This window comes from Acinetobacter sp. YH12027 (assembly GCF_013420085.1).
GTDB lineage: Bacteria > Pseudomonadota > Gammaproteobacteria > Pseudomonadales > Moraxellaceae > Acinetobacter > Acinetobacter amyesii.
The window spans coordinates 1-57671 of sequence record NZ_VOYW01000021.1; the positions used below are offsets into that span (position 1 = coordinate 1).

53 protein-coding genes, 4 tRNA genes and 1 pseudogene are annotated in these 57671 nt (G+C 41.8%); 24 read left to right on the forward strand and 34 right to left on the reverse strand.

The features are described from left to right. Nucleotides 1–152 precede the first annotated feature (152 nt). Nucleotides 153–1814: an acyl-CoA dehydrogenase family protein gene (locus FTT94_RS09210; RefSeq protein WP_180170655.1), complete on the reverse strand. Its 1662-nt coding sequence runs from the start codon at nucleotides 1812–1814 to the stop codon at nucleotides 153–155. Nucleotides 1815–1905: 91 nt separating this feature from the next. On the opposite strand from FTT94_RS09210, the gene FTT94_RS09215 reads away from it, so the two are divergent. Then, on the forward strand, nucleotides 1906–2514 hold the full coding sequence (locus FTT94_RS09215) for a TetR/AcrR family transcriptional regulator (RefSeq protein ID WP_180170656.1): 609 nt from the start codon (nucleotides 1906–1908) through the stop codon (nucleotides 2512–2514). A gap of 626 nt (nucleotides 2515–3140) precedes the next feature. Here FTT94_RS09215 and FTT94_RS09220 read toward each other — a convergent pair. Then, complete coding sequence (locus FTT94_RS09220; RefSeq protein WP_180065344.1) at nucleotides 3141–3401, reverse strand: hypothetical protein; 261 nt, start codon at nucleotides 3399–3401, stop codon at nucleotides 3141–3143. A 1030-nt stretch (nucleotides 3402–4431) separates the two neighbouring features. Here FTT94_RS09220 and FTT94_RS09225 point away from each other — a divergent pair. Continuing rightward, nucleotides 4432–5952, forward strand: a complete 1521-nt coding sequence (locus FTT94_RS09225) for a catalase (RefSeq protein ID WP_111884100.1) — start codon at nucleotides 4432–4434, stop codon at nucleotides 5950–5952. 82 nt (nucleotides 5953–6034) lie between these two features. Here the strand turns inward: FTT94_RS09225 and FTT94_RS09230 are convergent, their stop codons facing one another. The 9 genes from FTT94_RS09230 to hcaE form a co-directional block, all read right to left on the reverse strand. After that, nucleotides 6035–7090 carry an MBL fold metallo-hydrolase gene (locus FTT94_RS09230; RefSeq protein WP_078192767.1) on the reverse strand — a complete coding sequence of 352 codons (1056 nt, stop codon included), beginning with the start codon at nucleotides 7088–7090 and terminating at the stop codon, nucleotides 6035–6037. Nucleotides 7091–7150: 60 nt separating this feature from the next. Further along, nucleotides 7151–8092, reverse strand: a complete 942-nt coding sequence (locus tag FTT94_RS09235; protein WP_078192768.1) for a cation diffusion facilitator family transporter — start codon at nucleotides 8090–8092, stop codon at nucleotides 7151–7153. 229 nt (nucleotides 8093–8321) lie between these two features. Continuing rightward, nucleotides 8322–9224, reverse strand: a complete 903-nt coding sequence (locus FTT94_RS09240) for a DMT family transporter (RefSeq protein WP_180021141.1) — start codon at nucleotides 9222–9224, stop codon at nucleotides 8322–8324. Between the two features lie 434 nt (nucleotides 9225–9658). Then, nucleotides 9659–10894 (reverse strand): 3-phenylpropionate/cinnamic acid dioxygenase ferredoxin--NAD(+) reductase subunit, encoded by a 1236-nt coding sequence (gene hcaD / locus FTT94_RS09245; RefSeq protein ID WP_180007136.1) that lies wholly within the window; start codon nucleotides 10892–10894, stop codon nucleotides 9659–9661. Nucleotides 10895–10905: 11 nt separating this feature from the next. Then, entirely contained in the window at nucleotides 10906–11868 is a 963-nt protein-coding gene (locus FTT94_RS09250) for a 3-carboxyethylcatechol 2,3-dioxygenase (RefSeq protein WP_180109045.1), read from the reverse strand. Nucleotides 11869–11933: 65 nt separating this feature from the next. Further along, nucleotides 11934–12752 (reverse strand): 3-phenylpropionate-dihydrodiol/cinnamic acid-dihydrodiol dehydrogenase, encoded by an 819-nt coding sequence (gene hcaB, locus FTT94_RS09255; RefSeq protein ID WP_067763930.1) that lies wholly within the window; start codon nucleotides 12750–12752, stop codon nucleotides 11934–11936. Nucleotides 12753–12754: 2 nt separating this feature from the next. Beyond that, a complete protein-coding gene (gene hcaC, locus FTT94_RS09260) occupies nucleotides 12755–13081 on the reverse strand; it encodes a 3-phenylpropionate/cinnamic acid dioxygenase ferredoxin subunit (RefSeq protein WP_067763933.1) in 327 nt (108 codons plus the stop codon). Beyond that, the gene (hcaF, locus tag FTT94_RS09265; RefSeq protein ID WP_067763936.1) at nucleotides 13081–13599 is read right to left on the reverse strand and encodes a 3-phenylpropionate/cinnamic acid dioxygenase subunit beta; all 519 of its coding nucleotides are present in this window, start codon (nucleotides 13597–13599) and stop codon (nucleotides 13081–13083) included. The genes hcaC and hcaF overlap by 1 nt, the downstream gene beginning before the upstream one ends. Continuing rightward, nucleotides 13596–14963 (reverse strand): 3-phenylpropionate/cinnamic acid dioxygenase subunit alpha, encoded by a 1368-nt coding sequence (gene hcaE / locus FTT94_RS09270; RefSeq protein ID WP_067763943.1) that lies wholly within the window; start codon nucleotides 14961–14963, stop codon nucleotides 13596–13598. Before hcaE ends, hcaF begins: the two co-directional genes overlap by 4 nt. Before the next feature lie 279 nt (nucleotides 14964–15242). Between hcaE and hcaR the strand changes: the two genes are divergently transcribed. Continuing rightward, entirely contained in the window at nucleotides 15243–16148 is a 906-nt protein-coding gene (hcaR, locus tag FTT94_RS09275) for a DNA-binding transcriptional regulator HcaR (protein WP_078192775.1), read from the forward strand. Between the two features lie 406 nt (nucleotides 16149–16554). Here hcaR and FTT94_RS09280 read toward each other — a convergent pair whose 3' ends face one another. From FTT94_RS09280 to FTT94_RS16920, 8 genes and pseudogenes are all read right to left on the reverse strand, one after another. Beyond that, on the reverse strand, nucleotides 16555–17412 hold the full coding sequence (locus tag FTT94_RS09280; RefSeq protein ID WP_078192776.1) for an alpha/beta fold hydrolase: 858 nt from the start codon (nucleotides 17410–17412) through the stop codon (nucleotides 16555–16557). Between the two features lie 293 nt (nucleotides 17413–17705). Continuing rightward, nucleotides 17706–18986 carry an OprD family outer membrane porin gene (locus FTT94_RS09285; RefSeq protein WP_180110565.1) on the reverse strand — a complete coding sequence of 427 codons (1281 nt, stop codon included), beginning with the start codon at nucleotides 18984–18986 and terminating at the stop codon, nucleotides 17706–17708. 547 nt (nucleotides 18987–19533) lie between these two features. After that, nucleotides 19534–20553: a 4-hydroxy-2-oxovalerate aldolase gene (dmpG, locus tag FTT94_RS09290; RefSeq protein WP_180170657.1), complete on the reverse strand. Its 1020-nt coding sequence runs from the start codon at nucleotides 20551–20553 to the stop codon at nucleotides 19534–19536. Nucleotides 20554–20564: 11 nt separating this feature from the next. Then, nucleotides 20565–21461 carry an acetaldehyde dehydrogenase (acetylating) gene (locus FTT94_RS09295; RefSeq protein WP_180170658.1) on the reverse strand — a complete coding sequence of 299 codons (897 nt, stop codon included), beginning with the start codon at nucleotides 21459–21461 and terminating at the stop codon, nucleotides 20565–20567. Between the two features lie 36 nt (nucleotides 21462–21497). Further along, nucleotides 21498–22295 (reverse strand): 2-keto-4-pentenoate hydratase, encoded by a 798-nt coding sequence (gene mhpD / locus FTT94_RS09300; protein ID WP_078189749.1) that lies wholly within the window; start codon nucleotides 22293–22295, stop codon nucleotides 21498–21500. Nucleotides 22296–22984: 689 nt separating this feature from the next. Next, complete coding sequence (locus FTT94_RS09305; protein WP_111884106.1) at nucleotides 22985–23653, reverse strand: HAD-IA family hydrolase; 669 nt, start codon at nucleotides 23651–23653, stop codon at nucleotides 22985–22987. A gap of 151 nt (nucleotides 23654–23804) precedes the next feature. After that, complete coding sequence (locus FTT94_RS09310) at nucleotides 23805–24776, reverse strand: RluA family pseudouridine synthase (RefSeq protein ID WP_180170659.1); 972 nt, start codon at nucleotides 24774–24776, stop codon at nucleotides 23805–23807. A gap of 55 nt (nucleotides 24777–24831) precedes the next feature. Further along, nucleotides 24832–25140 (reverse strand): annotated as a pseudogene (locus FTT94_RS16920) (hypothetical protein). 394 nt (nucleotides 25141–25534) lie between these two features. On the opposite strand from FTT94_RS16920, the gene FTT94_RS09315 reads away from it, so the two are divergent. From FTT94_RS09315 to FTT94_RS09340, 6 genes are all read left to right on the forward strand, one after another. Next, nucleotides 25535–28951, forward strand: a complete 3417-nt coding sequence (locus tag FTT94_RS09315) for an Rne/Rng family ribonuclease (RefSeq protein ID WP_180170676.1) — start codon at nucleotides 25535–25537, stop codon at nucleotides 28949–28951. A 185-nt stretch (nucleotides 28952–29136) separates the two neighbouring features. Then, nucleotides 29137–30978 (forward strand): long-chain-acyl-CoA synthetase, encoded by a 1842-nt coding sequence (locus FTT94_RS09320; RefSeq protein WP_180170660.1) that lies wholly within the window; start codon nucleotides 29137–29139, stop codon nucleotides 30976–30978. 140 nt (nucleotides 30979–31118) lie between these two features. Next, a tRNA-Lys gene (locus tag FTT94_RS09325) sits at nucleotides 31119–31194 on the forward strand. A 21-nt stretch (nucleotides 31195–31215) separates the two neighbouring features. After that, nucleotides 31216–31291 (forward strand) — tRNA-Lys (locus tag FTT94_RS09330). 49 nt (nucleotides 31292–31340) lie between these two features. Further along, nucleotides 31341–31416: transfer RNA gene (locus FTT94_RS09335), tRNA-Lys, on the forward strand. 262 nt (nucleotides 31417–31678) lie between these two features. Further along, nucleotides 31679–31754: transfer RNA gene (locus FTT94_RS09340), tRNA-Lys, on the forward strand. 137 nt (nucleotides 31755–31891) lie between these two features. Here the strand turns inward: FTT94_RS09340 and FTT94_RS09345 are convergent. Then, nucleotides 31892–32545 carry a hypothetical protein gene (locus tag FTT94_RS09345; RefSeq protein WP_257223018.1) on the reverse strand — a complete coding sequence of 218 codons (654 nt, stop codon included), beginning with the start codon at nucleotides 32543–32545 and terminating at the stop codon, nucleotides 31892–31894. Between the two features lie 301 nt (nucleotides 32546–32846). Between FTT94_RS09345 and FTT94_RS09350 the strand changes: the two genes are divergently transcribed. Then, nucleotides 32847–33104, forward strand: coding sequence for a PspC domain-containing protein (locus FTT94_RS09350; protein WP_180170661.1), 258 nt, complete (start codon nucleotides 32847–32849; stop codon nucleotides 33102–33104). Between the two features lie 118 nt (nucleotides 33105–33222). Here the strand turns inward: FTT94_RS09350 and FTT94_RS09355 are convergent, their stop codons facing one another. After that, on the reverse strand, nucleotides 33223–34329 hold the full coding sequence (locus FTT94_RS09355; RefSeq protein WP_180170662.1) for an HPP family protein: 1107 nt from the start codon (nucleotides 34327–34329) through the stop codon (nucleotides 33223–33225). 275 nt (nucleotides 34330–34604) lie between these two features. On the opposite strand from FTT94_RS09355, the gene FTT94_RS09360 reads away from it, so the two are divergent. Next, complete coding sequence (locus FTT94_RS09360) at nucleotides 34605–35186, forward strand: hypothetical protein (RefSeq protein ID WP_180170663.1); 582 nt, start codon at nucleotides 34605–34607, stop codon at nucleotides 35184–35186. Then, nucleotides 35186–35788 (forward strand): OmpA family protein, encoded by a 603-nt coding sequence (locus FTT94_RS09365; RefSeq protein ID WP_180170664.1) that lies wholly within the window; start codon nucleotides 35186–35188, stop codon nucleotides 35786–35788. Before FTT94_RS09360 ends, FTT94_RS09365 begins: the two co-directional genes overlap by 1 nt. A 290-nt stretch (nucleotides 35789–36078) precedes the next feature. Here the strand turns inward: FTT94_RS09365 and FTT94_RS09370 are convergent, their stop codons facing one another. After that, nucleotides 36079–36402 (reverse strand): 2OG-Fe(II) oxygenase, encoded by a 324-nt coding sequence (locus FTT94_RS09370; protein WP_257231360.1) that lies wholly within the window; start codon nucleotides 36400–36402, stop codon nucleotides 36079–36081. A gap of 276 nt (nucleotides 36403–36678) precedes the next feature. On the opposite strand from FTT94_RS09370, the gene glyQ reads away from it, so the two are divergent. The 8 genes from glyQ (at nucleotide 36679) to FTT94_RS09410 (ending at nucleotide 43771) form a co-directional block, all read left to right on the forward strand. Continuing rightward, nucleotides 36679–37662: a glycine--tRNA ligase subunit alpha gene (gene glyQ, locus FTT94_RS09375; RefSeq protein ID WP_067666981.1), complete on the forward strand. Its 984-nt coding sequence runs from the start codon at nucleotides 36679–36681 to the stop codon at nucleotides 37660–37662. After that, entirely contained in the window at nucleotides 37662–39731 is a 2070-nt protein-coding gene (gene glyS, locus FTT94_RS09380; protein WP_180170666.1) for a glycine--tRNA ligase subunit beta, read from the forward strand. Before glyQ ends, glyS begins: the two co-directional genes overlap by 1 nt. A 107-nt stretch (nucleotides 39732–39838) precedes the next feature. After that, complete coding sequence (locus FTT94_RS09385) at nucleotides 39839–40312, forward strand: hypothetical protein (protein ID WP_180170667.1); 474 nt, start codon at nucleotides 39839–39841, stop codon at nucleotides 40310–40312. Between the two features lie 235 nt (nucleotides 40313–40547). Beyond that, a complete protein-coding gene (locus FTT94_RS09390) occupies nucleotides 40548–40904 on the forward strand; it encodes a DUF3060 domain-containing protein (protein ID WP_078192788.1) in 357 nt (118 codons plus the stop codon). Nucleotides 40905–41010: 106 nt separating this feature from the next. Beyond that, the gene (locus FTT94_RS09395; protein WP_078189759.1) at nucleotides 41011–41400 is read left to right on the forward strand and encodes a hypothetical protein; all 390 of its coding nucleotides are present in this window, start codon (nucleotides 41011–41013) and stop codon (nucleotides 41398–41400) included. A gap of 352 nt (nucleotides 41401–41752) precedes the next feature. After that, nucleotides 41753–42400: a hypothetical protein gene (locus tag FTT94_RS09400; RefSeq protein ID WP_168377940.1), complete on the forward strand. Its 648-nt coding sequence runs from the start codon at nucleotides 41753–41755 to the stop codon at nucleotides 42398–42400. 261 nt (nucleotides 42401–42661) lie between these two features. Continuing rightward, nucleotides 42662–43150, forward strand: a complete 489-nt coding sequence (locus tag FTT94_RS09405) for a hypothetical protein (protein WP_180113705.1) — start codon at nucleotides 42662–42664, stop codon at nucleotides 43148–43150. Between the two features lie 111 nt (nucleotides 43151–43261). Continuing rightward, nucleotides 43262–43771: a hypothetical protein gene (locus FTT94_RS09410; RefSeq protein ID WP_180170668.1), complete on the forward strand. Its 510-nt coding sequence runs from the start codon at nucleotides 43262–43264 to the stop codon at nucleotides 43769–43771. 30 nt (nucleotides 43772–43801) lie between these two features. On the opposite strand, the gene FTT94_RS09415 is transcribed toward FTT94_RS09410, so the two are convergent. The 4 genes from FTT94_RS09415 to FTT94_RS09430 all read right to left on the reverse strand — a co-directional run bounded on the left by FTT94_RS09415 (nucleotide 43802) and on the right by FTT94_RS09430 (nucleotide 46922). Next, on the reverse strand, nucleotides 43802–44182 hold the full coding sequence (locus FTT94_RS09415; protein ID WP_180170669.1) for a hypothetical protein: 381 nt from the start codon (nucleotides 44180–44182) through the stop codon (nucleotides 43802–43804). A gap of 101 nt (nucleotides 44183–44283) precedes the next feature. Continuing rightward, nucleotides 44284–45237 carry a 2-hydroxyacid dehydrogenase gene (locus tag FTT94_RS09420; RefSeq protein WP_180170670.1) on the reverse strand — a complete coding sequence of 318 codons (954 nt, stop codon included), beginning with the start codon at nucleotides 45235–45237 and terminating at the stop codon, nucleotides 44284–44286. Nucleotides 45238–45334: 97 nt separating this feature from the next. Next, nucleotides 45335–45526 carry a hypothetical protein gene (locus tag FTT94_RS09425; RefSeq protein WP_078189765.1) on the reverse strand — a complete coding sequence of 64 codons (192 nt, stop codon included), beginning with the start codon at nucleotides 45524–45526 and terminating at the stop codon, nucleotides 45335–45337. 124 nt (nucleotides 45527–45650) lie between these two features. Next, entirely contained in the window at nucleotides 45651–46922 is a 1272-nt protein-coding gene (locus tag FTT94_RS09430) for an alpha/beta fold hydrolase (RefSeq protein ID WP_180065738.1), read from the reverse strand. A 116-nt stretch (nucleotides 46923–47038) separates the two neighbouring features. Between FTT94_RS09430 and FTT94_RS09435 the strand changes: the two genes are divergently transcribed. Next, nucleotides 47039–47815, forward strand: coding sequence for a class I SAM-dependent methyltransferase (locus FTT94_RS09435; RefSeq protein WP_180170671.1), 777 nt, complete (start codon nucleotides 47039–47041; stop codon nucleotides 47813–47815). Between the two features lie 9 nt (nucleotides 47816–47824). After that, nucleotides 47825–48400: a hypothetical protein gene (locus FTT94_RS09440; RefSeq protein ID WP_180170672.1), complete on the forward strand. Its 576-nt coding sequence runs from the start codon at nucleotides 47825–47827 to the stop codon at nucleotides 48398–48400. 127 nt (nucleotides 48401–48527) lie between these two features. Here FTT94_RS09440 and FTT94_RS09445 read toward each other — a convergent pair whose 3' ends face one another. The 3 genes from FTT94_RS09445 to FTT94_RS09455 all read right to left on the reverse strand — a co-directional run bounded on the left by FTT94_RS09445 (nucleotide 48528) and on the right by FTT94_RS09455 (nucleotide 50874). Then, on the reverse strand, nucleotides 48528–48938 hold the full coding sequence (locus tag FTT94_RS09445; protein WP_078189768.1) for a GFA family protein: 411 nt from the start codon (nucleotides 48936–48938) through the stop codon (nucleotides 48528–48530). A gap of 73 nt (nucleotides 48939–49011) precedes the next feature. Continuing rightward, nucleotides 49012–50217, reverse strand: a complete 1206-nt coding sequence (locus FTT94_RS09450; RefSeq protein ID WP_180170673.1) for a TIGR03862 family flavoprotein — start codon at nucleotides 50215–50217, stop codon at nucleotides 49012–49014. A 6-nt stretch (nucleotides 50218–50223) separates the two neighbouring features. After that, nucleotides 50224–50874 (reverse strand): SAM-dependent methyltransferase, encoded by a 651-nt coding sequence (locus FTT94_RS09455; RefSeq protein ID WP_180002966.1) that lies wholly within the window; start codon nucleotides 50872–50874, stop codon nucleotides 50224–50226. 83 nt (nucleotides 50875–50957) lie between these two features. Between FTT94_RS09455 and FTT94_RS09460 the strand changes: the two genes are divergently transcribed. Beyond that, nucleotides 50958–51143 carry a DNA gyrase inhibitor YacG gene (locus FTT94_RS09460; protein WP_078189771.1) on the forward strand — a complete coding sequence of 62 codons (186 nt, stop codon included), beginning with the start codon at nucleotides 50958–50960 and terminating at the stop codon, nucleotides 51141–51143. Nucleotides 51144–51236: 93 nt separating this feature from the next. Here the strand turns inward: FTT94_RS09460 and FTT94_RS09465 are convergent, their stop codons facing one another. From FTT94_RS09465 to FTT94_RS09485, 5 genes are all read right to left on the reverse strand, one after another. After that, the gene (locus tag FTT94_RS09465; protein ID WP_078189772.1) at nucleotides 51237–51881 is read right to left on the reverse strand and encodes an MBL fold metallo-hydrolase; all 645 of its coding nucleotides are present in this window, start codon (nucleotides 51879–51881) and stop codon (nucleotides 51237–51239) included. Nucleotides 51882–51893: 12 nt separating this feature from the next. Beyond that, complete coding sequence (gene hemH, locus FTT94_RS09470; RefSeq protein ID WP_180170674.1) at nucleotides 51894–52916, reverse strand: ferrochelatase; 1023 nt, start codon at nucleotides 52914–52916, stop codon at nucleotides 51894–51896. A 65-nt stretch (nucleotides 52917–52981) separates the two neighbouring features. Next, nucleotides 52982–54010 carry a DUF4062 domain-containing protein gene (locus FTT94_RS09475; protein WP_180105933.1) on the reverse strand — a complete coding sequence of 343 codons (1029 nt, stop codon included), beginning with the start codon at nucleotides 54008–54010 and terminating at the stop codon, nucleotides 52982–52984. A gap of 122 nt (nucleotides 54011–54132) precedes the next feature. Then, nucleotides 54133–55020 (reverse strand): glutamate racemase, encoded by an 888-nt coding sequence (gene murI, locus FTT94_RS09480; RefSeq protein ID WP_168377950.1) that lies wholly within the window; start codon nucleotides 55018–55020, stop codon nucleotides 54133–54135. A 49-nt stretch (nucleotides 55021–55069) separates the two neighbouring features. After that, nucleotides 55070–55678: a DUF1285 domain-containing protein gene (locus tag FTT94_RS09485; protein WP_168377951.1), complete on the reverse strand. Its 609-nt coding sequence runs from the start codon at nucleotides 55676–55678 to the stop codon at nucleotides 55070–55072. Between the two features lie 194 nt (nucleotides 55679–55872). On the opposite strand from FTT94_RS09485, the gene FTT94_RS09490 reads away from it, so the two are divergent. Further along, a complete protein-coding gene (locus FTT94_RS09490) occupies nucleotides 55873–57585 on the forward strand; it encodes an electron transfer flavoprotein-ubiquinone oxidoreductase (RefSeq protein WP_180105932.1) in 1713 nt (570 codons plus the stop codon). Nucleotides 57586–57671 lie beyond the last annotated feature (86 nt).

The window sequence follows — 57671 nt, forward strand, 5'->3', positions numbered from 1 at the left end:
TCATATTAAGCTTTACGAGGGCGTTGTATCGTCTGACGAGACGTGTATCAAGATGGGAGATATTAAATTGAAGAGCATGCTCTTCAATTTAACCCAAAACTTGGGATTTGTGTAGATACCTATGCCCATTGAGAGAGGGAAATACGTTGTATTTAGCTAGCAAAAGCCCGTTCTAATACTCGCTCTACATCGACCTTTTTAGCATCCAGCATGCCCACCACTTGCCCGTGTTTTGCGCTATAACGGCTTTGAATAAAGCCATTTGCTACATAGTCAGGCGCATAGCGTTTCAATAACACCGCTTGTGCCAAGACCGTTAAACGACTGACCAAACTGCGCCCCATAAATTGTAAATCTTCAGGTGATTGATGGAACAACCTGAACAAGTCCTGCAATTCTGTTTGCAAGCTTTCATCTGTACTTGCTGTACTCGCCAAATCTTTAAACAGCACTTCAATAGATTCAGGGTCACGCCCAATCGCACGCAGCACATCTAGGCACATGACATTGCCTGAACCTTCCCAAATGGTATTCACAGGTGCTTCTTTAAAGATGCGCGCCATGATGCCGTTATCGACATAGCCATTACCACCAAAGACTTCCATCATCTCCCCTGTTAGCTCTACGGCACGCTTACAAATCCAAAACTTGGCTGCTGGGGTCATGATGCGTTTCCATGCCACAGACAAAGTATCATCCGATTCATAGCACTGCGCCAAATGGAAACTGAGCTGCGTCGCTGCTTCACTTTCTAAAGCCAAATCTGCCAAGACTGCACGCATAAGCGGTTGATCAATCAAATGTTTACCAAAAGCCTGACGCTGACGAGTATAGGCAATGCATTGCACCAAAGCTTGACGCAGCATGGCGCTCGAACCGACCGAACAGGTCAGACGGGTGTAATTCGCCATTTCAATAATGGTTGGAATGCCACGCCCTGCCTCACCAATCATAATGCCCCACGCATTTTTGAATTCGACTTCCGAGCTTGAATTACTGCGGTTACCGACTTTTTCTTTTAGGCGTTGCACCTGAATATTATTCTTCGTGCCATCTTCCAACCAACGCGGTACAAAGAAACACGCCAAGCCATCTTGTTCGGTTTTTGCCACCACCAAATGCGCATCACACATCGGCGCAGAGAAAAACCATTTATGCCCTGTGAGCAAATAAGCCTTGCCTCGTCCTGTTTCTGCTATAGGCACGGCAATGGTTTCATTGGCACGTACATCCGAACCGCCCTGCTTTTCGGTCATGCCCATACCGAGCCAAATCGACTTTTTCTTCGCGATGGGTACATCACGTTCATCATATTCCGTCGATAATAGTTTCTCGCCAATTTTCGCCCATAGTTCAGGTTCACGTTGAATTAAGGGAATACTGCCCAGCGTCATGGAGTTCGGACATAAATTGCCACACTCGACCTGACCTGCGAGATAAAAACGTGCTGCCCACTCCACCCATTTTGCCTTGGAATTTGGCTGATTAAATGGATGTGCATGGGTATCAAACTGACGGTTGAGTCCCATCCATTTATGCCATGAAGGATGAAATTCGATAAAGTCAGTACGGCGACCACGAGCATCGAAGGCATGTAAAATTGGGGTATGTTTGTTGGCTAAAGCCCCATGCTGAAAGTATTCACTCGAACCTGCGACTTTGCCCATTTCGCATAAGATCGGCTGATCGTGGCTGCCATAGCGCTTTAATATTTCGTGTAAAACTGTATCGCTTGAAAATAGATTGTAGTTTTCCAGTTCATCAAATTGGTTGCTGATTTGATGCGTCATCCATGTCTGTTCTAATGTATTCATCGTCTATATTTTCCGCTTGTTCTTGTTTGCTTTTCATTTCAGTATAGAGAAAATTTAAAGCATAGACGTTCGGTTTTCAGCGCTTAACAATATGAAGAATTCAGCCATTCAGATACGGCGTAAGCCGCGTCAATCGCGTGCAAAGTTCACGCAAGAGGCATTGCAGGAAAGTTTTGTTCGGCTTTTGCATGAGCGCCCTGCCAGTCAAATTACCATTCGGGAAATTACCGACCTTGCAGGCGTTGGCTTAGGGACATTTTATGAATATTTTTCCAAGAAGGAAGATTTGATTGCGCTAACCATTCATTTGCATGTGAAACACAATGCCGAACAGATGAAAACTTATGCACAATCGCTGATGAAGTTATCCACAGATTTGGATTTTCAAGAGTATTTACAGCAAATTATCCACTTTCAAATTGAGCAAATTCAAGCGCAGCAGTTTTTATGGTCACAGGTGTTTTTATTGGAACGGCGGATTTCAGATATTGAAAGTTACCGTAAAAGTTATGTCATGATGGTGCAAATGTGGCAACACATGCTTAAGCCTTTTATAAATAACGAGGAAAAGCTCAAGCCAATGGCTTTAAATATACAAAGAGTGTGTTATGGCTTTGTGTCGCAAAGCTTGTTGATCGTACCCAACTTTACTGAATGGGATGAATTAAAGCGAGATATAATTCATATATTGCGCGATTAGACTTCGCGGACAAGTCTAATGACGTTTCAAATGCATCGGTGAATAAAATAAAGTCATGTTATTTACAAAAAAACCGGCTCTTAAACCAGTTATTTTAGATATTTAGGAAATTCATTTTTACGGTAGAAGAAAATCATTCATCACTTGGTTCATCCTTCAATAAAAGTGCTTTAGAAGTTATGCTTTTATTGCCAGCTTACTTATCTCATTTATACGCCTTTGCAATGCTGGCCAGTTGTAAGCTCTTTAAAAATTCAGCCTTATATTTTGGACTATGGCCTAATGCACCCCGATGATAGCCATTTGGGATCGTCTGATAGACTACTGGCAATTTTTATTTGCACAATTTCTGGTAATAACTTTGAGTACCAAGGTGATCGACTAAATGGTCTGCGGCGCCTTAAACAAACATCAGTGTTACGGTTAGGGTCATATATTCAATCGACTACCGTTTTAAATAGCTTAGGGATGGCCTTAAGTCTGAATTTTTTAAAAGATTGGCTGAGGTGCTTGTTTTAACTAATTTTTTAGTTCTGATAAACAACGTTTACGGGCCTGATTTAGTAAAGACTGCATATCTGGACTAACCTGTTGATCTACATTGATCGATCTGCTGCGGCTGCTCCCTACAACACGCTGGGGAAAAATGCCGCTACGTTGGTATCTGGGTTTGGATTGGTTTCTACGTATTCAGCAATACATTCATATTGATAACCACCCGGTGCCAAGGGTATTGCAGCTTTAAAATTTAATTCAAGCGCATCTTTTTGCTCCTGAGCTGCAACCGCAATCACAGCTGCACCACCTTGACTATGCCCCATCACCATCCAGTCTTTATTAAATTGCTTCGACTTGCAAGAATGCAGTGCATGTACAGAATGCACCAAATTATAAACTTAACTGACTACATTCATATGAGGGCGCAGTTTTAGCTTACCCAGTCCTTATAATCTGTTGCAACCACTACATAGCCATGCCTCAAACAACTGTCGATTGCACCATCTATGACTAGTTGCAAACTATATACAGGCCCATTGTATAATCACTTGAAGGAGCACTTGTATCAGCCACACAGTCGTGCCATGTGCTCATGCCAATACGGTCCAGTCTTGTTTAAGTGCTTATCCTTTTAGGCGTAAAATATATCCCGAGGTCAAAATGGGTTCGCCATTAACCCCCTCAACTACGATATGCGATCACGTAAGGTTGCCTAGTATGTTGATATGATGTAGGAATCGATTCAAGCTGGAGTGACAACACCTGACCTGACAACAATAAAGATAGGTGTGCCAACTAGCATCACCCCATAAAAAATTTATTTACAATTTTCTAAAACAACTTAGACCACTTGCCAATATTTCTTCAGCTGTATTTTTAGCTTATTTTAAGTATTAAATAATGTCTTTAATGTTAAAAAAGCTCTCCAATATTAACAACATAAAAATGTCTTTCATTAACTAGAATCAGCTAAAAAACCTATATTAAGGCCAAAATCCATAATAGAAATATGGATTTAGATATTTCGTCCTATTCTACCTATCATAGCGATATATTTGAGTTTAATTCATCGATAAAATATTAAAACAAAATATATAAATAAATAATATAAATTCAATAACTTGATTCATCGAATTAACCATTTATTCAAAACTATTTTTCCATTTGTCAAAAGCCACAGAAAGCTTTAGAGTCAATAAGTATATAAAGATTTTTAAGCTTTTAACGGCTACAGTTTTATGACTTATCTTCGATTGATTGCTGCTTGAAAAATTTTAGAATGAGAGAAAAACTGTTGTCACATTGTCACTTTAAAATGAATTAACAAAACGGTTAAGGTCATGTGCTGTTGAGCGTGTTATCAATTGAAAGGTTATAACTCCCAACTTTAATACATGATTATAATAATGGAGATACTCAATGAGCGACGACGTTAAAAAATGTCCTGTCACCCACCTAACAACTGATGCTGGTGCTCCTGTTGTAGACAACCAGAACAGTATGACGGCAGGTGCACGTGGTCCTTTACTTGCCCAAGACCTATGGCTTAATGAAAAACTCGGTAATTTCGTTCGTGAAGTAATTCCAGAGCGTCGTATGCATGCCAAAGGTTCTGGTGCTTTCGGTACGTTTACCGTGACTAACGATATTACCCAATATACCCGCGCTAAAATTTTCTCAGAAGTTGGTAAAAAAACTGAACTTTTTGCTCGTTTCTCTACCGTAGCGGGTGAGCGTGGTGCTGCAGATGCAGAACGCGATATTCGTGGTTTTGCCCTTAAATTCTATACTGAAGAAGGTAACTGGGATTTAGTTGGTAATAACACCCCTGTCTTCTTCCTACGTGATGCTCGTAAATTCCCTGACTTAAACAAAGCAGTAAAACGCGATCCTAAAACCAATAAGCGTAGTGCAACTAATAACTGGGATTTTTGGACTTTACTACCTGAAGCTCTACACCAAGTTACGATTGTGATGTCTGACCGCGGTATTCCAGATGGTTACCGTCATATGCATGGTTTTGGCAGTCATACTTTCAGTTTTATTAATGCCAATAATGAACGCTTCTGGGTTAAATTCCACATGCGCACTCAACAAGGCATTAAAAACTTAACCGATGCTGAAGCTGAAGCGATTATTGCCAAAGACCGTGAAAGCTCACAAACCGATCTGTTCAATGCAATTGAACGCGGCGATTTTCCAAAATGGAAAATGTACGTTCAAATCATGCCTGAACTTGATGCAGAAAAAGTACCTTATCACCCATTTGATTTAACCAAAGTATGGCCTAAAGGCGACTATCCGTTGATTGAAGTGGGTGAATTCGAACTCAATCGTAACCCTGAAAACTATTTCCAAGATGTTGAACAAGCCGCTTTCGCACCAAGTAACTTGGTGCCGGGTATTAGCTTCTCACCTGACCGTATGCTGCAAGCGCGTTTATTCAACTATGCTGATGCTGCACGTTATCGCGTGGGTGTAAACCATTACCAAATTCCTGTAAATGCACCACGTTGCCCTGTTCATTCCAACCGTCGTGATGGACAAGGCCGTATGGATGGTAACTATGGTGCAACACCGCATTATGAACCAAACAGCTTCAGCCAATGGCAAGAGCAACCACAATACAAAGAACCACCATTGAAAATTACTGGTGATGCTGACTTGTGGGATTATCGTGAAGATGACAGCGACTATTTCAGTCAACCACGTGCATTATTCAACTTAATGAATGATGAACAAAAACAAGCATTGTTTAATAACACTGCTGGCGCAATGGGCGATGCACTCGACTTCATCAAATATCGTCATATCCGTAACTGTTACGCATGTGATCCAGCTTATGGTGAAGGTGTTGCAAAAGCATTAGGCTTAACTGTAGCGGATGCGCAAGCTGCTCGTGCAACTGATCCAGCTCAAGGTAATCCAGGCTTGCTTTAAGTTTTATCTTTGAATAAAAAAACCACCTTTTAAGGTGGTTTTTTCTTGGCATTAAATATTCCAATTACCTTTTAATTAATTCTTAAACAATCAATTTTTTGCCTTCATGCATGGTTAAAAATGGATTCATTAACTTTGATGTTTTTCGCATTGCATGATGTAAGTCATGTTCAGGTTGGTCTCTAGCTTCATCAGTCAACTGAAAAGTCCGATAATGCATTGCCAATGAACATTTTGACTGTAAATCTTTATGCGCCTGAAAAGCTTCTTCGGGATTCATGTGCAAATATTTCATTAAACGACGTGGCTCATAAGCTCCAATCGGTAATAACGCTACTCGGGGTGCACCTAAGCGTGTATGGATTTGTTTGAAATGTGCGGCATAGCCCGTATCTCCAGCAAAGAAGAAATGTCCTGTACTATGCACGATGGAAAAACCTCCCCATAAGGCATGATTTTGATCTCGCCAACCACGACCTGAACCATGCTGTGCAGGCGTATAAACGATACGCAAATCTTCAAACATTTCCGATTGCCACCAATCAAGTTCAATGACATTGAAATGTGTGGGTAAATAATAAGCATTGCCTAAACCAGTATAAATCGGCATAGCAAATTGTTCATGTAACCAATTCAAGGTTGCTAAATCCATATGATCATAATGATTATGGCTCAGTAAAACCCCATGAATTGTAGGTAATTCTTCTAAGGCAATTCCTGCAGGACAAGCACGTCGTGGTCCAGTCCCTTGACGTGGGCCTGCATACTCCGCCCATACAGGATCGGTCAAAAAATTATATGGCCCAATTTGAATCAAAACCGTCGCATGTCCGACAAACCAAACCAACCAATCATCCATTTTAGCCAATGGCCGATTGTGCGGAATGCTACGCGAAGAAGCAAAAAACTGTTGGTATTCTTGCTCACGATCTACTTTCCATGTATCGCTTTTACGCGTCATGATCCATTTCAGCATATCTTTACGCGTAAACGCATCTGGATTTCGAAGGGTATTAAAGAATTTTTCCCCATTAAAATGGTCAGTTGCCAGATAATCAAATACAGGCTTCGTCCACGTATGTTTCATACAGCTTTTAGTACTGATTTGAAACTGTGCTGATTGAGTTTTTTGATTCATGTGTATTTAAAATTCATTCACTATGCTGACAAACCTTGCAAAGTATTTAACCTCGCAGACCTATTGATCAAGACGACCTTTCATGCGCTCAAGCCAAACCTTCCGAGATTGAGGCTTGACAAAGAGTGCCACAATTTCAGGATGAAGCTGTTTAATTTGTGCTTCAATTCTGTTGACACAAGCTTCTATATCATCTGACGTTAAATTATCTTTAAATTCAAGACTCAAAGATGCCAAAACTTGATGTGCACCCATCTGCTCTGTTAACACCCCATTGGCAGAATGCACTGCTGGATCTTGCTCTGCAACCATCAAGACATTATGCCTCAATTGTGGGTCAGCAGTTTCTCCCATGAGCAATCCTTTAGTCTCACGTGCAAGTAAAATTGCTGAAATAGCGAGTACAACCCCAATTAGAATTGATGCCAGACCATCAAGCATTGGCATATTCAGCGCGTGTGATAAATAGATACCGATCAGGGCAATAAACAGACCAATCAGCGCTGCTGAATCTTCAAATAACACGGTAAATGTCGTCGGATCTTTACTCCGTCGAAATGCTTCAAAATAGCCCTGTTTCCCTTTGATTTTACGAAATGCTTTCAATGCCACAAACCAAGACGTCCCTTCACACAAAATCGCAATACCTAATACGATATAGTTAATCATCGGATTTTGCATTTCTTCGGGGTGATAAATATGACTAATCCCTTGATAAATCGACACGATCGCACCCAAAGCAAAGACCATCAACGCCACAATAAAAGCCCAAAAATACAGCTCTCTCCCATAGCCAAACGGATGGCGTGCATTTGCTGGCTGCTGCGATTTTTTCATACCGTAGAGCAGTAAGATTTCATTTAAAGTATCAACCACAGAGTGAATAGCTTCACTCAACATGGCCGAACTATTCGTGATATAGGCAGCGACAAACTTCACCAGTGCAATCGCTAAATTGCCGAAGAGCGCTGCATATACCACGATTTTGTTAGATTCAGACATTTAAAATTGTCCTAAATTTATTTTTATCAAACAGATCTATTTGATTTTATAACTCATTCCATAGTACTCAAACTGACTGTAGCTGTTGTTTGTTATTTTGTTGTTTTTACACCAACTGTCGATTGTTTCGACAATGCCATCATGTTCCATGTGAAACACGCTCTTTAGCGCAAAGGTATAGAAAAAAAAGAAGCCGCAGCTTCCTTATAATTCTGTAGATGTACACGGTTCAACGTACTTTATTAAAATATTGCTCGCGCCACTCTTTCCAAAAGTACATCACAATACCAAACATCACGACCACGATTCCAACAAAGGCATTGGAGCTAATATGTTCACTGTTCAACGTCGCTCCCAAAACCAATGCTATGACAGGTGTCATCACATTACTGAGTGACACCGTTGATGCCGCCAAACGTTTGATCAGCCAGAAGTAACACAGCATTGCCACAATAGATGACATGATCATGGTAAAGACAAAACCTATCATGGCACGGCCACTTGGCAATTCGGTTGGAAAATGCTGCCAGATAAAAGGAATGATGAGTACCGAACCCAAGGCAGAAACAATCAGAGAACCTGTTGCCTGAGACATTGGCTTTAACGGTGCATTAATCTGCTTCACCCAAAAAATCGAACTAATATACGACACCATGCTGATTAGCATCAGTACAACGCCAATTGGATTGACTTTGCTATCAGCAGAATCTGCAAAGACAAAAGTTAGACCACCCACTGCAACCGCCATGCCCAACCACTGCAAAGCGACCAATTTATGTGTTTTTAAAATTACATGCCCAATCAAACCGGCAATTAAGGGTGAAAAACCAAAAATCAGTGCCATTAAACCAGAGGTGAGATAATTGGCTGCGAGATAAATAAACAACTGTGCGCCAATCAAATTCAAACTCCCTGCCACATAACTTTTTAATGAGGTTTCATCAAACGGCAAAGGATCACGCATCAATTTCAACAGAAACAGCGCAATAATAGATGCGCCGAAGTAACGGATAATCAACACCCACATCGGATGTATTTCCTGCACACTCCACACAATCGCGAGCGGCGTCGTCGCCCAAATCAGTACCAAAAGAGCATATATACTTGCCGTCAGCGGCAGTGAAGATTTCATTTCATTCTCAAATTTGATTGTTCTAACGACTTAACCTGAAACCCACTATTCAGATCTGGAACTACTCGTAAGACCATTAACTAATAAAGTTTAAGACCAATTATTGTTCTCCCCTTTATCAACTAAATTGGAGGCGGTATGAATGCCACCCGATCGTTTGGGGTATAAGGACTTCTCCTCAAACGATCAATAATCTCCCCTAGCCCCTCTTTAAAAAAGAGAGGGAACCATCCAAACGAAATCCATTCTTCACAAAGACTACTCCCTCCTTTGAAAAAGGAGGGCTGGGAGGATTAAAACCGTTGAATAGATCTATATAAGCTAAAACTGTATACATGGACTACAAAAATAGCTTTATAAGTGCGATGCTAAAACTAAAGACATAAAAAAACAGACCTACGTTACCGTAAGTCTGCTCCTCTTAGACATTCAGCTTACTTTACAAGTTTACGTAAATCTTGGCTTAAATCTAAATATTTATCCGCTTCAAACGCCGCATTCTTGCTAATCAATTTTTTCAAATGACGCATCTCTTTTGCAGCATTCACCGTAATACCACCAACAATGACACCGTCAGTTACACCAAACAATACAAATGAAGACTCAGCCGCCAATTCAGGTTTAATTTCACCACGAACGATCCATTCGCTTGCAGCCATATCACCTACAAATTGATAGTTGATATTCAATTGATCTGTCCAGAACCACGCTGGATTTGGGGTTGGATGTTCTACATCCATTACATGACGAGCAAAGATACCTGCTTGCAAGTTCGCATTTTCCCAAGTTTCGACACGACGGTGGTTACCACAGTCACGAAGCTGAGTCGCAACGTCACCCGCTGCATAAATATCTGGATGCGAAGTTTGGCAGTTATTATTCACTTTAATGGCAAAATCAACGTCTAAACCTGCATCAACCGCAAGTTGAGCATTTGGCACAATGCCAATACCATAGATCACTGCATCGGCACGAAGTTCTTCACCGCCTTCAAGCGTGATCACTACTTCTTCGCCATCAAGCTTACAGTCAGCAATAGAAGTCGAAAGACGAACATCTACACCTGCAAGACGTTGCTGTGCCAATAAGAATTCACTTAAAACACGTGGAGATGAACGACCCATGACCATCGGACCCATTTCAATCACGGTCACGATACAGTCTTTAGAACGTGCTGAAGATGCAAGCTCAAGACCAATCACACCACCGCCGATCAATACAATACGGCGACCCGCTTGTAATACAGGCACCAATGCTTGTGAATCTTCAAGGTTACGTAAGGTATAAACGTGTTTACCCAAAGCATCGAAATTCGGTAAACGGCGTGCTGCACCACCGGTTGCTAGAAGCAACTTGTCAAATGCAACAATTTCGCCATTTTTCAGTTCAACTGTTTTCGCATCGCTATGGATTTTCACAACGCCATTGCCACGAATATGTTCAACACCGAGTTCTGCCAATTTTTCTTCTGACAGAATTTCGATTTTGGTCTCTTCAGGTTTTAGAATTACGTCTTTAGACAAAGGCGGACGTTCATAAGGAAGATGTGTTTCATCACCCACCAAAATGATTTTGCCTTCATACTTGTTCGCACGGAGTTCTAAAATGGCGCTAGCACCAGCTTGACCAGCTCCAACAATAACGATGGTTTCGATACCATTTTGGCTCATGGGTTTGTTCCTTATTTCAATTCTGCAGATACGATGCCGAAGCCCGCAATCCACTCACTAATATCTTCGTAGCAATGTGTTGTCATGTCGTATTCGCCCACTTCATGTAGTGCAGCAAAAGCAGCCATCCAAGAACGAACTTCTTGACCGCCACGACCGCCTTCAACACGAATTTCAGCTTCAGTCATCGCTTCAATGGCAGCAAAGTCAGCTTTGGCGAAAGTATCAAGCAATGCACGATCCCATTCTGGGTTTAAAGGCACTGCGACAGAAGTATCACCCGCTGCGAGTTTTTGACCGACAGCAATGATTTTGCCTTGACGTGTATTACGTGCCTCTTCAGTTGGATTACGACCTGCAATCAGGAACTCTTCCACTTCTGGTGGAACTGAACCCATTTGCGGCGTTGGTGGATCATGAGACAAACCACCTGTACCCAAAACAAGTACACGTTCATTCTCTAAGTTCAATGATTTAATGAACTGACCGACTGCACGACCCAAAGCGACTGTACGCTTGGTTGTTGGCATCGGTGCAGCTGCACCATTGATAAAAATTGGAATCGTTGGATAACGATCAAGCTTGCCACCACAAAGGAAATGTAATGGTTGAGTCACACCGTGGTCTGCCTGCATACGATAAGAGTATGCAACATCAACACCTTCATCCAACACACGACGTACTAAATTCACTGCAGTTTCTTCAGGTACGTTGATGTGATCATTGTCTTTACCATAATCCCAGTCACCTGCGGCTTTGGCACGAATACCGACGCAGAAAGATGGCATGAGGTCATAGAAGAAACCATTGAAATGGTCTGGACCAAAAGTAATGATCAATGTTGGATTATAGTCTTCAACTTCTTTCGCAAGTTGGGCAAAAGTTTCACGAACTTTTTCCTCTTTGTATTTCTCTTGCGGAGAAGCGAATTCCATTAGGGGACTGTGCGATGCACAAATAAGTTTAACGGCCATGGGTGACTCCTAAACGGAAGGCAGCCAAGACGGCTGCCGAGTAAGTCCTTTACGTATTTGGCGAATTAAATCTCGTCAAAGAAGCCAGCACGTGGTTGACGTAAACCACGGATACCCAGACCACATTCAGCATTAATTAAAACACCAGTTAATGGGCGGTTGTTTTGACGAGAAGCCAATAACACGTATGAACCAGTCATATCTTCAGGTTCGGGTAAGAAATTGAGCGGCATGCCGCGTGCAATCTTCTCAGGATCACGTGCATCGAGTAGACCGAGGTTTTCTTGGCCTAAAGAAGCAGCGCCTTTGATGTTGACATTCATACCCGACGGAGCAACAGCGTTCACTCGTACTTTAGGCGCAAGCTCGTAGGCTAATTCTTTCATGATCCCAACGCCAGCATGCTTAGACGCTGTGTATACAGGGCCTCCGCCTGCCGAATACAGTGCTGAGTTAGACAAAGTAAATATGATAGAACCTTCTGAAGCTATCAATGCATCAAGTGCAGCTTTGGCACCTAAGATGAGAGATTTGGTGTTAATACCCATAATCTCATCAAAAGCTTTCTCCAGCTGTTCACCCGATGTATTGACGATATCTGCGTAATGATCCCAGATACCTGCGTTTCCGACGAAACAGTCAAGTTTGCCATAATGTTCTACAGTTGCTTGAACTGCGCGAACATTATCTTCATAGCTGGCTACATCTCCTGCGATCGCAAGCACGCGGTCACCAAAATGTTCTTTCAATGCATCAACTTTCGATTGAGAACGTTGAAGAACGGCAACTTTTGCACCTTCTTCTAAGAAACGTTCAACCAATGCCCAGCCTAAGCCTGAACCACCACCGGTAATAAGTGCAACTTCGCCTTGTAGCCAACCCATGATTACTCTCCTGCCATCTCTACGTATAAAGCACCATCTTCAACAATCACAGGGAATGTCTTGATAGGATCTGTTGCTGGTAAGCATAATGCTTGACCAGTTTTCAAACAGAATCGAGCCGAATGAAGTGGACATTCAACAGTGCCATCATCTTCAAGGTAACCTTCAGACATTGAAGCATTACCATGTGAACAACGGTCGTTCATCGCGAAAAATTCGCCATTGTTGTTGAATACTGCAAGCGCATCGATACCGTTAACGCCGCAATCTACTTTCAATGCTTCGCCTTCGTCTAATTCGTCAACTTGGCAAACAAAAATCTTATTCATTAGAAGAACACGCTCAGGTTATGTGAGTTGTAAGTCACCTGATCAAGGGTAATCTTACGGTTGAAGATTTCGAAACCTTGCTCAGTGTCGACTTTGCGGATCTTGTCGTGACGCTTACCACAGTAGATTGTTACATCTTTCTCTTTCTGGGTACGGTACAACAAGTACGTTACGTAAACGTCGTATTCGCCTTCAACTTCAGTCGCTTCAACAATCACATTTGAAACCATGTGTGTTGTACGTGAAGGAGGTTCTTCAGCCCAAGCCATACCTGTCTCTAAACGAGCTACACGGCGTTCCAACAAATCTTTTGTATCGTTAAATACCCAAGTTGTTGGCGGCTCAATCGAACGTCGACGGTCACGTGTTTGCGCGTTTGGTGTTGTGCGTAACGTATAAGAAATATCTTCAGCTAATACAGCTAACCAATCGCGGAACTTCCAATCGTCAAGCAATTTTGCTTCACGATAAAGAAACTGACTAATTTGGTGATGGAGTTCTAAACTAATTTGACTCATTTCATAAGCTCCTTCTCATATTCGTCAGCCGCAGCTTCAACGTCTTCCCATTTTTCATGAATCAATAGGTCAGCCCAACGACGGTACATACCACGTGCAGCTGTTTCTGAGAAAATGTAGTTGGTGATACCAGGGATACCATCTTCACGTACTTTCTCGTTACCTTTACCCATTTCCATAATTAATTTGTTTTGACGGGCTTTATAACCACGTAAAACTTTTTGAATTTCAATCCAGTTCTCAGAGTCATCTTGCTCAAGGAAACCAGCAGGACCGAATGCACGTGTTGCAGAACGTTCGAATGCTTCTTTTACTTCTTGAGATGCTTCAGCGTCTGCAATACAGAATGCCCACACTTCAGTTTTATTTGGACCACGTGGGTGCCATACACGAAGCGTTGCAGTACCGTTCAACCAAGACAATGTTGGGAACATGGTGTTGTGACCAGCAAGACGAAGTGCACGTACTTCACCAAGACGCTCTTTAACTTCATCAAATGTTTCACGGAAGTAGTTCGCCACTTCACCGTCTACCCAAACGTTTGCATCTGGTTTTTCAGTAAAGAAGAAGCCTGAACCATGACCGCGTGAACCATATTGAATCGCGTCTTTCGCAGTTTCCCAAACAGGACGAGCGGTTTGTGCAGCACCTAATTTCTTAGATGATTCGTCATCTGGTTTTGCACCCAATACTTGGATCGCAGATGCGTGAGAGAACAATGCGTGGTATTGGTCAGATGCAAACTGTTCAGCTGCAAATTTCCAGTTACACTCGATTTCCCACTTGTGTACACCACCGATAATTTCTGTACCACCTGGACGACGGTCAAGAACACCATCTAAGTACCAAGCGATATCGCCCATGTATTCTTCTAGGTCAGGTGTAGTTTCATCCCAACAAGCGAATACTAAGCCTTTGTATGATTTAACACGGTTAACTTCAACAAGACCCCATTTCTCTTTGCAAGCACCGTGCGGGAACGCGCGGTCTTCAAGTGGGATATCTTTTAAAGAACCATCAATGCCGTAAGACCAGCCATGGTACGGGCAAGTAAATGCACGTGTATTACCACAGTCTGCGAAGCTCACACGCATAGAGCGGTGACGACATTGGTTTAAGAATGCTTTGATTGAGCCGTCTTTTTGGCGTGCCACGATAATCGGATCTTCACCCATGTAGGTATTGAAGAAATCGCCGGCTTTAGGAATTTGGCTCTCATGGCATAGGAATAACCATGTACGACCGAACACACGTTCTAATTCAAGTTCGTAAATGTCTGGATCGGTATAGATAGATGGCGTGATACGTCCATTTTGTGCATCGACCAAAGCATCGATTTCGCGCACATCAATTTTTCCACTCATGAAAAGCTCTCCTGTGACCAGTAAGGCACAAAGTAATAGACTCAACTTTTCAACGATGATGGATTTTAGAGCGATATTCGGGAAATATTTATTTTGTTTTAATTAAGAGATTTTATGGATTATTACGGTAGATTTTTTTTATGGCATTTTTTTTAAATTGCCGAGAACACCATTTATTTCGTGAATGGTAAAATAATCCTCACGCAATAGTTGTTTATAGATTATACTGAACGGACTTCTAAGTAAGACATTTTTTGGATTACTCCACGGGTTGATTATATGGAATTACGACACTTACGCTACTTTATTACTGTCGCTGAAGAACTCAATTTCAGTAAAGCTGCGTTAAAACTTTATACTGCTCAACCTTCTTTAAGCCAACAAATTAAAGATCTTGAAGAAGATGTCGGCGTAAAACTGTTGCACCGTACTAAACGTAAAGTTGAGCTCACAGAAGAAGGTGCCGTATTTCTAGAACAAGCACGTTTGACACTAGCTCAAGCAGACAAGGCCGTGGCGATGGCACGTCAGGTTTCACAAGCCAAACAGCAGATGCTGCGCATTGGTTTTGTCCCTGTCGCAGAGATGAAAATCTTCCCTTATGTGCTGCCAAATTTACGTGTTCAGAACCCAGAACTCAAGATTGAATTACTCAGTTTAAATAACCGTGATCAGATGAAATTGCTGCAAAAAGGTGAACTGGACATCACTTTTACCCGCAATAACTTCCACAGCGACGAAATTGAAAGTCAGTTTGTACTGCGTGAACCGCTGATCTTTATTTTACCCAAAGATCACCCTTTAGCGAAGTACGAGCGCATTCCAGTTAAAGCATTGAATGGTATTGATTTTATCATTCCTGCACGCGAACAATCAGGCACATTGCATGAAGCCATTTTAGACTTTGCTTCTAACCATGGCGTTCAATTTAATATCGTGCAAAAAGCCGACAATATCCTGTTTAACATTAACTCCATCGGCATGGGTTTAGGCTGCACGATCCTACCGGGATACATCGCGCCATTGACCATGAACAATACTGTCATTCGTCCTTTAGATGTCGAATTACCGTATCTAGACCTGTACGTAAGTTACCGAAAAACGGCGAGTTCTGTGGCTGTAGATAAATTCCTTGAACTGCTAACCAAAGTTTTTTATCTCGATATCAATCGCGAACAGCGTTAATTTTCGCCAAGTCATAATTTATAGATATAGCACCATTATTTTTGAAATAAATAATGGTGCTTTTTTTATGGCTAAAAAGTCGCTTTTTTAATCGTTTAAATGTTTTAATCGACGCATTTTATCTATCATGCATATCGACTTGATGGAAAATAACTTATAAATTTTAGTTTAGATATTGATAAAAATTGCTAAGAATAGCCGATTTACAACTTAAGTCTAATAAATAATTCCCCTTCCCCAACCATTTAGATGAGCTTATTTTATGCCTTTTTACTGATTTAGACCGTACACTGTCGACCTGCTAATGAGAATAATACTCATTTAAAGTATTTCTTTCAAAAGATTTATATAAAAAAAAGGATGGCAAAACCATCCTTTTTTTGAATTTCATGTCAGTGACAAGAAATTACACACCACGCGCTTTTAAATAATCTTTAATAACCGTGTTAAATTCTTCAGCTTTTTCAACTTGTGACCAATGACCACATTGGCTAAAGATATGCGCATCAGCATGAGGAACTGTGTTCAAAATATCCCACGTACGAGATACAGGAATCACCACGTCTTGTACACCGTGAATCAACAATACTGGCACAGTAATGTCTTTCATTTTTTCGAAGTCGAGTGGGAATTCGAAACGGTCACGGTCACGTGCGCCAACAACATCCATCAAACGATTTGATGCATAGTCATTTGCAGCAGAAGCGAAACGTACTTTTACCAATTCGTCTGTGATCAAGTCTTTGTTTACAACAAACATAGACAAGGTTTTCTTGATGCCTTCTTCGGTTAATACAGGGTTTGCATGTGCTTTAAGTGCTGCAGTTTGTTTAGCACCGCCTGTACCCATAGACACGATACCCAATACACGTTCTGGATAGTCCAAAGCCATTTGGAATGCTAACCAGCCACCGAGTGAGTTACCCACTAACCAAGTTTTTTCAATACCTAGGGCATCTAACGTACGTACAGCGTGATCAACCCAAGCACGGATACCATAAGCAGTATTCGGTGCAACAACAGTTTGACCATAACCAATCGTATCGATAGCGATACAACGTGCTTGTTCACCAATTTGTGGAAGGTTTAACCACCAGTTTGCAGCAGCAGATACACCTGTACCTGAACCGTGTAAAAATAGAATTGGTGTGCCTTCACCCACTTCGTGGTAATGCGTTAATTCGCCTTCAGCAGTTTCAATCCATTTATCTTCTAAACCAAAGAATGAATCAGTTGTATAGTCAGGAATCTGAACAGTGCTCATACACGCTCCTCGTATTGCGTAGAGCTTATGTTTCAATCCATAACGGATTTAAACACAAGGGGGACTCTTTTGGATTTTGTGGTTTTTACAGTCTCATATTACCTGTTCAGCCACTGCTAACTGATACATATTTACGATCATAAACAACAAATAGACTATAATTTAAGTTATTGTTTTTAAATACATAACTCAAAAATATATCCATAAAATCTTTGAGGTATTTCTTTTTTAAATAACCCAGCAAATAAAAAGGGAAGCAATGAATCCACTTCCCTCTTTTTTATCCTGAGAAATTAGAACTTATAGGTATAAGTTGTCGCGACACGGTACTCTTGCAAGTCAGATTTGTAATCGAAATCGGCATCGATATACATTGCCTGGAAGCCTAAGCCCTTCAACTTACCTTCAGGCACGGTGTAGTTCACGATTAAGTTAAGCTCATCAGATTTTTGATCTTTCAGGATGCCATTTGCAGTACCAATTTCTGCATCAGAACCTGTAAAGTAAACCGCTGTAGCATTTAGGCCTTTCGCACCAAGCTCTGCAAAGTCATAACCATACGTAAAGCCCCATGATTTTTCATTTTTTGCAGTAAATGTTGCTATACCCCAGTTGACTAAGTACGGCTGCGGCACCCATCCACCCAGTGTTGGGAATGCATTATCACCAAACATTTGTTGATAACCCAAACCAAAGGTATGCGAACCGTAATTCACTTTCGCACCAACCGATAACGCTTGGTTATCAATTTCGCCATACAGTTTGTCACCCGAATCCGAGTTATCGAAGTAACGGATATGGCTATCCAGTTTGGCTTTGTCACCTAACTTAGTTTTATAGTTCGCGCCGACATATTGCTGTGTGTAAATGTCTTGAACATCGGCATACCAGTAGCTACCACCAATTTCAGGCGTAAATTGGTGATCAATCCCCGCAATATACATCCCGTCAGATGCTGGACCGTTGTCAAAATGACCTATTTTTCCATTCGGCAGCTCTTTACCTGGTGAAAATAAAGTTAAATCACGGAACTGGTTATCATAACGATTATTAATACCGTCAATATAAGCCACGGTCAACTTGGTATCTTTCAGGTCTTTCGACTCCAGCCATGCACCGCTGTAAGTAGTCAGCAACTGACGTGATGGATCAAATACTAGCACTGGAGATACCGGCAATAGCTCGCCCACTTTCAATTCAGTTTTTGACACTTTGGCTTTAAGGGTCACACCCACTTTACCAAAGTTATCTTTTGATTCTTTACCATCGTGCGGCAAAATAAAGTCTGCATTGGTATCACGGCCATTGAGTTTAAAGGCATGCTGTACCAGCAGGTCCGCGCCGACTTGAATGCCCGCGCCAATATCCTGATAACCTGACTTCGCATCCAGCGTAATGCCTTGCGACCATGAACCCCAATTTTTATTTGGAGTATCTTCAATTTGACGATCCAAATAAAAGTTTTTAAATTTCAATTGCACTTGGCTGTCGTCAACAAAATCCGCATAAGTTGCAGATGTTCCTAATGTTGCTGTCGCAGCAAGAATTGCTATCCATAAATTTTGACGACGCATGGCTTATTCCCAGTGATCAAATTAAGCTATGACATCATCATGCTCAACAATACCTTGGAAAAAAATCCGACTACAGTATTAAGGTTTATCAGGCTTTTGTACGACTTGAACTTTGGAAGCTATTTCTGGTTATTTTCCTTAGAGATTAAAACAATAACTCTTTTTTATTATTTAGAACAACTGATTAAATTAACCCCATGTTTTACTAACATAAAATTTAAAGTTTTTTATTTTTTGCAATTACATGCGCTGTATTAATTGCTTTTAAGTTTAAACAAAGTTTTTTACTGAGATTTATCCTTATTTGAGTTATAAAATTTAGCTATGACATGATATTTAATTTATATAATCATCAACAACTTAAAGTTAAATTTTACTACTATGGCTGCTCGAAATCAGCCATTGGTTCGTAAGATATTTCTTATTTCAATCCACTTTTCATGCCTCAAATCAATCTCAACGTAATCTCAAGCCCATCTCAAACCAACACAGCCACTTCAGACATAAAAAAAGCGCCCATTTCGGGCGCTTTTTGATTTAAAGCAAATTAAGCATTGGCTTCTTTTGCTTTAGACATGGTCAATGCCAAATCTTCGATCATATCTTCCTGACCGCCCACCGTACCGCGACGACCAAGCTCAAGTAGAATTTCACGCGCAGATACTCCATATTTTGCTTCGGCACGTTTTGCGAACAATAGGAACGATGAGTAAACACCGGCATAACCTAAAGTTGCTGCATCACGGTCTGCACGAATTTGATGCGTCATCATTGGAATGATCAAGTCTTCAGCAATATCCTGCACTTTAAACAAGTCCACACCTGTCTCCATTTGCATACGGTTGGCAACCGCAACAAACAATTCAAGTGGAGTATTACCTGCACCTGCACCTAAACCTGCAGAAGCTAAATCGACACGCGTTGCACCAGCTTGAACCGCTGAAACAGAGTTCGCAACACCCATACCTAAGTTATGGTGACCGTGGAAACCGATTTCGATCTCTGAAGCCAGGTTGGCACGTAAAATACCCACGCGGTCAGTTACATCTTGAGGAAGCATGTAACCTGCAGAGTCTGTTACATAAATACAGTTTGCACCGTAAGACACCATTTTTTGTGCTTCTTCGAGTAATTTCTCTGGTGTCGCCATGTGCGCCATCATCAAGAAGCCCACAGTGTCCATGCCGAGTTTACGCGCAGCCGTAATATGCTGTTCAGAAACGTCTGCTTCAGTTGAATGTGTTGCTACACGAATCGTTGATACGCCTACATCATGTGCCATATGCAAATGATCAACCGTACCAATACCTGGCAATAACAGTGCAGATACTTTCGCCTGTTTCAGGTTTGGAATCACCGCTTTTAGGTATTCTTCATCGGTTGCTGCTGCAAAACCATAGTTCACAGAGTTACCGCCTAAGCCGTCACCATGCGTAACTTCGATTAAAGGTACACCTGCATCATCCAAAGCAGTTGCAATGGCAACCATTTGTTCAGGTGTAGTTTGATGGCGCATAGGATGCATACCATCACGTAAAGTCATATCATTAATAATAATCTTAGACATTTTGGTATTCCTTAAGCTTCAGCAGTGTTTAATACGCGTTCTGCAAACATTTCTGCAGTACGTGCAGCTGCCGCAGTCATAATGTCGAGGTTACCTGCATATTTAGGAAGATAATCACCTAAACCTTCAACTTCTAAGAAGATTGAAACACGGTTACCGTCAAATACAGGACCATTTACAAGTTTGTAACCTGGTACATATTTTTGAACTTCAAGAATCATCGCATGTACAGATTCAGTGATTGCTGCTTGATCTGGTTCACCTTCAACCAGACAGTGCACAGTATCACGCATCATCAGTGGTGGCTCAGCAGGGTTAATGATGATGATCGCTTTACCTTGTTTCGCACCACCCACTTTTTCAATAGCGCCAGCAGTCGTACGAGTAAATTCATCAATGTTTTTACGTGTACCTGGACCCACAGATTTTGTTGAAACTGTTGCAATGATTTCGCCGTATTCAACAGGCTGAACTCGTGAAATCGCAGCAACCATAGGAATCGTTGCCTGACCGCCACAAGTTACCATATTGACGTTTGGCACTTCACCTTGTTCAAGCAATGCTTCAAGGTTGACAGGTGGTACGCAGTAAGGACCAATTGCAGCAGGTGTTAAGTCAATCATTAACACGCCAAGTTCATTTAACTTACGGCTGTTTTCAGCATGAACATAGGCAGAAGTTGCATCAAATGCGATTTTAATTTCGTCTTCAAGCACGTGTGCAAGTAAACCGTCTACGCCTTCAGCAGTGGTTTTTAAACCCATTTTAGCAGCGCGAGCCAAACCTTCAGACGTCGGATCAATACCGACCATCCATACTGGTTCTAAAAATTCGCTGCGTTGAAGTTTGTAAAGCAAGTCAGTACCAATGTTCCCTGGACCGATCAATGCACATTTAATCTTTTTCATGAATGTGTACTCTTAAAAATTCCGTAAAACCCAAGCTTATTTCGCTGCAAATGCTGCAGTCACAGAACCAAAGCCTTCAATTTCAACTTTGAATTCATCACCAGGATTTGCCACAACCATTGGGCCTAAGGCACCGGTCAATACGATGTCACCTGCAAGCAATGGACGACCACGACGAACCATTTCGTCAGCCAACCACACTGCTGCATTTAATGGGTTAGAAAGACACGCTTTACCCACACCTTGTGAAACCACTTCTTCACCACGAGTCATGACCATTTTGCAATTTACAAGGTCAAGATCTGCAAGTTTTACAGGCTTAGAACCCAGCACAAAACCTGCTGAAGATGCGTTATCTGCCACAGTATCAATCAACGAGATTTTCCAGTTTTCGATACGGCTATCGACCACTTCAATTGCAGGCAGTGCATATTCTGTTGCACTAATAATGTCTGCATAGGTGTGTTTTTCTTTGGTCAAATCTTGGTTAATCACCAAAGCAATTTCTGCTTCAACTTTTGGCTGAATCAATAAACCAGCAGGGATTTCTTCACCATCGCCATACGCCATGTCAGCAAACAACATACCGAAGTCAGGTTGATCAACGCCTAACTGCGCTTGTACAACTTTTGAAGTTAAGCCAATTTTACGACCTACAAGGCGACGACCTTCTGCCACCGCACGTTTGGTATTCACTTCTTGAACGGCATAAGCAATATCTACATCAGCACTTTCACCACCAAGTTGTGGACGGATCGGTGCAATCGCAGCCTGATTTACTTCCGCATCGCGTAATGCTTGCGCAACTGATTCAACAACAGCAGAATTCGACATCAATGTTTCCTTAAACTGCAAAAATTGGATGCACAACGTGTTTCATCCCGATCACCATCAAAGTCAAAGTGATGAAAGCCATGTCAGGATTCGCTTAACGCATTTCACTCGACACGCTACACGTTATGTTTAGATGCATTTAGCATCGAGATTTTAGAAAGTGAATACCAATACTTATTTTATTTATGACTATAGCTATTAGCTATAAATTAATCATTATTTGTTATTAATATTCAAAAACTTAAGTCAAAATAATTAAATAAAATTCACTATTCTTTTCGCCCTTAAATCTGAATCTCTACTAAAAAACTTGGCTTATACGACTAAAAGATAAGATTAAAAGATTATTTTAGCGTCAGGCCAACTTTTACGCATAGGTGTTCAATTTCATCTGATTTAGTTTAATAAATTGAAAATTTAAAAATAAATCAATAAACAACAATAAGATAAAACCAAAAATTCAAACAAAAAATCTATTCCAGCTTGTGGTAAAAGGCCAAATAGTTGCGCTCAACTTTTTAAGGTAAATTTGCTAGAAGACTGCTTGTTATTGTAGAAAAATCTAGTGTTATTACTTTTTTAAATAATTGAATTTACTCATTTCAACAACTAGAGCTTGCGTTACTATTCATTTGGTAACAAAAAAGGTGAAAACAAATTTCACCCTTTTTACTCGTTTGTATCTAAAACTATACAGCTAGACGTAATTTCACGTGTTCTAGTAGAAATTCAGTCAAATCACCTACGCTATGTGCAATATGTAAGGGTTGAAAACACTGGAGTGTTTCTACAGTATGCACTCCATAGCTCACGCCTACACGTGGCATCTGAATATTGAGGGCCATTTCTAAATCATACGACGTATCACCAACCATAATGGCTTGATCGGCACGTAGTCCTGTTTCCGCCAAAATTTCTGCCAACATCAACGGATCTGGCTTAGATTTGGTTTCACTGGCTGCACGTGTCGCACGAAACAACTCATGACTTTGCGTTTGAGCCAAGACACGGTCTAGACCTTTACGACTTTTTCCTGTTGCAACAGCCAATTGTAGACCGGCATCGCGTAATTCCTGCAACATATCCGCGACACCATCAAACCACATATCCCCTTTGGAATGGGCCACATAGTGATCGGCATAACTTTGCAAAATGTCGCTGTGCAATTCAGGAACCGTCGGAAATAACCGCTGTGCGACTTCCGGCAGACCTAAACCAATAATGCTTTTCGCATCAGCATCGGTCAGCGGCTGTGAATATTGATCTGCTGCAAATTTTAAACTCGCTACAATTTGACCCACAGAATCAAATAAAGTGCCATCCCAATCGAAAATGACTAGTTTTACAGCTGAGTTCATACGTTTTCCTAGATTTGATTCAGTGTTTGGTAATTCAGATTCTGGAGTGCATCAATTTATTTACCTCACCCCGGCCCTCTCCTTAAAGGAGAGGGAGAAAGAAAACTTACGAAGCAGTCCTGCTCAGGGAGAGAAGTCTCGTATTTAAAACTTACTCGTCATCTTCTGAAGACTTCACCACTTTGTCGGCTTTTTGCGCGCGTAGCTGCGCCACAAGGCTTTGCATATCTTCTGGCAATGGCGCTTCAATGGTTTGGTAACCCGGAATTTCTAAACGCATAGCATGTAGACATAAACGACGTGGCTTTGGACCACGGTATTCAGTTTCATGACCGTATTTTTCATCGCCCACCAATGGATGACCAATACTTAAACCATGTACACGGATCTGATGGGTACGGCCCGAAAGTGGAGACGCATAGACCAATGTGGCATGCATAAAACGTTCTTTCACTTTCCACAGCGTCTTCGACTCTTTACCTTCTTTAGGTGATACACGAACACGACGCTCGCCATTTGCCAGTTCGTAACGATGCAAAGGCTGATCAATGAGCTGCTTATCCAAACTCACCACGCCTTTCACCACAGCAGCATAAGTTTTTTGGATTTTGTGCTCACGTAACATGTCTTGCAGGCTTTTTAACACACTACGTTTTTTCGAAATCATCACCAAACCAGAAGTGTCGCGGTCAATTCGGTGAATCAGCTCAAGGTATTTCTTCCCTGTTGCGGCACGTAAACCTTCGATCAAGCCATACGCCACACCACTACCGCCGTGAACAGCAATACCAGAAGGTTTGTTTACCACCATTAAGCCTTCATCTTCATACACCACACGGCTCAGTAAACTTTGCGCGACTTTATCCGATACAGGAACCGCAGACTCATCTTTTTGCTCATAACGAATTGGAGCAACTCGAACTTGGTCACCAATATTGAGTTTGGTTTCCACTTTGACGCGTTTTTTATTGACGCGGACTTGGCTTTCACGAATCAGACGATAAATGCGACTTTTAGGCACACCTTTCAGACGACTAAACAGGAAATTATCAATACGTTGACCCGCCTGATGCTCGTCCACTTCAAACCAGGTGACGCTTTGCCATTCTTGCGTAGAATTCATACAGTTACTGTGACCTAAAAAAATACTAAAATTGATTAAAAATTGATCATTTAAGCTATACTTTTCGCAAGAAACATAAGCTTAGCCCATAGGCAGATGATGCAAGGTTTGATATAGTCAGCGCACGGAAACCACCGTAACTGAGTAAAAGTTGATTCATTTCAGTATTTACTGTCATTGAACTTTCAAGCAATTACTCATTTAGCTCGGAAAGGTCCCAAAAGAATTATGCCGACGCCGAAGGCTTATTATATCGGCAAAACTGCAAACTGTTGCGTTTAATTGTGCCGTAGGTACATAAAACAGTTTGCCCCAAAAAAATATGTGCCAACCAAGGTTGGTTTTTAAACGTAAACTGATACACATCAGACCAGTCGCTCCCTGGAAATCGTGTTCAGGCCACAACGTTTGATGCATTGGATCTGCACAGTTTGTAAAGGTACGATGATAATTCCGTATCAAGACGCTCTATCAGATATGAATGGATGCTCTTCGAGCAATGTGACAGTGAAAGTTACTCACATCCAATGCACCGTTTGTCCGCCAGTGAAACGCGTTCAGGTGACTTTAATCGTTTAAAAGATTGAAGCCGTATTGCCATCATCAATACGTGAATCAAAAACCGTTGCCCGCCCAAAGAAGGTCGGTACACATGCACAGATGATGTTTTTCGATCTGTGCAACTTGATCCATGCTATCTGATGCTCGCTACGAGTCAGGCGATGTTCTTCTGTGTATCACTATTAGGTGTTACACCCATGAAACGTATGTTGATTAATGCAACACATGCCGAAGAAATTCGCGTTGCACTTGTCACTGGTCAGCGTCTTTACGATTTTGACTTAGAGAATCGTACCCGTGAACAAAAAAAATCGAATATCTATAAAGGTCATGTGACCCGCGTAGAACCTTCATTAGAAGCTGTATTTGTTGAATACGGTGCAGGTCGTCAAGGCTTCTTGTCGATGCGCGAAATTGCCAATTCTTATTACAAAGCAGATCCTCGCCAAACTTCAAACATCCGCGAATTGATCACTGAAGGCACTGAACTTTTGGTTCAAGTGGAAAAAGAAGAACGTGGTAATAAAGGTGCTGCCCTTTCTACATTTATCTCACTTGCTGGTCGTTATTTGGTATTGATGCCAAACAACCCGAAAGGTGGCGGTATTAGCCGTCAAATTTCAGGTTCAGTTCGTGAAGAATTGAAAGAAATGTTGGCGTCTTTAAATGTCCCTCGTGGCATGAGCGTAATTGTACGTACTGCAGGTATTGGTCGTTCTCAAGAAGAACTGCAACTTGACCTGCAACACTTGCTTGACCTTTGGGCACAAATCCAAAGCACATCAAGTTCAGGTCCATCACCAATGTTGGTTCACCAAGAAGCCGGTGTGGTTACACGTGCGATTCGTGACTATTTACGTGATGATGTTGCTGAAATTCTGATTGACTCTGAGCAAGCGTATAACGAAGCATATAACTTTGTTAAAGCGGTGATGCCACGTCAAATCGACAAATTAAAAACTTATACTTTAAATGAACCGTTATTTGCTCATTTTGGTATCGAAAGTCAAATCCAAACGGCCTATGAGCGTGAAGTAAAACTTCCTTCTGGTGGTTCAATTGTGATTGACCAAACTGAAGCATTGGTTTCAATTGATATTAACTCTGCAAAATCAACACGTGGTAGCGACGTAGAAGATACAGCGCTAAATACCAATCTTGAAGCAGCAGAAGAAATTGCTCGCCAATTACGTTTACGTGATATCGGTGGTTTGGTTGTGATCGACTTCATCGACATGACCAAAGACCGTAACCAACGTATGGTTGAAGCTAAACTTCGTGAAGCAACACAAAGTGACCGTGCGCGTATCCAATTCGGTCAATTGTCACGCTTTGGTTTGATGGAAATGAGCCGTCAACGCTTACGTCCATCGCTTGAAGAAGCCACTGGTTATGTATGCCCACGCTGTCATGGTACAGGTATGGTACGTGACCTACGCTCTTTATCACTTTCGATTATGCGTAAAGTGGAAGAGATTGCGCTACGCGAACGTCATGGTGAAGTTCAAGTTGAAGTGCCTGTTGAAATTGCTGCATTCTTATTGAATGAAAAGCGTCACAGCCTTGTATATCTTGAGCAAACTTCAAATGTCCGTGTGACTGTACTTCCACACCCTCACCTAGAAACACCACATTACGAAATTTCATATAACCCTGAAGGTTTTGCACCGACAAGTTATGAACGCACTGAAGCAACACGTTCTAGCGAAAAAGAATTGGGTTACGAAGCATCTGAGTGGCACTTAGGTGAAGAACAGGCCGCTGCTGCTCAGCAACAAGCACCTGTACAACAACAAGAAAAAGGCCACAAAAAGAATAAGCAACAACCTGTTGCTGCCCAACAAGCACCTGCACAAGTTGCCGCTCCTGCAGCATCATCTAGTCCATGTGCATGGTTAGAAAACTTATTTGTTCAAAAACAAGCTGCAACCGTTGACCAGTCGCGTACTGCAAACAATGCCGCTGCTGCAATTGAACAAATGGTAAATGGCGGTGCTGCAAGCCGTGGCCAGTTTGGTCAAATTACCCCTGCATCGGCAGCGCCTGCTGTTGTCGCAGACAATAATGCTTACCTTGCGCCTTCTTCTGTTGTGCACAAACAAGAACGTGACAGCCATTCAGAAAAAGCTGAACGTGAAGAAAAACGTCACAACAAAAAGCGTACTAAGCATAAAGAGCCACGTGAACAAGAAGCTCAACCGCATCAAGTTCATGAGGAAGTGTTACAACCTTCACGTCAAGACCGTCAAGAACAGCGTAATAACGAAGCACGTCAAAACGAACGCCAAGAGCAACGTTCTGAACGTCAAGACAACCGTCAAGACCAACGTGAAAACCGTCGTAACTCACGTCGTCAACACAACAACGAACAAGTACAGCAAGATGTTCAAAACAATGAACAACCGCAGTCTGTTCCACGTCGTGACCGCAACAACCAACAACGTCCAAATCGCCCAAATCGCCACCGCGATCAAAGCGTATTGAACGAGCAAGCGATTGCTCAGGAAGTTGCAACTGAGCAACAACCTGAAAACCGCAATCAACGTCAACCTAAAGTTGAAGTTGTTGATGCACCACGTCAAGACGTGATGCCAACAGCACTTGTAGTAAATGTTGATCAAGCTCAAAGCGAAATCGTAGCGCTAAATACTACCCCAGCAGTTGAAAAACCTGTAGAAACCCCAGTAGTCCAAAAAGCCGCTGTCGTTGAAGCAGAAAAAGTGGAAAAACCTGCGACTGAAACAAAAGAAGCAGCGCATAAACCACAGCATGCGCAGCAAAAACCGTCTCGTGCAAGCAATGACCCTCGTCAGCGCCGCCGTGAACAGCGTGAAGCTCGTGCTCAACAAGCACAGGCTCCGAAAATTTCGCCATCTCAAGTGCCGACACTAGGTCAATACACTATAAGCAGCTTGATTAAGCATGTATACGGCGAAGACTGCTCAGTACTGATTGAGCAATTTGGCTTAATTCCAACATTCAACCGTGCATTGCAAAAATTCACGGAAGAATATGCCGCAACTTTGACTGCACCTGCAGCTGAAACAGCTGTAGAGAAAAAGCCTGTCACTCGTGATGTTCAAGTTGCAAAAGCTGCACCTGAAGCTGAACCAGCGCCAATGTTGGATTTGACACCACCAAAGCCTGTGTCAGATAAACGTGTTGCTAATGACCCACGTGAGCGTCGTCGCCTTGCTAAACTTGCCGCTGAACAAGCGAAACAAGACCAAGCAAAAGCACATGCTGAGGTGGAAGCTACGCCTGTCGCAGACACTACTATTGAGGCGCCTGTAGTTGCAGAAGCTAAAGCTGCTACAGTTGAAGCCAATGTATCCGACGTTGCAGGTCAAACTGAAGCACCTGAACCCGTTCAAGCTGAAGTACTGACACCCGTTCAAGCTGAACTGGATGTGAGTGCGCAGCCTGAAAAGACGGAAGAAGTGTCTGAAGCTCCTACTAAACCAGTAGAAGAAAAAGCTCAAGCCGTTGAAGCGGAAAAGAAAGTTGAGGTTCCTGTAGACGAAAACTCGGCCGCTGAAGGTGAAAAACCTGCACGCCCTCGTCGTCCTCGCGGTCGTCCACCGAAAAAAGCAAACACCGCAACTGAGCAGTAATTTGCTATTTTGCAGGTGAATAAAAAAATCCAGTCATTTCGGTGACTGGTTTTTTTTTGATACTTTTGTCAAATTAGGTTGATTGCACTAGATCGAAACGATTAAAAGACAATTGTAGAATTTGCTGCAAATTTCATTGCAAAGAAATAGACCGTATCGGATTACGAAAAATAAATAGGATTCACATGAGCCAAACTACACAACACGACCTTATTGGGATTGCTGATGTTGCAGCAAAAATTCCCGCGTTCATTAGCAAAGTACCCAACCTGTTGAGTGGTCTAAAGCAAGCCTATTTACGTACCCCAAATACTTCCGCAGGCTTAGGGATTGCATTTGAAAAAGCCGTAAAGCGTAATCCCAAAGGCTATGCGCTATATTTTGAAGAGCAAAAATACACCTATAACGAACTCAATGAATGGGCCAATCAAATTGGTCACTATTACCTAGCACTCGGCGCAAAAAAAGGTGATGTGATTGCAGTGATGATCGAGAACCGATCTGAACTCGTGGCAACTATCGTGGCATTAGCCAAAATTGGCGTCACTAGTGCCTTGGTCAACACCTCACAAGTCGGCAAAGTCCTGACACACAGTATCAACTTAGTAAACCCAATTGCGGTAATTGTGGGCGAAGAATGCCGTCAAGCCGTAGAAGAGATTCGTAATGATCTCAGTGTGGCTGCAGATCGTTTACATTGGTTCGCAGATCAGGCCACCCGTGTAGATGCCGGTAAAGCACCTAAAGGCTTCTTAAATCTTGCAGAAGCGATTGATGAATTTCCAAAATTCAACACGCCAACCACTGCAAGCGTAAAAGGCAAAGACGGCCTATTTTATATCTACACCTCTGGGACAACAGGCTTACCTAAAGCGGTGATTTTCACCAACAGCCGTTGGACTTTGGCTTATGGAACATATGGTCACGTCCTCAATTTGAACAAAGATGATGTGATGTATGTGACCTTGCCGCTCTATCATGCTACAGGTACTGTGGTTTGTTGGTGTGGGGTGATTGCAGGTAGTGCTACCCTTGCCCTGCGCCGCAAGTTCTCGACCTCTTCATTTTGGAAAGATGTACAAAAATTTGATGCATCAGCCATTGGCTATGTGGGCGAACTTTGCCGCTATTTAATGGATGCCCCACATTCAGACCTTGAAAAAGGCCATCGTGTGAAAAAAATGATTGGTAATGGCATGCGACCAAACATTTGGGATAAGTTTAAAGAACGCTTTGGGGTTGAAGAAGTCCTTGAACTCTATGCGTCAAGTGAAGGCAACGTCGGCTTTAGTAATGTGTTTAACTTCGACAATACCGTTGGTTTTTCACCAACGCCTTATGCGATTATTCAGTTTGATAAAGAAAAAAATGAAGCTGTACATGATGCTAAAGGTCGCTGCATTAAAGTCAAAAAAGGCGAAGTCGGCTTACTCATCGGTAAAATTACCCGTCGCTCACCTTTCGATGGCTATACCGACACGGAAAAAAACAAATCCGTCATTATGAAAGATGTATTCAAACATGGTGATTCATACTTCAACACAGGCGACTTGGTCCGTGATATTGGCTTCCGTCATGCACAATTTGTCGACCGTCTAGGCGATACTTTCCGCTGGAAAGGTGAAAACGTTTCAACCACTGAAGTTGAAAATATGGTGAGTGAGTACGATAAAATTGCTGAAGCTGTGGTTTATGGCGTAGAAATTCCAGATACCAATGGACGTGCAGGTATGGCTGCCATCACGCTCACCGATGGTGCCGAACTCAACGAACAAGATTGTAGTGAAATGGTTCTACAATTTAAAAAATGCTTACCCGCTTATGCTGTACCGGTATTTTTACGTGTACAGAAAAAAGTCGAAACCACAGGTACGTTTAAATACCAAAAAAACAAGCTGAAAGAACAAGCCTTTGATCCTCAGCAAACAGATGAACGTTTATTGGTATTGCTGCCAAATGCAACTGCTTACTGTGATTTAACTCCTGAAATTTATAACAATATTCAGGCCTATCAATACCGTTTCTAAATCAAACTTGCTCATTTTGACGACAATCACCCGTCAAAATGAGCCACATTGTTGTATTTATAATCAAACACAAGCAAGTTTATGATTTTTTACTTGCGCTTGAAGCAGATCTTGCTACAATACGCACCATCAAGCGAAATGGGTCGTTAGCTCAGTTGGTAGAGCAGTAGACTTTTAATCTATTGGTCCCGCGTTCGAGTCGCGGACGACCCACCATTTCCTTCGATACCACAAGATGGGTCGTTAGCTCAGTTGGTAGAGCAGTAGACTTTTAATCTATTGGTCCCGCGTTCGAGTCGCGGACGACCCACCATCTTTCTAAAATGCCAGTTTTAGATTACAATCTTGTGCATACCCCCTAAGGGTCGTTAGCTCAGTTGGTAGAGCAGTAGACTTTTAATCTATTGGTCCCGCGTTCGAGTCGCGGACGACCCACCATTCTTTCTTAGGGCTTCTTTCTTCCGGCAGTTGAAGAAAAAGAAACCTGCAGGTTCCGACCAAGACAAACCATCACCATTATTGGTTTTGATTCGCCATTCTCGAAATTTTGCTATAGCGATGTTGCGAAGTATCATTCTTGTCTTGCTAGATGAAGTATTTGACCTGAAAAATTTTAGATAACAAATATTCCCTAGTATTCAAAACTACGCGCTTCGTTTATCTTGCTAAAATTTTAAAATGCTCTTTTAAAATTTTCCCAGGGTTGTTAGCTCAGTTGGTAGAGCAGTAGACTCTTAATCTATTGGTCGTGGGTTCGAACCCCACACAACCCACCAATTCTGTTTTGTCTTAACTATATCGTATTAATAATTCAATTTTTTATAAGCTAGTTGCATTCGATTAGCCAATGTCTGCGAATTTCACGCCGACACTCAAACGCAATTTATAATTTTATTTACTTCATTCGCAGTATTTAATTTGGGTCTTTCACCAAGGTATAGGCATGTTGCGGCTGAGGATAACCCTTGGAAAATAATTCCTGATTTCGATCAACTTCACCTTGACGAATTTTGTCTAAATCCATGGTGATTTTATTTTCATTAATCACGTGATAATAAAAATTCACGCCTTCTTTTCGATGAACCACCAGCTCGGTATGTGCTTCATTGACACTCCACGTATCCTTACGGTATTTCACATTAATGCCTGGCGTATTGGTTTTTTCAGCAAACACTTTACCAATTTGAATAATACTGCGGTGTACCGTGCCATCTGGCAATAAGTTAAGAATGAACTCCGCATCGCCTTCTGGGCATGGAATAAAACTGTCATCGCATTTTACTTTGGCATGAAAACGTCCAATAAAAATTTTGGCATGCTCAGGAACAGGAGCTGACTTTATGTCCTCGTCATTCGGCAATGTCGCCTGCCCTGCCACTTGGGTTAATTTTTTTCCATGATCTTGCTTCGCTTGAACTTCCGATGCGACAGTTGATGCCGAACTTTCACCCTTTTCCGCTGCGGGTTGAGGCGTTGGACTACAACCAATAAAAGAGAGGCTGAACACTCCTGCAAACACTGAAAGATATGCAAATTTCATCAAAAAAGGTGAAGCCGATGTTTTCATATAATGTGCCAAGACCAATCATTCATTGGTTTTTTCAGTTCTTGCTGACTTAATATTGTAATCAAAAAATCAACGCTGTATACATATATTTGCGATATATGTTAATCATATCTCATTGTTATCGTTGATATTTAATTAATACTCAAGCTATTTTAAAGGCAAACTAATCAAACCAATTCTTCAAATTACATAACTTTACTTAATTTTTTTTCTGCACCCTTTAAATCGTAAAGCTTGTCACCATTTCTATAATATGAATTTGGAAATATTCAAATTTATTCTTTTTTTGAAGGAGACCTGAATGGCCAATGTTGGTTTATATCGCTCAAACCGCTCTAACATGATTGCTGGTGTGATGGGGGGTATTGCTGAACGTTTTGGTTGGAACGCAAATTTACTGCGTATTATTTTTATCTTTGTATCATGCTTAAGCGCAGCCTTTCCCGGTATTTTGGTGTACTTGGTTTTATGGATAGTCATGCCTAAAGCACAAGATAACTTTTTCCGTACCAATGGCTATTCAGACCCGATTCGTACTGTGAATGATGACAGACGTTAAAATCCTTTGACCCAGTTTGGTCGCTACGGTTTCTCCCCCAAGATTCCGTAGCTTTTTTTTGCCTACATTTTGGCAAAACCATATTTAAGTCTGATGAATTTAAATCAAAGTTTAAGGCTTAAGATTTTGTTTGCTGATTTAACTGTTGATATAAGGCGGCAATCATATCAGCACGGCTAATCATTCCCACCAACCGTTTTTGCTCAACGACTGGAATATAATTAAAAGATCTTTCCACAAAATACGGCACTAAATCTTGAATGGGTTGATCCGGCTGCACGGTCACCACTTTGGGATTCATAATTTGATAAACGTGATTTTCCCAACTGGCTTTGGGGTCTGCGGCACGTTTAAACCATTCCACTACATCATATAAAGCCAAATTTCCCACCAAGCGATCCAAATCACTCACCACTGGCAAACTCATCAAATTGACTTGTTTAAACTTTTCCAATGCTGACTGAATATCATCTTCTGCACGCAAGCTAATCACTTGCTGGCTCATGAGATCACGACAATGAAACTGGCTTAGACCACGACGACTAGCTAACTGCTGTGCTTCTAAAATAATTTTTTGTAAGTCATATTCACTAATATCAAGCAACTGACTTTGCTGTTCTAAGACTTGCTGAATATCCGCTGGCTGAATCGACACTTTTTGTGTCGGTGTTGGATCTGTCGTCCGAGTATTGACTTGTGCTTTTTGTGGATACTGCTTGCCTAGTAATCGGTTATAAATGATAGCAACCACCATCAAGAGGACCGAATTTAAAAGGACTGGATAAAAAAGAAAGGCATAGCCTAAATCATGGACTGCCTCTCCGCCCAATACCGCTGTAATCGCCACGGCTCCACTTGGTGGATGCAATGAGTCTGTGGTCATCATTAAGATAATCGCTAATGCAACCGCGATACTAAATGCTTCGGTTAAATTAGGAATAAACATCGCACACGTCACGCCAATCAAGGCCGCAAGACTATTACCGACTACCATATTCCACGGCTGTGCCAATGGGCTGGCAGGTACAGCAAAGAGCAGTACGGACGATGCGCCCATCGGGGCGATATACCACGCATTTAAGTCATCTAGCGCCAGCCAACTGATCAGCGAAGAAATACTCAGGCCCAGCAAAGCACCTACCCCACATAGGATGCGATCTTTTAATGGTAAAACTTTAAAGTTGGGTTTAAGCGTATTAAGCCAAGCTGATTTTGCGTGAAACACGAGATGCCTGATTGATTATTCGAACAGATGGGCGATTATAAAACGAAGTCTCTTATAAGATGTATTTATTTTATACCTTTATCTTATAAAATTTTCTACTGAACAATATCTAATCCAAATTAAAGCCGAAAGAACTGAATAATGCTCACGAGTCAATCACCTGCTCATCTCTCTTATTTCATTAACGTTTTACAACAAAACCTAGACAGGCTAGCTGTTTAAAATTCCCTATAGTCAAAAGACCTATAAAAATATTTGAAAAAAGGATGTTCTGAATGAATAAAAATATCTTCGCAATGTGTGCCCTCTGTGTGCTTGGCTTGGGTTTATCGGCCTGCTCCAAAGAACCTCAACAAGCCAATCCGCCAGCCAATGATAATACACCTCAAGAAATGGCCCCAACTGAAACTGCAAAAAATGGGGATGATCTTATTCGAGAACCAGCACCACAAGTTGAAACACCAGCGCCTCAACCCACTTTAGCTGAAATCCCCATGAGTAAAGGCACTTTAGGTTTACAAAGCGTCAAGGTGATTGGAAAAATTTTAACTGTAAAAGTGATAGCTCAACCTAACCCTGCCCCAAATGGAAACACTGAATTTATGAGCACATCCATTAATTTGTCACAAACCAATTATATTGATGATGACACAGCCAAAAAAGTAGGACTGCTGCAAGATGATGCTGGCATTTGGATGGCAGCACCTTTAAATGCAACAAATAAAGCTATCCAAAAAGCCAGTTATGAACCTATTTTACTCACCTTTAAATTCCCTGCGCCGCCTGAAAGCACCAAGACCATTAGCATCAATTTAGGTAATGCAGGTTCTTTTGACGGCATACCGGTTGAACGCTAATGAGAAAATTACTGTATAGCGCAAGTTTGAGCTTATTGATTGCAGGATGTGTAGATTCCAAAACTGATCCACCGCAGACTGAACAGAACGTCGCAGAAATAGACAACACTCAGACTGTGCCAGAACAGCAGCCGAAGCCATCTGAACCAAGTCAACCTCAGGCAGAAGCCAGTAATTTATCGGCTGTCGGTTCAGATTTAAGTGCCAATCATAATGAATTTAATATTCAGGTGAATTTAAGTTCGGATGTGCTGTTTGATTTTGGCAAAGCCAATTTAAAACCCGAAGCTGAACCTGAGTTACAGCAAGCAGCCCAGACCTTAAAAAGCAAAGGTAAAGGCATTATTGCCATTGTCGGCCATACCGATAATATTGGTTCAGATGCCGCCAACCAAAAACTGTCGTTACAACGGGCTGAAGCGGTGCGTGATTATTTTAAAGCCCAAGGTATTGATTTAAATTATCAAATCAGCGGGATGGGAGAAAGTCAGCCGCTTAAACCGAATACCCTATCTAATGGTGAGGACAATCCTGAAGGTCGTCAGAAAAATCGACGGGTTGAAATTGTAATTAATAAAACCAAAAGCTTATCTGAGTCATAAAGCCTTGATAAAAATGAGTCTAAACGACTCATTTTTTATTTTACGACTAAATTTTTAGTGGTGAATTTTGATTCTTTTTTTGAGAATATCTCTAAACGATAGACGCGCCAAAGTCATATAGCAAACGTTCATTGAGCGGCGATATTTTTTATTCGATTTTCGTATGCTGTACCAAGCCACCTAAGTTGCAAAAGACGTTATAAAAGACCGATTACCCTGTTGGTTATTTGGGATTTTTTTGAAAATGACAGGCTGAATTTTCTTAAAGATATTAATTTTATCTATCAAATTTAATCGATTACGCATCCGATACTTAATACATAGCGTGAGCTGCCCTGCACTTCTGTAACCTCATGCCGATACAAATCCGGTCTAAATAATTTAACTCTTGGTAAATCAATGATGCTTCGCTCACATATAAATTCACCACCTGCTTTAGATTTTTTAATCACGATATTCAACCTAAAATGCCGCCCCTGCTGTACGAGATCTTGATGTGGTGGAATCATTGAACCCACAGGAAAATGAAGAAAATAGGCATCACATTTAAGTCCTAAATGGTTTTGTAATAACAACATTTTGTCACAACCCGAATGCTGTCTTCCTTTTTTCAATGCAACCACTTCGAACCCATAAGTCTTTGAATAATTTTATTATTCCTAAATTTCATTGTATTTTTATAGCATGATCATCGTTAACAACAGTATCACTGATGAAGTTGTCTTATTGCCACCATATTTCACCAATAAAGACTCAGCTTCATTTAAAACCCGCAGTGCCTTTATTCTATCTGGCATTAAAAGCCCACTTGTTCACGCGAAACCTTTGCCACACACCCCCAAAATCCTTATAATTGAGCACAATTTTTATCTAATTTTAAGTGGATGACCATGAGTCGCGCCATATCGCATATTGATACCTTCCAAGGCTTAATTCTTGCCTTACAAAACTACTGGGCTGAACAAGGCTGTGTAATTCTTCAACCATACGATATGGAAATGGGTGCGGGTACATTCCACACTGCAACTTTCCTACGTGCCTTAGGCCCTGAAACTTGGAACGCTGCTTATGTTCAGCCATCTCGCCGTCCGAAAGATGGCCGTTATGGTGAGAACCCAAACCGCCTACAACACTACTACCAGTTCCAAGTGGTGCTGAAACCAAACCCAGACAACATTCAACAGTTGTACTTAGATTCATTAAAAGCCATTGGTATTGATACCCTTGTTCACGACATTCGTTTCGTGGAAGACAACTGGGAATCTCCAACACTTGGCGCATGGGGCTTAGGTTGGGAAGTTTGGTTAAACGGTATGGAAGTGACTCAGTTCACTTACTTCCAACAAGTTGGTGGTGTTGAGTGCTACCCTGTGACAGGTGAAATCACTTACGGTCTAGAACGTCTAGCGATGTACCTCCAAGGTGTAGACTCTGTTTACGATTTGGTTTGGACTAAAGGTCAGTTTGGTACTGTAACTTATGGCGACGTGTTCCACCAAAACGAAGTGGAACAATCAACCTATAACTTCGAATATGCCAACGTTGAAAAAATGTTTGAACTCTTCGACTTCTATGAAGCGGAAGCGACTCGTTTAATGGAAGCGGAACTTCCACTTCCTGCTTACGAGCAAGTGATTAAAGCATCGCATAGCTTTAACTTGCTTGATGCACGTGGCGCAATTTCAGTAACTGAACGTCAACGTTATATTTTACGTGTCCGTACATTGGCTCGTGCTATTGCACAAAGCTATGTCGCTGCGCGTGCGAAGCTTGGCTTCCCGATGGCAGAACCTGCTTTACGTGACGAAGTCCTTGCTCAACTCAAAGCTCAAGTTGAAGCGGAAGCAAAAGTAGAATCTAAGGAGAGCAAATAATGTCTAAACATACAGTATTGTTCGAATTAGGCTGCGAAGAACTTCCACCCAAAAGCTTAAAAAAATTACGTGATGCGCTACATGCAGAAACGGTAAAAGGCTTAAAAGACGCAGGTCTAGCATTCGATTCAATCGAAGCATATGCAGCACCACGCCGCCTTGCACTTAAAATTGTGAATGTTGATGCAGCGCAAGCCGACACACAAAAACGTTTTGATGGCCCTGCAAAACAAGCAGCATTTGATGCCGAAGGCAAACCGACTAAAGCACTTGAAGGCTTTATGCGCGGTCAAGGCATTACAGTTGATCAAGTATCAACTTTCCAAGCGGGTAAAGTTGAAAAAGTGTGCTACTTAAAAGATGTAAAAGGTCAAAGCCTTGATGTTTTACTTCCACAAATTTTACAAGCCGCTTTAGATAACCTACCTATTGCAAAACGCATGCGTTCTGCTGCAAGCCGTACTGAATTTGTACGTCCTGTAAAATGGGTTGTGTTGTTGAAAGACAGTGATGTGATTGAAGCAACAATTCAGGATCACCAAGCAGGTAACGTGACTTATGGTCACCGTTTCCATGCTCCTGAAGCAATTACACTTGCAAATGCCGATGCTTATCTTGATGCCCTGCGTACTGCAAAAGTGATTGCAAACTTTGAAGAGCGCCAAGCCATCATCGACCAACAAGTGAAAGCTTTGGCTGATGAAGTGAATGCCTTTGCGATTGTCCCTGCGGACTTACGTGACGAAGTAACAGCATTGGTTGAATGGCCAGTTGCGCTTCGTGCAAGCTTTGAAGAACGCTTCCTTGCAGTGCCTCAAGAAGCACTCATCACGACGATGCAGGACAACCAAAAGTATTTCTGCTTAGTGAATAGCGACAATAAACTTCAACCTTACTTCATTACCGTGTCAAATATTGAGTCGAAAGATCCGTCTCAAATTATTGAAGGGAATGAAAAAGTTGTACGTCCGCGTTTGTCAGATGCTGAATTCTTCTTCCTGCAAGATCAAAAGCAGCCGCTTGCGTCTCGTAAAGAGAAATTGGCAAACATGGTGTTCCAAGCAGAATTGGGTACGCTTTGGAACAAATCTGAACGTATTGCCAAGCTGGCTGTGGCGCTTGCGCCGATTACTGGCGCAAACCCAGCTGATGCAGAAAAAGCTGCACTCCTTGCAAAATGCGACTTAACTTCTGAACTTGTGGGTGAGTTCCCTGAGCTTCAAGGTATTGCGGGTACTTACTACGCACGTATTGAAGGCGAAAATGATGAAGTTGCTGAATCTTTAGGTGAACAATACTTACCTAAATTTGCTGGTGACGTTTTACCAAAAACCAAGACCGGTACAACGCTCGCGCTTGCAGACCGTTTAGATACGCTCACAGGTATTTTTGGTATTGGTCAAGCGCCGACAGGTTCGAAGGATCCGTTTGCACTGCGCCGTTCTGCAATTGGTATCTTGCGTCTTGTGACTGAAAATGATTTAGATGTTTCGATTGAAGATCTAATCAAACTTGCACTTGCTGCTTATGGCGATGTATTGAAAGATCACGATAAGACTTTAGCGGATGCTGTTGCATTCCTTGAAGGTCGTTACCGTGCTAAATACGAAGACCAAGGCGTGGCTGTAGATGTGATTCAAGCGGTTCAAGCACTTTCTCCAAAATCGCCACTTGATTTTGATAAACGTGTAAATGCGGTAAATCATTTCCGTGACCTCCCTGAAGCTGCTGCACTTGCCGCTGCCAACAAGCGTGTTGCAAACATTCTTGCGAAAGAAGCTGCACCTGAAGGAAATGTCGTTGAAGCAAATCTAGTTGAAGATGCTGAAAAAGCATTGTTCGCTGAACTTGCGAAAATCACACCTGTGGTTGAGCCATTATTTGCTGCGAAGGACTACACTGCTGCATTGTCTGCACTTGCTGCACTTCGTGCGCCAGTCGATGCGTTCTTTGACGGTGTGATGGTGATGGCAGATGATGCTGACTTAAAAGCGAACCGTTTACGTATGCTTGCACAGCTTCGTGACTTGTTTACGAAAGTGGCTGATATTTCAGTGTTACAGCACTAAGTTTAAGCATTAATTAAAAACTCGCTTTAAAGCGGGTTTTTTTATGCCGTTTGAAATCTAGGTAAAATCCTGTTAGAAATAGCGGGATTTTTTGATAAGAACAATATATGAAAAGTATTACAGTCAATCATCCTTACCGCCCAGATCTCTATCTTTTTATCTTACATACAGTATTGATGGCATGCAGCTTTTACCTTTGGAAGGTTTATCCATACATTCCAAACAAGCCAGATATGGGTGCTTTATTCTTTTTGATTATTTCTGTTTTGGGTGGATTTATTGGAATCGTCATCCTTGCGGTGACTTTGCCAAGATTAGACTGCACTGTGCGTTACTTAACGCTTTCAAAATTTGTTTTAAGTTTGGTGTATTGGTTGTCGAGCACAACCATTTTCGTTTTATTGGGCAGTACTAAATTTATATTCAATAATCCCCTCGTGCTATTTGTCTTCGTTTTTCTATTTTTTAGCAGCCTGTATTTTTCAGTAATTCGTGTTGCAGATATGCGTAAGAAAGATTGGCTCATTATCGGTGGAGTATTGGGTGGCCTTGTGTTGTTGTTCTTTTTGCCAAAACTTTAATCGCTAAATAAACCAGCTAAGGCCTCATGGGTTATTTAGAATAACGTCCTGATAATTCAATGAGACGGTTTGAAATACGAGATCAATCACCAAGCTAAATCACTTCTTAATACATCAATGTGAAAAAGATCTGCTGTTGCACTCAATATCTCGTTTTAAATAAAGTTGAATAAGACTTGAGCAAATAAATCTCGGCATGCTAAAAATAACTCAACCTGAATAAAATGAAATACCTATGATGAATAAAAAATTACTTAGCTTTGGATTATTGATCCTATCTATTTCTTCTGCAAATGCTGGAACGGAAATGACTCATTCTCAAATCATCATTTCTTCACCTGATACCGTTGCAAGTTATGATTGCGCAGGACGCTCAGTGAATATTCCTGCTCCAGATAGCCGTATTACTCTAAAAGGCAGTTGCCCGATGATTACGGTTGCAGGTCCAAATACAACGGTCTATGTAGAATCAGTCAATAAAATCAATATTTATGGACCAAATTCGAAAGTGTATTATCAAAAAAGCACCCATCCATCACGCCAAGTCAGCATCAATGCCGTTGGTCCAGGAAGTGCAGCCTATAAACGTTAAATATTAAGTGAATGAAGTTGAATTTAGGCTTAAGACTTAAATCTATAGCCAATAATTCACCAATTCCCTATACTCAATCCAACAACACTCAACAAGAATGAAACTTATGAAATTGAAAGCATTCCTTTTGACTGGTCTTGCGGGTCTAACACTTTCTGCATGTACATCTGCACCAACGATTCCACAACTTGAAACAGGTGTATTACAAGAGGTTCAAAACATTGATGTCTACCCAGATACCACAGATAACAAAGCAAAACTGACTAAATTTGTAGATAAATGCGTGATTGAATTTACAGGCAATTTAGAAGAAGCAAAATCTGTTGAACAATGGTCATTTAAAGGCTTAACCCTAATTTCAGGTGGTACAGCAACCTTTGCCAAAGATGGTACAAGTTCAGCACACAATTTTGATTTAAATGCGGCGGATGTACAAAAGAACTTCCTTGCATTACGTGGTCATTTTGCTAAAGATGCGCTTACACAATGTGAATAAATAATAAAAACCATATCTCCAAAATGGAGGTATGGTTTCATTTTTCGTTTAATCTTGAATCATAATCAGTTCAAACCCATAATTTTTAATCATGAAAATCGTAACTAGAACCACACCACAGCAACGCTCAAAACACATATAAGCCACTGTATTTTCATAAAATTACAATAATGCATTAACTTAACCATGTTTCCACACTTCAAACTTCCGCGTATCTGAGCTGTTATTGCATTGTGTGACTTATCGCACAAAACCACTTTTTGCTTTTTTTTACTCTTAAGATGTCCTCTGCTCCAAAAGCGCAAATGCTGAGTGCAACAGCAGCGTTCAATAAAAGAGGACAATTGCAAAGATGAAACCTTTATTTAAAACAACACTGATCACCGCAGCATTATTCGCAACCACTCCACTATTTGCGAACACCGCAGTAGAAACCAATGCGAAAGTTGAAACACAGCAACCGTCTGTACTGCAAAATCTAAAACAAGACATTAATCAGTCTGCGCATACAGCGGGTGACAAAATTGAAAAAGGCGTCGATAAGACCAAAACATTCACCCAAGAAAAATGGCAAGACACCAAAGAATTCAGTGCTGACAAAAAGCAAGATGCAAAAAATAAATGGGCTGACCTAAAACAGTCAAAAGATGAAAAGTCAGATGCAGCGAAAGCCAAGATCGATGCCAAGGCTGAGCAAAATAAAGCTAAGCTTGATGAGCGCAAAGCACAGCTCGATGAAAAAGCTGCAAAAGACAAAGCAAAACTCGATGAACGTAAAAGCAATGTCGACAACAAAGTTAATCAAACCAAGAGCTATTTAGGTGAAAAAGCTCAGGAAGGTCGCCAATTTGCCAGTGAAAAATGGCAACAAACCAAAGCGAATTTCCAAAAAGGTCAAGAAGCCAATGTGAGTGGCAGTAGCAATGTGCAGTTGCAAACGCCTGTGGCACAAGCTGAAGTACATAGCTCACACGAAGCCAGCTTAGGCGCTCACAAATAAGTAAACTGGCTTTCATACCCTCTCCTCCAGAGAGTAGGCTCACCCTTCGGTGGGCCTTTTTTTGCCTTCATCAAAATACAACCGTGTACAAAGCTGTCATTTGCTGTATTGATTTTGCTACGGCAGGTTTTTTTCGCTGCAATTTTTCCTATAATGCGTTAAAACCGTTCATCAGATAGAAAATCTATAAAATTCAGAGGTGAAGCTGTGAAGATTTCATTAAAAGCAACGTTATGCCTAAGCTTAATATTCACGACACCCATGCTTTGGGCACAAGAAAACACAGCAGCGCAAAGTACTGAGCAACAAGCGAAAAAACCTGTGAGCCCTTATGGCGATAATCCAAATTTATTGCATGTGTGGGCCTATAAAGCCCAAGAAGGCGTGGTCGGTGCTGCTAAAAATATTGGCGAAATGACTGAACGTGGAATTTCTAAAATTAAGCCTTCGGTTGACCAAGCTTGGGACAATACGAAAACAGCTACTCAAAATACAGTACAACAGGTTGATCAGGGCGCACAGCAAGCCACCCAAAACGTCAATGAAAAATTGAAACAAACCCGTGAAAATATCACAGGCAAAACCAGCCAACCTGCGCCCATTAGCCAACAGTCGTTGAGTGAACCGTCTTCAGGCAATACGATCAATACGGCTCCAAGCAACAATGCGGGACAAAATAACAATCAATATCCACAAAGTAGTTATCCATCGAGTTCGACGTCTACAACCTATCCTGTGACTGATTTATAATTTAACAGTACATTTAAAAGCTCAACTTTAGTTGGGCTTTTTTAAAACCAAAATTGAATGCTGTTGGTCTTTGACCTATGCCTATAAAAACAATGAATTAATGAGAAAAAAATGCGAATTTTATTTGGTATCTTGCTTGGCATTCTGCTCTGTGTTGGCTCTGTGATTGGCTTACAACGTTTTCCACAATTGTTGAAAAGTTATCCACAGTTGCAGGCCATTTTTCCCCAATTGTACAATTCTCACCAATATAATCATGATGCCGAAGGTAAATTATTACAAACCTTAGAGATGCTAGATGACGAAGAATACAAATCGACTGAAGGCAATGAAGCGACACTGTATCAACTCGATGATCAATGCAAAATAAACCTCTATGTTTTTGGAGAATCCAATCAATCCCTAACAAGTTATTATTTTCAAAAAGGTCAGATTTTACGTGCCTATGAAACATATCTGACTTATCCAAACGGTGGCTTTTACGCTGAACCCAATACCAAAGAGCCTTTTAAACTTGAAAAAAGTTATTTACAAATCATGATGCCAAACAATATCAAGACTGAACTTGAATTTGAGCAAATCAAAAATCATTTCAATGCTAAATTTTTGAAAAAATGCTGAAATTTAACTATTAAATTAAACATTAATGCATTAAGCAGTAGGCTTGAGATATCGCCTACGTACAAACGATGCTGTACAGATTTGAATAAGCATCAACAGGCAAAATGGATAGTCAACCCAGACTGATAAATGCTCAATATGAGCAACCTCTCCAAAGACAGAAAAATAGACCTGCCCCACAATAATAGGCACCACAACAAGCCATAGACCCCAATACCAATAGCGATTTAAAAAATCAATAAGCGCTAAGACGCAATGCGCAATAAAAAATACCGAAACCAACACAACTTGTAAGGTCGGCATGAATTTATGAACTTCAAAATCAGGGTTCTGGAATAAATAATTTTCACTGATATTTAGTACATAACTGTACCATGCCCAAGTGATGCATGCGGTAAAGAGAATCAGCATGCAAAATAATCTTAAACTTTTTTTATTGGCAAGATCGACCTGCATAGACATCCCTATTTATATGGAGCATTGTTCAAAAATAATGTTCCTTAAACTCGATTTTAATTCACCTGTCGAATTACCATCCCAGCTTTAAAGGCTTCTACATTTTCCACCAATTGCTGCACAATGCGTTGTCGTGCATCGACGCTTCCCCATGCACTATGTGGGGTAATGATTAAATTTGGAATACTTGGGTCGAGCAGCACATTACCCTGCTTGGGTGGCTCTACCGTCAAGACATCGGTTGCTGCGCCTGCGATCTTTCCTGATTTTAATGCCTCGGCTAATGCAGATTCATTGACAACACCACCTCGTGCGCAATTGATCACAAAGGCCGATGCTTTCATTTGAGCCAAGCTTTCATGATTGAGTAAATCACGAGTTTCATCAGTTAAAGGACAATGCAAACTCAGAAAATCGACCTGCGCCAGCATCTCAGAAAATGCCACTCGCTCAGCCACCATAGGTCGATTCGGTAGCGCACCAATCATAATTTTCATGCCAAAAGCTTTAGCCAAATGTGCCACGGCTTGCCCCAATTCGCCATAGCCGACAATCCCCAAAGTCTTACCAGCCAACTCAATAATTGGAAAATCTAGTAAGCAGAACTGATCCGCTTTTTGCCAATTTCCCTGTTGAACCGCCCGATCATACTGTCGAAAGGATGTCGCCAAGTTCAACATTAACATCAAGGTATGCTGTGCGACCGCAGCGGTGCCATAAGCTTGGCAATTACACACCACGATGCCTTGTTGCTGTGCTTGTACAAGGTCAACGTTATTGGTGCCAGTGGCAGAAATCAAGATCAGTTTTAATTGCGGATTGAGCTGCATGTGCTCAGCATTGATGTGTACTTTATTGCTGATAATCACATCAGCCCCTTGTATGCGCTGAGCAACCTTTGCAGCCGTTGTTGCGGGATAGAGCCTCAAGTCATCAAACTGTGCTTCTAGTCCGCTAAAATCTAAGTCTTGTTTATCTAGAGACTGATAATCTAGAAATACCGCTTTCATGGCTGCTTCCCTTCTGGTCGATTATAAAGATTCGATTGTGGATGATTAAAACCTGTGATGCACCAAAGTGCAATCGAACAGCATATAAAAAAACCCGCTATTTCGCGGGTTTATCGAGATGATGTTGCAGTGAATTTCGAATTTTGAGTATGACATAAATGGTCAGTATCGTAAGTAACAACATACTGCTGCTAAAAATCAGTATGCTTGAACTAACCCCCTGTGCATAGGCTGAACCCATGGTCAGCACTAAGATGAATAATACAGCAAGCATCTGTGTTGAATGCATACTGATACCCCTCATATTCCTTATGATGTTTTGGGCAGTATGGTTGTTTTTTATACTACCTTTCTCTCATCATAATCTCTTCCTACAAATTAGCAAGCTTTGGATTTTCAAACAAATGCCTAGCTTAAATCTGTTCGGGCTGCACCACGAACTGGCAAGACGCATCGGGGTTTTCGACAAAGAAGACTTGACCAAATTCATCGCTACTCAAACGCAGTTCTTTATAGTTGAGCGTGTAATAGCCCACATATTTCTGCATTAAAATCGGATGCATACCTGTCGCCAATTCATCTTGAGCTAAGACCAGTTTCATTACCTGACGGTCATTCATCACCACCATGTAACGCTCATCTTGGACTTGTACGTATACCAGGCCTGTGCCCTTCGGCTGCAAAGGAATCAAAAACTTGTGATTCAGCGCAATCACACCAGCTGCATAGCTTTCAATTTTTTGGCTAATCACGTTAAACACTAAACCATGATCAAACTGGTCGAGTAACAGGTTACGATTATCCTGAGGTAAAAAGGTCGTGATTCCCAACTTTTGCAGATCTTGCTCACTGACTTGTTTGTTATTAAATAATACCCGTAATAAGGTCTGTTTTTGTTTGGCATCAAAAAATTGTGGATCAAGCTGAAACGAATTGCTTTTTAAAATTTCACCCAAGGCATCTCGATGGCGAGTCAGTAAATTTTCGATAACTTTTCGATAATAAAATTTGCTGTTTTTCTTAACCCGACGCATTTTTTGATAAAAATACGGCGCATCAAAAGGATGTCTCAAGAAATCATTTAACAGTTCAGAACTCGCCAACACTGCAATGGCATCATGCCCTGTAAACGGCAGATGCAACACATGCACATGCGGAATTAAAGCCTGTAGTTTTTCAAAGTGAGCGCGATCTTCTGGACAATAAGGATCATACACCACGATATATTCGCGTGTAGTCGATACATCTTCAGCAAGTACTCGCATATTGGCATGCAGATTAGGTTGAAAGAACATGCCATAGCGTGTATCGACAATGTCTTCAGGGTCTATGGAGTACTGCGGCACCATACTGACCACACGATGGAATCCAAATAAATTGGCATACTTAATGGCAGCATAGCCGCCCATGGAACCACCATAGGCAATACGCATCTCAAATTGTTCGAGGATCGGCTTGATGGCTTGATACATCGGTTGCATTGACGATGCTGGAAACCACGATTTTTGTTTCGGCATCACACCGATCACATTAAAATCATATTTTTGCAAAGACTTCTCGGCATTGATGCTCAAACCCTTGGCACGGGTAATCAAATCACCGAAGGAGAAAATAAGCTCACGAGAATTGCCAGGCTGAAAAATGACACGAATTTGATCATCTTCAAAAATGATGTGCTTTTCCATTGTGCTTTGCTCCAGTCCTTGTTGCGTCACGCTTTTCCTTCCTTGTTGCATTCAAAGTTTATCTTGTTCCGAATATGCTATTTTATAGAGGCCATACAGATTAAAAAGTGCAGAATATGACACATTCAATACATCCTGCCGCACAACAAGGCTTTAGCTCTGCAGCTGAACTCTATCAACAAGCCCGCCCTGACTACCCGATTGAAATCAGTGCGTGGCTACAACAACATTTAGCTTTAGCCCCTCAAGCCCATCTGGTGGACTTAGGCTCAGGTACAGGCAAATTTCTCGAGTATATTCGCCCACTCAGTGAAAATATCACCGCGATCGAACCTGTGCATGAAATGCTGCAACAATTGCAGAAAAAACATCCGCATATTGCAACTTTAGCCGCCCAAAGTGATCAGATTCCACTGCATGATCATTCTGTGGCAGCGGTATTTTGTGCCCAGTCTTTTCATTGGTTTGCCACCCCTGAAACCCTCAATGAAATCAGTCGTATCTTAGTTCCCAATGGGGATCTTGTATTGATTTGGAACCAACGTGATATCCAAGTCAATTGGGTCAAACAACTCGCTGATGTCTTGAGTGAGCTCGAAGGTGACACACCACGTTATCATAGTGGGCAATGGCAAAAAGTGTTTGAGCAGCAGCAAACATTTAAATTAATTGCTGAAACGGCATTTCAACAATTGCATCATGGTACAGTGGAACACGTGGTTTCCAAACGATTATTGTCCACCAGTTTTATTGCAGCATTAAGCCCGGATGAACAACAAAAACTGAAACAACAATTTGAAAATATCGTGGCTGAATCAACCCAAAAAACTGCACAGGATTTCATTGATTTTCCGTATATCACGCATGTCTATATCTTTAGAAAAACATATTAGGACACGATTATGCTCTTGCCAATCTCTTTAAAGAAACTCAGTGTCATCTTCCTCATGGGTACGGTGCTAGGACTCACTGCATGTGAAAAATCATCAAAAACGGTGGAACAAAATAGTGAAATCAGTTCCGATGATCAAATCATGAAAGAGCTGAATAGTGATCCTATTAAAAACTTTGCCAAGACCCCAGATGATCTACACGACTTAACGCTACTGACACAATATGACGAGAGCTTTAGTCAAATTAGCGATGAGATGGAAGATGAGCTGATGAAACTGCGTGAGGAAGGCAAACTCACTGATGAATTTGCCACACAGCGTAAGCGTGACAACATCCAGTCGGCATTAAATATGCTCAAAGAACTCGAAATGAAAACTGAGCAAGGCCGTTATATTCAAGGCTTGATGTATCAGTACTGGGACAATCAATCACAGATTTATCGTGAAAAAAATCAAGCAGCCGATGGTGAGTTGAAAAATCCTAGTGATAGTGTCAAAGGTCTCGGTCAGTTTATTCATGCACAAGAACAATTGGGACATTGGCAGGAACAATATCCTGAACTAAAAAAAACTCGACAGCCTTAATCTTCCAACCCTTTGCAATCTATTCACCCAAATTCAATGTGGATGAATGACAGGGCGACACGAGCTTATTACTTAACATCAAGGGTGCAAACCTGCCCTTGATGTGATTTCTCAATCTTGATTTACGCTATGGTCGTTCAGCATATTGTGGTAAATCACCTGCGATATCATCCCATTCTGCTTTAGATGCGACAAAGATATGACAGGTTGGTTTCTGCGTCAGAGGTGTATCTAAGGTGCCTATACGTAAGCGGTAATAATCAGGCGTTTCAGCCTTTATACTGATGATTGGCGAACCACACTCACTACAAAAACAGCGCTGTGTGGTAGCGGTAGACGCATACTGTTTCAGAAACTGCTCACCGGCTACAATTTTAAAATCTGCTTTAGCAATCGGGGCATTGGTCGCAAATGCTGTACCATTGGCTTTTCTGCACCGAGAACAATGACATTGCACGATCTCACCAATCGGACCATTGATCTCATAACAAACCGCTCCACACAAGCAGCTTCCGGTATATTGTTCTTGTACGCGCATAGTGGTCTTTCTTAGAAGAATTTCATCTCAAAATATCACAACTCCTCAGCAAGATTGTGACAATTTGAAGCGCTTAGTTCCGCAAAGAAACCAGATAGTTTTGAACCCCTTCACCCGCTGCTCGACCGGTTGCAAGGCAGGCTGTTAGTAAATAGCCTCCAGTAGGCGCATCCCAATCCAACATTTCACCGCAAGCAAATACTGCAGGATTGCTCTTCAATTGTAAGCCATCATTTAGGACTGAACGCTTCACACCACCTGCGCAGCTAATCGCCTCATCTATCGGGCGAAATCCGTCAAGTTGAATATCTAAATGTTTAATTTTCGCTGCTAGTAAGGCCGGCTCATGCCAAAAAGATTTATCCACCAGTTCACGGACCAGCGCAGCTTTCGCCGCATCTAAACCGGCTTTACGCCAAACATTGGTTAAAGACTGCTTCTTCGAAGGCTGTAGTTTCTTTGCCAATTGCTCAACAGATTGATCTGGCAATAGGTCCAAAGTCAGCTGCATGGGCTGAGCAGATTTCACCTGTTGACGCAGTGCTCGACCTTGTTTGTAGATCAATCCACTTTCCAGCCCATAGTGTGAAATGATGATATCGCCTTGGGTCGGCTCGGCTTGATCGACCCATGCATTGACTCGCTTTAAGGGCTGTCCAAACACAGGCTGCATAAACTTCGACCAAGCGCGTTCCACGCCAGCATTACTGGCTTGAAAAGTTTCAATGCTCTCAGGCTGCAGCCATTTTTGCCATGCGCCATCACTGCCTAAACGTGACCAAGACACTGCGCCACATGCCATAATAATCGCATCAAAGCCAAGCACTTGACTTGATTCATCAACAAGGTTTTGAATCGTTAGCTGATTGGACTGTAAGTCCAAAACTTGATGTCGATAATGAAACTGCACCCCGTCTAGACTAAGACGTTTTAACCAGGCTCGCAGCAAAGGCGCAGCTTTCATTTCAATAGGAAAGACCCGACCAGATGAACCAATATAGGTTTCAATGCCCAGCCCCATCATCCACTGTTGAATCCATGCTGCATCCCACTGCTTAACCCATGGGCTCAGCCATTCCACTTGATCATAGCGCTGCACAAATTGTTCAACGGGTTCTGCATGCGAAATATTCAGCCCCGTCTTGCCAGCCATTAAAAATTTACGGGCTGCCGATGGTTTTTGCTCATAAACATGAATGTCATAGTCAAATTGGCTAAGCACTTCCGCCGCCATCAATCCCGCAGGACCTGCCCCAATGATTGCAATACGCTGAGTCATGCCCAATTATTCCGCAGATGCTTCGGTGGGTTGCTTGCCTTGTAGCGGCTGAAAATCATCAAAACGTGTGGTATAGCCAGCGGGTTTAGTCACCAATAATTGTTGGCACAACTCACCACGTTCTAGATATTTAATCTCAAAGTGTGTACGTGCTGAAGTCTCTGCAATGCGTTCTTTGACAAAAGGTAGCTTCCAAACATCGATTAACTGCTGCTGCGCTTCCTCAATATATTCAGGAATATTACTGGCCAAGGTAATCTGACCACCCGGCTGCAAACGCGACAATAAAAATTCAAAAAACGGCATATTTAACCAGCGCTGTGCAGGATTATGCGGTTCAGGGTTTGGATACAAAATAAAGAATTGCTGTACTTGCGCAGGATGTAAGGCATGTACTACCCAAGGCAATGCATCAGCATGAATTGGAGCTAAATTGCTTTGCCCTTCAAGTTGATGCTGCTTTTGCATTGCCACAAATTTTTCACGTGTCCGCTCAACAGCAATCAATTGAAATTCAGGGTGATTGGCTGAAAACAATAATGCATGTTTACCTTTACCAGCCCCAATTTCCACACAAATCGGCGTGGAATCAATCGGCTGAAAATCACGGGGAGCTCGCATACGCTGCGCTTGAAATTGACGAATAGGCATAAACAGATCAAACTAAACAGAACGGCATAAGTCTAACAACTGCGACTGTATTTGCCTAATTGAATCATCCGTTTTTGCTGGAGTTAAGCATGCCCACCACCATGAATTGTCCACGCTGCGGCGCATTGACGACTTGGGAAAATAATGAATATCGCCCGTTTTGCTCAGATCGTTGTAAATTGATTGATCTCGGTGCATGGGCCAATGATGAATATCGTCTGCCGACACAAGATGCACCTCAGGCCGATGGTGGCCGTGAAGAAGACCAATTCTAAGGACTCAAGTGCATAACCCTATTATTTAGGTAAATAAAACAGGAATCCGTTTGGATTCCTGTTTTGTTAATTTAAGTTTCTCAATCTAGTTGCTTAACCCGCTTTACCAGCAACGAAAGGATTATGTTGTTTTTCATAACCAATGGTACTCATTGGACCATGCCCTGAAATAAACTGCGTGTCATCCGGCAAGCTAAAACATTCACGCTGAATGGAGTCGAGTAATTGTTGATGGTTACCGCGTGGAAAATCTGTCCGGCCTATCGAGCCTTTAAATAACACATCCCCCGTCCAAAGCACGGCATATTTTGCGTTATAGAACATGACATGACCTGGTGTATGCCCCGGTGCAAAACGAACTTCAAACTCTTCTGCACCCAGCTTCAAGGTTTCGCCGCCTTCCAACCATTGGGTCACATGGACATTTTCAGGGATCGGGAAACCGTATTTCGCAGAAACCTCCTGAATCATGTCCAACCAAAACGCATCTTCTTTATGCGGGCCAATCACTGGAACATTCCAAGCTTGGGTTAATGCCCCAACCGCACCTGCATGGTCTAAATGGCCATGCGTTAACCACAAGGCTTTGACCGTTAAACCGAGCGCTTCAACTTCGGCTTTTAATTTTTCAGGCTCTCCCCCTGCATCAATCAAGACCGCTTCTTTCGACTCAGAGTCCCAAACAATGGAACAGTTTTGTTGAAATGCCGTAACGGGCACGATTTTAACTTGCAACATAGGGCGAAAACCTCAAGGCGATGAATGGGCTAATGTTTGCTTTAAGGCATCAAGATTAGCTTGAAGTAATAAATTGAGCAATGCGACATGATCATCCCGCGCGTTTAATGCAGGAATATAACCATATTCACCACCGCCTGCAGCTTGGAAAATTTCAGCATTTTGCAGCGCCAACTCTTCTAGCGTTTCCAAACAATCCGCTGAAAATGCAGGGCTCATAACCTGTACCGATTTCACGCCTTGTTTGCCCCATGCGTCCAAAGTGGCATCAGTATAAGGTTTCACCCATTCTTGCTTACCAAAGCGAGATTGGAAACTGATTTCATATTGATCTTCAGTTAAACCAAGCGCTTGCGCGACTAAATGTCCTGTTACACGGCAACGGTCAGCATAGGGATCACCCTTGTCGGCATAAGGCTGTGGAATGCCATGAAAAGACATCAGTAACTTATCCGCGACCCCATGCTCCGCTTGATAATCACGCACACTTTGCGCTAATGCTTGAATAAATAGCGGGTGCTGATAGTAGTCACGAATAATGCTCAGACCCGGCAAATTACGCTGCTGTGGAATCCATTTAGCAATGGCATCGTATAAAGGTGCCGTAGATGTTGCTGAATACTGTGGAAACAACGGAAATAATAGAATGTGGTCTTGAGGCTGCTCAGCCAATTGCGCTAAAGCGGCAGAAATCCCCGGATTACCATAAGTCATGGCCGGAATCACATTCAGTTCAAATTCTGGATATTTTGCTGTGAGATGCTGTTTTACTGCGGCAACTTGCTCAAATAAAATTTCACGCATGGGTGAATCATTACCCCAAACCATTTCATAAGCATGTGCAACACGTTTAGGGCGAAATGGCAAAATAAACAAACGTAGAATGATTTGCCAAATCGGTTTCGGGATTTCAATCACCCGCTGATCTGACAAAAACTGTTGCAGAAAACGACGCACTGCGGGCACAGTTGGCGCATCAGGCGTACCTAGATTCGCCAGAATAATGGTGACTTTAGCTTTCTCGACAGGCAACATTACGCTTTTTCCATCAATTTGAATGACGCTAATGTAGCAGCTTTTTATCCATTTAATAAAATTGATTAATATGCAGATTTAAATTGAAAAACTCGATCATTATCAAGCAAATTACTTTCTAACAATTTTTGACCTTTACTGGTTACTTGCCACAACATCCGCTGACGGTCATCTCGGCCATTGGGCACAATCCAGTCATTCTGCCGCATCTGGCTTTTAATGCTGTGTAAAGCCCGAATATTCACCTGAGCACGAGCAACCGCATGCGCACGAGGCATTTCAACGCGGGCATCTTCCAAACCTGTTTCGTTTAGAAATTCATTCATGCGTTTAGAGAAAAACTCTTCTGGGGTCGGATTGACAAAAGTTGAACCTAAAATCGAAAGCAACTGTGCCCAAGTCATTTTTTTCTGAACTTTCAGCTCTTTAAAATTGCCATCTTGATAGGCATGCATGCGATATTCAAAAGAGAACACTTCATGCATAGACACTTTCGGTAAGCTCAGGAATGGGTCGACTTCTCGTTTTCCTGATTCTGTTTCGAGCTGTACCAATTTTGCTTTTAAGCGATCAATTTCATCATGCAAAGCTTGGGTATTTTGCGGACGAACCCAACCTGAAACAGGATAGCGCTCTAGCATTTGCGGCATGTTCAATCGCACTGCCATTTCTAAATCACGCAAGGTTCGATAGCTAAAGACTTGATCCACTTCATTTTGCAATAGCTTACGAAAGTCTTTGAATTTTTCACGTAGCTCAGGCTTTTCATCATGCAAAGAAAGATCACGTGAATTTGGATCTTCATGCATAAACACAATGACCGGCTTTTGTTTCGTCACTGCATAAATATATTCAAGGTGCATATAACCCACACCTGAAACAGACTGCTCGCCATACTGACTACCCAGTAAGATCACCACATAATCACAGTCATCAATTTGACGACGCGCAAAAGCCGTACTTAATGGTGTGCGCTGTTCCAACCCCCAAGAGAAAAAACCCATCCCTACAAGAGTCTGTGCCAATATGATCCGTTCTGGCTGCATTTCACTGCCAGATGTGGAAATGAATACTTGATAACGCTTATCGAGCATTAGAGATCCTCTTCCCGTTGCACGCTATATCCAGCACTCAAAAAAGTGGTTGCTGAAACATACAGCATGACTACCCCAAATAGATTTAAATTGTTTTATCTAAAATCGTTCAATCACAATGATTAAAATTCTAAACTTGCCGCCTGAATATTGCAGATTTTCCAAGTGATTTGATCATCTTGAATTAAGCGTGCTACCACAGGTGTTAAGTTTTCCGCATTATTTCCACTGACATAACATTCGATACGCAGTGAATCTTGGCGGTTATGCTCAAATAATAACTCATTTTTAATCAAAATTTGGGCTGTTTGTCGTGCAACCGCAAATCCTGAGTCAATTAATGTCAGCTTCTGACCAAAAATATACTGAATTGCCGATTTTAGGAAGGGGTAATGCGTACATCCAAGCACTAAATAATCTGCACCTGCATCTACAACTGGCTGTAATATCTCAGTTAATGTCTGCAGGCAAGGCTCAGTCATTTGCGCCCCCGCTTCAACAAAGGGCACCAATTCCAAAGAAGTCACTGACAAAACTTGCACCCCTGCAGGTTCAGCAAATCGCTGCATGACATCTTTGATTAATTTACCCCGAAAAGTCGCAGGCGTTGCGAGGACAGCCACAGTTTTACTTTTGGTCTGTAATACCGCGGGTTTTAAGGCTGGAACCAAGCCAATAATCGGAAAATTTTCACCGTAGTGTTCACGCAAATAATCCAAACTAAATGCCGATGCCGTATTGCATGCCACCACCGCGACTTTACACCCCTGACGGTATAACCACTCAATCGCATGTGCAGTCAGTTCACGGATGTCCTGATCTTGACGCGGTCCATAAGGGACATGTGCCGTATCTGCAAAATAAACAATCCGTTCATTCGGTAAATAACGTGCAATTTCCAACGCAACAGACAAACCACCAATACCTGAGTCAAATACCCCAATAGGCGCATCAGCAGTCGCTTTTGGCATGGGTACATTTAAGGGGTAAATGGGATGAATGGCGGTCATAGGGTCACTTTAATTTAGATTCAGAATGACAAGGTGGAAAGCTTAAACCTCAGGTGCCTAATTGCAAGTGCAAATCACCACTTTGTAACACTAAAATGGACTCCCCTTGCTCATTTTCAAGCAGCTCACCCATCTCGACTAAATGAAAAAATGCAGCACGTTGAATTAAGGCATTTATACCAAAACGAACATGCACATAAGGACGTAGTTCACCCTGATATTCACGCATAAAAATCGGATGTTCCTGATCAACAATAATCAGGTCTTGGGTGGTTGTGGTGAATTGAATATAGTTTTTAGCGTCAATCTCAACGTGATCCACCTGATTGACAAATAAAGGCTCATCTTCCACCTGTATTTCAATTTGTTCCACAGGGGTTTTTAAATAGAATTTCCCATCTTCTTTCCAAAGCACGGTTGAGAACAGATCAATGAGTGCTTGCCGCTTGATCAATTGACCATCGTGCCACCATTCTCCATTGGCTAAAACCTTCAAATCCATTGCACCACAATGCTTTGGATGCCATTGATCTAATGGAGGGATTGACCTTTTGTGACCGGACTGTCCATCTTTTAAGTATTGTGCAATGTTCATTAAATTTCTATCATCCCTATTAATGAATTTTTTCGTCGGGTTTTCGTTCAATTGCTGCTTCATCCGCCTAATAAATACCTTAGTGACGGAAAAATAATATGATTCAGCCAATTGGCTAGAACTCGGTTTAAAACTATACTAGCCCACAATATCAAAGACACGATAGAAAAATTGTGTCTGGGCATTAAGAACACTCATGGCAGCACCATTTAAATGAATTGAATGGATGCCACCTTCCGAAATATGAGGAGTCCTACATGGAACACATCGAACGTGAATCGATGGAGTTTGACGTAGTTATCGTCGGTGCAGGTCCTGCCGGCCTATCTGCTGCGATTAAAATTCGTCAACTTGCAATTGAAAATAACCTAAACGATCTGTCCGTTTGTGTCGTGGAAAAGGGCTCCGAAGTGGGTGCGCATATTCTATCGGGTGCTGTGCTTGAACCCCGCGCGATGAATGAATTGTTCCCAGATTGGAAAGAACAAGGCGCACCGTTAAATGTGCCTGTCACTGAAGATAAAACCTTCTTCTTATTGTCTGATGAAAAATCACAAGAAGCACCGCATTGGATGGTGCCAAAAACCATGCATAACGATGGCAACTATGTTATTTCGTTAGGTAACGTGGTTCGCTGGTTAGGTGCTAAAGCTGAAGAATTAGAAGTGTCTATTTTCCCAGGCTTTGCAGCATCTGAAATCCTTTACCATGAAGATGGTACTGTGAAAGGTATTCAGACTGGTGACATGGGCATTGGTAAAGATGGCGAACCAACGCATAACTTTACTCCTGGCTATGAACTTCATGCGAAATACACATTATTTGCTGAAGGCTGTCGTGGTCACTTAGGTAAACGTCTGATTGCTCAGTTCAACTTAGATAAGGATGCTGATCCGCAACATTACGGTATTGGTATTAAAGAACTTTGGGAAATCGATCCTGCTAAGCACAAACCAGGTTTGGTGATGCACGGTGCAGGTTGGCCTTTAAGTGAAACAGGTTCTTCAGGCGGTTGGTGGTTATACCACGCTGAAAACAACCAAGTGACGTTGGGTATGATCGTTGACTTGTCATACACCAATCCACACATGTATCCATTTATGGAAATGCAGCGCTGGAAAACACATCCACTGATCAAGCAATATCTTGAGGGTGGTAAACGTATTTCTTATGGCGCACGTGCGGTTGTAAAAGGTGGCTTCAACTCACTACCTAAATTCACTTTCCCAGGTGGTAGCTTAATTGGTGATGACGCAGGTTTCCTAAACTTTGCGAAAATCAAAGGCTCTCATACAGCAATGAAATCAGGCATGCTGTGCGGTGAAGCTGTATTTGAAGCGATTGCTGCTGGTGTGGAAAAAGGTGGTGACCTTGCCATTGCACGTGTAACTGAAGGTGAAGACTTCTTCGCTAAAGAGTTAACTGCGTACACAGACAAGTTTAATAACAGTTGGTTGAAAGAAGAGTTATATAACTCTCGTAACTTCGGCCCTGCTATGCATAAGTTTGGTCAATGGATGGGTGGTGCGTTCAACTTTGTTGATCAAAACATCTTTAAAGTGCCATTCACACTGCATGACTTACAGCCAGATTTCAGCGCTTTAAAAACTGTCGATGCTGCGAACTTCAAACCGAATTATCCAAAACCAGATGGTAAAATTACATTTGACCGTTTGTCTTCAGTATTCGTATCAAATACGGTACATGAAGAGAACCAACCTGCTCACTTGAAATTGACAGATGCTTCTATTCCTGTACATGTGAACTTACCAAAATGGGATGAGCCTGCTCAGCGCTACTGTCCTGCTGGTGTTTATGAAATTATGGAAGAGAATGACGGTTCTAAACGTTTCCAAATTAACGCGGCCAACTGTGTACACTGTAAAACGTGTGACATCAAAGATCCGTCTCAAAACATTACTTGGGTAACACCTGAGGGTGGCGGTGGTCCTAATTATCCTAATATGTAATCTCTTTTGAGATTGAAATAAACCCGCTTAATGCGGGTTTATTTTTTAATAGACAATCACACTCTTTAAATAAATATTATTACAAA

Coding starts and splice junctions, on each gene's coding strand:
- FTT94_RS09210 (WP_180170655.1), bottom strand. CDS start 1,814: ATGAATACATTAGAACAGACATGGATGACGCATCAAATCAGCAACCAA.
- FTT94_RS09215 (WP_180170656.1), top strand. CDS start 1,906: ATGAAGAATTCAGCCATTCAGATACGGCGTAAGCCGCGTCAATCGCGT.
- FTT94_RS09225 (WP_111884100.1), top strand. CDS start 4,432: ATGAGCGACGACGTTAAAAAATGTCCTGTCACCCACCTAACAACTGAT.
- FTT94_RS09230 (WP_078192767.1), bottom strand. CDS start 7,090: ATGAATCAAAAAACTCAATCAGCACAGTTTCAAATCAGTACTAAAAGC.
- FTT94_RS09235 (WP_078192768.1), bottom strand. CDS start 8,092: ATGTCTGAATCTAACAAAATCGTGGTATATGCAGCGCTCTTCGGCAAT.
- FTT94_RS09240 (WP_180021141.1), bottom strand. CDS start 9,224: ATGAAATCTTCACTGCCGCTGACGGCAAGTATATATGCTCTTTTGGTA.
- hcaD (WP_180007136.1), bottom strand. CDS start 10,894: ATGAGCCAAAATGGTATCGAAACCATCGTTATTGTTGGAGCTGGTCAA.
- FTT94_RS09250 (WP_180109045.1), bottom strand. CDS start 11,868: ATGGCCGTTAAACTTATTTGTGCATCGCACAGTCCCCTAATGGAATTC.
- hcaB (WP_067763930.1), bottom strand. CDS start 12,752: ATGGGTTGGCTACAAGGCGAAGTTGCACTTATTACCGGTGGTGGTTCA.
- hcaC (WP_067763933.1), bottom strand. CDS start 13,081: ATGAATAAGATTTTTGTTTGCCAAGTTGACGAATTAGACGAAGGCGAA.
- hcaF (WP_067763936.1), bottom strand. CDS start 13,599: ATGAGTCAAATTAGTTTAGAACTCCATCACCAAATTAGTCAGTTTCTT.
- hcaE (WP_067763943.1), bottom strand. CDS start 14,963: ATGAGTGGAAAAATTGATGTGCGCGAAATCGATGCTTTGGTCGATGCA.
- hcaR (WP_078192775.1), top strand. CDS start 15,243: ATGGAATTACGACACTTACGCTACTTTATTACTGTCGCTGAAGAACTC.
- FTT94_RS09280 (WP_078192776.1), bottom strand. CDS start 17,412: ATGAGCACTGTTCAGATTCCTGACTATACAACTGATTCATTCTTTGGT.
- FTT94_RS09285 (WP_180110565.1), bottom strand. CDS start 18,986: ATGCGTCGTCAAAATTTATGGATAGCAATTCTTGCTGCGACAGCAACA.
- dmpG (WP_180170657.1), bottom strand. CDS start 20,553: ATGTCTAAGATTATTATTAATGATATGACTTTACGTGATGGTATGCAT.
- FTT94_RS09295 (WP_180170658.1), bottom strand. CDS start 21,461: ATGAAAAAGATTAAATGTGCATTGATCGGTCCAGGGAACATTGGTACT.
- mhpD (WP_078189749.1), bottom strand. CDS start 22,295: ATGTCGAATTCTGCTGTTGTTGAATCAGTTGCGCAAGCATTACGCGAT.
- FTT94_RS09305 (WP_111884106.1), bottom strand. CDS start 23,653: ATGAACTCAGCTGTAAAACTAGTCATTTTCGATTGGGATGGCACTTTA.
- FTT94_RS09310 (WP_180170659.1), bottom strand. CDS start 24,776: ATGAATTCTACGCAAGAATGGCAAAGCGTCACCTGGTTTGAAGTGGAC.
- FTT94_RS09315 (WP_180170676.1), top strand. CDS start 25,535: ATGAAACGTATGTTGATTAATGCAACACATGCCGAAGAAATTCGCGTT.
- FTT94_RS09320 (WP_180170660.1), top strand. CDS start 29,137: ATGAGCCAAACTACACAACACGACCTTATTGGGATTGCTGATGTTGCA.
- FTT94_RS09345 (WP_257223018.1), bottom strand. CDS start 32,545: ATGAAAACATCGGCTTCACCTTTTTTGATGAAATTTGCATATCTTTCA.
- FTT94_RS09350 (WP_180170661.1), top strand. CDS start 32,847: ATGGCCAATGTTGGTTTATATCGCTCAAACCGCTCTAACATGATTGCT.
- FTT94_RS09360 (WP_180170663.1), top strand. CDS start 34,605: ATGAATAAAAATATCTTCGCAATGTGTGCCCTCTGTGTGCTTGGCTTG.
- FTT94_RS09365 (WP_180170664.1), top strand. CDS start 35,186: ATGAGAAAATTACTGTATAGCGCAAGTTTGAGCTTATTGATTGCAGGA.
- glyQ (WP_067666981.1), top strand. CDS start 36,679: ATGAGTCGCGCCATATCGCATATTGATACCTTCCAAGGCTTAATTCTT.
- glyS (WP_180170666.1), top strand. CDS start 37,662: ATGTCTAAACATACAGTATTGTTCGAATTAGGCTGCGAAGAACTTCCA.
- FTT94_RS09385 (WP_180170667.1), top strand. CDS start 39,839: ATGAAAAGTATTACAGTCAATCATCCTTACCGCCCAGATCTCTATCTT.
- FTT94_RS09390 (WP_078192788.1), top strand. CDS start 40,548: ATGATGAATAAAAAATTACTTAGCTTTGGATTATTGATCCTATCTATT.
- FTT94_RS09395 (WP_078189759.1), top strand. CDS start 41,011: ATGAAATTGAAAGCATTCCTTTTGACTGGTCTTGCGGGTCTAACACTT.
- FTT94_RS09400 (WP_168377940.1), top strand. CDS start 41,753: ATGAAACCTTTATTTAAAACAACACTGATCACCGCAGCATTATTCGCA.
- FTT94_RS09405 (WP_180113705.1), top strand. CDS start 42,662: ATGCTTTGGGCACAAGAAAACACAGCAGCGCAAAGTACTGAGCAACAA.
- FTT94_RS09410 (WP_180170668.1), top strand. CDS start 43,262: ATGCGAATTTTATTTGGTATCTTGCTTGGCATTCTGCTCTGTGTTGGC.
- FTT94_RS09415 (WP_180170669.1), bottom strand. CDS start 44,182: ATGCTGATTCTCTTTACCGCATGCATCACTTGGGCATGGTACAGTTAT.
- FTT94_RS09420 (WP_180170670.1), bottom strand. CDS start 45,237: ATGAAAGCGGTATTTCTAGATTATCAGTCTCTAGATAAACAAGACTTA.
- FTT94_RS09425 (WP_078189765.1), bottom strand. CDS start 45,526: ATGCATTCAACACAGATGCTTGCTGTATTATTCATCTTAGTGCTGACC.
- FTT94_RS09430 (WP_180065738.1), bottom strand. CDS start 46,922: ATGGAAAAGCACATCATTTTTGAAGATGATCAAATTCGTGTCATTTTT.
- FTT94_RS09435 (WP_180170671.1), top strand. CDS start 47,039: ATGACACATTCAATACATCCTGCCGCACAACAAGGCTTTAGCTCTGCA.
- FTT94_RS09440 (WP_180170672.1), top strand. CDS start 47,825: ATGCTCTTGCCAATCTCTTTAAAGAAACTCAGTGTCATCTTCCTCATG.
- FTT94_RS09445 (WP_078189768.1), bottom strand. CDS start 48,938: ATGCGCGTACAAGAACAATATACCGGAAGCTGCTTGTGTGGAGCGGTT.
- FTT94_RS09450 (WP_180170673.1), bottom strand. CDS start 50,217: ATGACTCAGCGTATTGCAATCATTGGGGCAGGTCCTGCGGGATTGATG.
- FTT94_RS09460 (WP_078189771.1), top strand. CDS start 50,958: ATGCCCACCACCATGAATTGTCCACGCTGCGGCGCATTGACGACTTGG.
- FTT94_RS09465 (WP_078189772.1), bottom strand. CDS start 51,881: ATGTTGCAAGTTAAAATCGTGCCCGTTACGGCATTTCAACAAAACTGT.
- hemH (WP_180170674.1), bottom strand. CDS start 52,916: ATGTTGCCTGTCGAGAAAGCTAAAGTCACCATTATTCTGGCGAATCTA.
- FTT94_RS09475 (WP_180105933.1), bottom strand. CDS start 54,010: ATGCTCGATAAGCGTTATCAAGTATTCATTTCCACATCTGGCAGTGAA.
- murI (WP_168377950.1), bottom strand. CDS start 55,020: ATGACCGCCATTCATCCCATTTACCCCTTAAATGTACCCATGCCAAAA.
- FTT94_RS09485 (WP_168377951.1), bottom strand. CDS start 55,678: ATGAAGCAGCAATTGAACGAAAACCCGACGAAAAAATTCATTAATAGG.
- FTT94_RS09490 (WP_180105932.1), top strand. CDS start 55,873: ATGGAACACATCGAACGTGAATCGATGGAGTTTGACGTAGTTATCGTC.